The 54532-nt window shown below is 30.7% G+C and carries 46 protein-coding genes and 1 riboswitch; of the genes, 42 read left to right on the top strand and 4 right to left on the bottom strand.

Annotation, left to right across the window (positions count from 1 at the left end):
• Nucleotides 1-167 precede the first annotated feature (167 nt).
• The 5 genes from RR409_RS14230 to RR409_RS14210 all read left to right on the top strand — a co-directional run bounded on the left by RR409_RS14230 (nt 168) and on the right by RR409_RS14210 (nt 4398).
• Nucleotides 168-590, top strand: a complete 423-nt coding sequence (locus RR409_RS14230; protein WP_332558435.1) for a CBS domain-containing protein — start codon at nt 168-170, stop codon at nt 588-590.
• Between the two features lie 303 nt (nt 591-893).
• Nucleotides 894-1781: a YegS/Rv2252/BmrU family lipid kinase gene (locus RR409_RS14225; protein WP_332558434.1), complete on the top strand. Its 888-nt coding sequence runs from the start codon at nt 894-896 to the stop codon at nt 1779-1781.
• Between the two features lie 67 nt (nt 1782-1848).
• The gene (locus RR409_RS14220; RefSeq protein WP_332558433.1) at nt 1849-2493 is read left to right on the top strand and encodes a hypothetical protein; all 645 of its coding nucleotides are present in this window, start codon (nt 1849-1851) and stop codon (nt 2491-2493) included.
• Between the two features lie 439 nt (nt 2494-2932).
• Entirely contained in the window at nt 2933-4015 is a 1083-nt protein-coding gene (rsgA, locus tag RR409_RS14215) for a ribosome small subunit-dependent GTPase A (protein ID WP_332558432.1), read from the top strand.
• A 248-nt stretch (nt 4016-4263) separates the two neighbouring features.
• Entirely contained in the window at nt 4264-4398 is a 135-nt protein-coding gene (locus RR409_RS14210) for a hypothetical protein (RefSeq protein ID WP_332558431.1), read from the top strand.
• Between the two features lie 95 nt (nt 4399-4493).
• Here RR409_RS14210 and RR409_RS14205 read toward each other — a convergent pair whose 3' ends face one another.
• Entirely contained in the window at nt 4494-6503 is a 2010-nt protein-coding gene (locus RR409_RS14205) for a YgiQ family radical SAM protein (protein ID WP_332558430.1), read from the bottom strand.
• 538 nt (nt 6504-7041) lie between these two features.
• Here RR409_RS14205 and RR409_RS14200 point away from each other — a divergent pair.
• On the top strand, nt 7042-8304 hold the full coding sequence (locus tag RR409_RS14200; RefSeq protein ID WP_332558429.1) for a CBS domain-containing protein: 1263 nt from the start codon (nt 7042-7044) through the stop codon (nt 8302-8304).
• An 84-nt stretch (nt 8305-8388) separates the two neighbouring features.
• Here the strand turns inward: RR409_RS14200 and RR409_RS14195 are convergent, their stop codons facing one another.
• Nucleotides 8389-9426, bottom strand: a complete 1038-nt coding sequence (locus RR409_RS14195) for a M42 family metallopeptidase (RefSeq protein WP_332558428.1) — start codon at nt 9424-9426, stop codon at nt 8389-8391.
• 150 nt (nt 9427-9576) lie between these two features.
• On the opposite strand from RR409_RS14195, the gene RR409_RS14190 reads away from it, so the two are divergent.
• The 32 genes from RR409_RS14190 (at nt 9577) to RR409_RS14035 (ending at nt 48246) form a co-directional block, all read left to right on the top strand.
• Nucleotides 9577-10914, top strand: a complete 1338-nt coding sequence (locus RR409_RS14190; protein ID WP_332558427.1) for a VanW family protein — start codon at nt 9577-9579, stop codon at nt 10912-10914.
• A 281-nt stretch (nt 10915-11195) separates the two neighbouring features.
• Nucleotides 11196-12146 (top strand): MoxR family ATPase, encoded by a 951-nt coding sequence (locus RR409_RS14185; protein WP_332558426.1) that lies wholly within the window; start codon nt 11196-11198, stop codon nt 12144-12146.
• On the top strand, nt 12139-13305 hold the full coding sequence (locus RR409_RS14180; RefSeq protein ID WP_332558425.1) for a DUF58 domain-containing protein: 1167 nt from the start codon (nt 12139-12141) through the stop codon (nt 13303-13305). Before RR409_RS14185 ends, RR409_RS14180 begins: the two co-directional genes overlap by 8 nt.
• Before the next feature lie 24 nt (nt 13306-13329).
• Complete coding sequence (locus RR409_RS14175) at nt 13330-15693, top strand: transglutaminase domain-containing protein (RefSeq protein WP_332558424.1); 2364 nt, start codon at nt 13330-13332, stop codon at nt 15691-15693.
• Between the two features lie 131 nt (nt 15694-15824).
• Complete coding sequence (locus RR409_RS14170; RefSeq protein WP_332558423.1) at nt 15825-16661, top strand: Cof-type HAD-IIB family hydrolase; 837 nt, start codon at nt 15825-15827, stop codon at nt 16659-16661.
• Nucleotides 16662-16927: 266 nt separating this feature from the next.
• On the top strand, nt 16928-17395 hold the full coding sequence (gene trmL, locus RR409_RS14165; RefSeq protein WP_332558422.1) for a tRNA (uridine(34)/cytosine(34)/5-carboxymethylaminomethyluridine(34)-2'-O)-methyltransferase TrmL: 468 nt from the start codon (nt 16928-16930) through the stop codon (nt 17393-17395).
• An 11-nt stretch (nt 17396-17406) separates the two neighbouring features.
• Complete coding sequence (locus tag RR409_RS14160) at nt 17407-18255, top strand: DegV family protein (RefSeq protein ID WP_332558421.1); 849 nt, start codon at nt 17407-17409, stop codon at nt 18253-18255.
• Nucleotides 18256-18737: 482 nt separating this feature from the next.
• Nucleotides 18738-18851, top strand: a riboswitch (glycine riboswitch).
• Between the two features lie 120 nt (nt 18852-18971).
• Nucleotides 18972-19349, top strand: coding sequence for a GrdX family protein (locus RR409_RS14155; RefSeq protein WP_332558420.1), 378 nt, complete (start codon nt 18972-18974; stop codon nt 19347-19349).
• A gap of 14 nt (nt 19350-19363) precedes the next feature.
• The gene (gene trxB / locus RR409_RS14150) at nt 19364-20290 is read left to right on the top strand and encodes a thioredoxin-disulfide reductase (RefSeq protein ID WP_332558419.1); all 927 of its coding nucleotides are present in this window, start codon (nt 19364-19366) and stop codon (nt 20288-20290) included.
• A 91-nt stretch (nt 20291-20381) separates the two neighbouring features.
• Entirely contained in the window at nt 20382-20711 is a 330-nt protein-coding gene (locus RR409_RS14145) for a thioredoxin family protein (RefSeq protein WP_332558418.1), read from the top strand.
• Nucleotides 20712-20795: 84 nt separating this feature from the next.
• Nucleotides 20796-22082: a glycine/sarcosine/betaine reductase component B subunit gene (locus RR409_RS14140; RefSeq protein ID WP_332558417.1), complete on the top strand. Its 1287-nt coding sequence runs from the start codon at nt 20796-20798 to the stop codon at nt 22080-22082.
• A 52-nt stretch (nt 22083-22134) separates the two neighbouring features.
• A complete protein-coding gene (gene grdA, locus RR409_RS14135) occupies nt 22135-22602 on the top strand; it encodes a glycine/sarcosine/betaine reductase complex selenoprotein A (RefSeq protein ID WP_332558416.1) in 468 nt (155 codons plus the stop codon).
• Between the two features lie 88 nt (nt 22603-22690).
• Nucleotides 22691-23998: a glycine reductase complex selenoprotein B gene (gene grdB, locus RR409_RS14130; protein WP_332558415.1), complete on the top strand. Its 1308-nt coding sequence runs from the start codon at nt 22691-22693 to the stop codon at nt 23996-23998.
• Nucleotides 23999-24178: 180 nt separating this feature from the next.
• Entirely contained in the window at nt 24179-25717 is a 1539-nt protein-coding gene (gene grdC / locus RR409_RS14125; RefSeq protein WP_332558436.1) for a glycine/sarcosine/betaine reductase complex component C subunit beta, read from the top strand.
• A gap of 120 nt (nt 25718-25837) precedes the next feature.
• Nucleotides 25838-27001 (top strand): glycine/sarcosine/betaine reductase complex component C subunit alpha, encoded by a 1164-nt coding sequence (grdD, locus tag RR409_RS14120; protein ID WP_332558414.1) that lies wholly within the window; start codon nt 25838-25840, stop codon nt 26999-27001.
• 414 nt (nt 27002-27415) lie between these two features.
• Nucleotides 27416-28507: a BMP family ABC transporter substrate-binding protein gene (locus tag RR409_RS14115; RefSeq protein WP_332558413.1), complete on the top strand. Its 1092-nt coding sequence runs from the start codon at nt 27416-27418 to the stop codon at nt 28505-28507.
• Between the two features lie 212 nt (nt 28508-28719).
• Nucleotides 28720-30264: an ABC transporter ATP-binding protein gene (locus tag RR409_RS14110; RefSeq protein WP_332558412.1), complete on the top strand. Its 1545-nt coding sequence runs from the start codon at nt 28720-28722 to the stop codon at nt 30262-30264.
• Complete coding sequence (locus tag RR409_RS14105) at nt 30254-31330, top strand: ABC transporter permease (protein WP_332558411.1); 1077 nt, start codon at nt 30254-30256, stop codon at nt 31328-31330. The genes RR409_RS14110 and RR409_RS14105 overlap by 11 nt, the downstream gene beginning before the upstream one ends.
• Nucleotides 31323-32255, top strand: a complete 933-nt coding sequence (locus RR409_RS14100; protein WP_332558410.1) for an ABC transporter permease — start codon at nt 31323-31325, stop codon at nt 32253-32255. The genes RR409_RS14105 and RR409_RS14100 overlap by 8 nt, the downstream gene beginning before the upstream one ends.
• Before the next feature lie 249 nt (nt 32256-32504).
• Nucleotides 32505-33251: a DUF429 domain-containing protein gene (locus RR409_RS14095; protein ID WP_332558409.1), complete on the top strand. Its 747-nt coding sequence runs from the start codon at nt 32505-32507 to the stop codon at nt 33249-33251.
• A gap of 198 nt (nt 33252-33449) precedes the next feature.
• Complete coding sequence (gene rpoN, locus RR409_RS14090) at nt 33450-34838, top strand: RNA polymerase factor sigma-54 (protein ID WP_332558408.1); 1389 nt, start codon at nt 33450-33452, stop codon at nt 34836-34838.
• Nucleotides 34839-34937: 99 nt separating this feature from the next.
• Nucleotides 34938-35984, top strand: coding sequence for a sugar-binding domain-containing protein (locus RR409_RS14085; RefSeq protein ID WP_332558407.1), 1047 nt, complete (start codon nt 34938-34940; stop codon nt 35982-35984).
• Nucleotides 35985-36201: 217 nt separating this feature from the next.
• The gene (gene gap, locus RR409_RS14080; RefSeq protein ID WP_332558406.1) at nt 36202-37209 is read left to right on the top strand and encodes a type I glyceraldehyde-3-phosphate dehydrogenase; all 1008 of its coding nucleotides are present in this window, start codon (nt 36202-36204) and stop codon (nt 37207-37209) included.
• A 291-nt stretch (nt 37210-37500) separates the two neighbouring features.
• Nucleotides 37501-38697, top strand: coding sequence for a phosphoglycerate kinase (locus RR409_RS14075; RefSeq protein WP_332558405.1), 1197 nt, complete (start codon nt 37501-37503; stop codon nt 38695-38697).
• A 27-nt stretch (nt 38698-38724) separates the two neighbouring features.
• Complete coding sequence (gene tpiA / locus RR409_RS14070) at nt 38725-39471, top strand: triose-phosphate isomerase (RefSeq protein ID WP_332558404.1); 747 nt, start codon at nt 38725-38727, stop codon at nt 39469-39471.
• Nucleotides 39472-39494: 23 nt separating this feature from the next.
• The gene (gene gpmI, locus RR409_RS14065) at nt 39495-41021 is read left to right on the top strand and encodes a 2,3-bisphosphoglycerate-independent phosphoglycerate mutase (protein WP_332558403.1); all 1527 of its coding nucleotides are present in this window, start codon (nt 39495-39497) and stop codon (nt 41019-41021) included.
• 191 nt (nt 41022-41212) lie between these two features.
• On the top strand, nt 41213-42511 hold the full coding sequence (eno, locus tag RR409_RS14060; protein ID WP_332558402.1) for a phosphopyruvate hydratase: 1299 nt from the start codon (nt 41213-41215) through the stop codon (nt 42509-42511).
• A gap of 280 nt (nt 42512-42791) precedes the next feature.
• A complete protein-coding gene (gene secG / locus RR409_RS14055; protein WP_332558401.1) occupies nt 42792-43025 on the top strand; it encodes a preprotein translocase subunit SecG in 234 nt (77 codons plus the stop codon).
• 248 nt (nt 43026-43273) lie between these two features.
• Nucleotides 43274-43588: a YerC/YecD family TrpR-related protein gene (locus RR409_RS14050; protein WP_332558400.1), complete on the top strand. Its 315-nt coding sequence runs from the start codon at nt 43274-43276 to the stop codon at nt 43586-43588.
• A gap of 126 nt (nt 43589-43714) precedes the next feature.
• On the top strand, nt 43715-45955 hold the full coding sequence (gene pcrA / locus RR409_RS14045) for a DNA helicase PcrA (RefSeq protein WP_332558399.1): 2241 nt from the start codon (nt 43715-43717) through the stop codon (nt 45953-45955).
• Between the two features lie 20 nt (nt 45956-45975).
• Nucleotides 45976-47976, top strand: a complete 2001-nt coding sequence (gene ligA, locus RR409_RS14040; RefSeq protein WP_332558398.1) for an NAD-dependent DNA ligase LigA — start codon at nt 45976-45978, stop codon at nt 47974-47976.
• Nucleotides 47977-48246, top strand: a complete 270-nt coding sequence (locus tag RR409_RS14035) for a hypothetical protein (RefSeq protein ID WP_332558397.1) — start codon at nt 47977-47979, stop codon at nt 48244-48246.
• Nucleotides 48247-48349: 103 nt separating this feature from the next.
• Here RR409_RS14035 and RR409_RS14030 read toward each other — a convergent pair whose 3' ends face one another.
• Entirely contained in the window at nt 48350-48595 is a 246-nt protein-coding gene (locus tag RR409_RS14030) for a hypothetical protein (RefSeq protein WP_332558396.1), read from the bottom strand.
• Between the two features lie 206 nt (nt 48596-48801).
• On the opposite strand from RR409_RS14030, the gene RR409_RS14025 reads away from it, so the two are divergent.
• Nucleotides 48802-50367 (top strand): peptide ABC transporter substrate-binding protein, encoded by a 1566-nt coding sequence (locus RR409_RS14025; RefSeq protein WP_332558395.1) that lies wholly within the window; start codon nt 48802-48804, stop codon nt 50365-50367.
• A gap of 77 nt (nt 50368-50444) precedes the next feature.
• Here RR409_RS14025 and RR409_RS14020 read toward each other — a convergent pair whose 3' ends face one another.
• A complete protein-coding gene (locus RR409_RS14020) occupies nt 50445-51842 on the bottom strand; it encodes a hypothetical protein (RefSeq protein ID WP_332558394.1) in 1398 nt (465 codons plus the stop codon).
• 102 nt (nt 51843-51944) lie between these two features.
• Here RR409_RS14020 and RR409_RS14015 point away from each other — a divergent pair, with 102 nt between their 5' ends.
• Genes RR409_RS14015 through RR409_RS14005 form a run of 3 tightly spaced genes read left to right on the top strand, consistent with a single transcriptional unit; the run spans nt 51945 to nt 54025 of the window.
• The gene (locus RR409_RS14015) at nt 51945-52919 is read left to right on the top strand and encodes an AIR synthase family protein (protein WP_332558393.1); all 975 of its coding nucleotides are present in this window, start codon (nt 51945-51947) and stop codon (nt 52917-52919) included.
• A 21-nt stretch (nt 52920-52940) separates the two neighbouring features.
• On the top strand, nt 52941-53537 hold the full coding sequence (locus tag RR409_RS14010) for an XTP/dITP diphosphatase (RefSeq protein WP_332558392.1): 597 nt from the start codon (nt 52941-52943) through the stop codon (nt 53535-53537).
• A 14-nt stretch (nt 53538-53551) separates the two neighbouring features.
• Nucleotides 53552-54025, top strand: coding sequence for a metallophosphoesterase (locus RR409_RS14005; protein ID WP_332558391.1), 474 nt, complete (start codon nt 53552-53554; stop codon nt 54023-54025).
• Nucleotides 54026-54532: the final 507 nt, after the last annotated feature.

Here is a 54532-nt window from a genome sequence, read left to right as displayed (position 1 = left end):
ATAGTTGAAAAAATTGAGTTCATTCAGATATTAAATAGTTTAAGGTGTTAAAATTGGGGCTAAATAATTATGACTTATTTAAACAGTGGTTATAAAAAATATGCTTCATACCTATTTATTTGAATAATTAATAAGAGAATTTGAGAAAATAATGTTGAGGTGATATTATGAAAATAAATGATGCAATGACAAAGGACGTTATAAAAATTAATGCAGATGCCAATGTAAAAGAAGCAGCTAGAATTATGAAAGAGCACAACATTGGTTCTATTCCAGTTTGTGAGGGAAACAGCGTAGTTGGTATAGTTACAGATAGGGACATAGTTGTTAGAGGTATCGCCGATAATGCTAACGAAAATTTGTCAGTTAGAGATGTTATGACATCAAATCCAGTTATGTGTTCTTCAGAAAAAGATATTTCAGAGGCTGAAAGAATAATGAGTGAAAGACAAATTAGAAGATTAGTTGTTATGGACAACGAAAATTTGGTAGGGATGATTTCTCTTGGAGATCTTGCTGTAGAGAATGTTTCTAAAAATGATATTGGAGAAACTTTAAAAGAAATATCTACACCTTGCTGCCCTAATTAATATTTCTAATACCCCTTAAGTAATTTGAGGGGTATTAACTTATTTTTTTTAAAGCCTTATTGAAAATAAGTTTAATCACCTTAAAGATTTTTAAGTTCGAAATATTTTTAATTGAGTGGGAAAAAATAATTTTAATAACAACTTATACTTATTATGCTAAATAGAATCTTAGAAACAACGTTGTACAATGTAAATTTTTGTAACATTATAATTAAAAATTCTTTAATTTTACAAATTTATATTATTATGTTACTAATTTAATAGTACAATTGATATAGAATGAAAATAAAGGAGGGGCAGAAGTTGAAAAGAGTAAAGTTTATTTATAATCCCTATTCTGGTGAAAATTTAATTGTGAATAATATAGATAGAGTTATAAAGATGCATCAAGAATATAATTATGTTATTGAACCATTTAGAATTAGCAGTAATGTTGATATTAAGGAGGCTTTTAAACATATTGATGATACCTATAAATATATATTAATAGCAGGCGGCGATGGTACCATAGATTCAGTAATTAACAAAATGAAGGAATGTGAAGTAGACCTTCCTGTGGCATTTTTACCTGTAGGAACTGCTAATGACTTTGCAAAATACCTAGGGGTTCCCAGTGATATATCTAAAGCATGCAATCAAATATTAGATGGTAAGCCCAAGAGATTTGATCTAGGTAAAATTAATGATAAATATTTTGTTAACGTAGCAAGTACTGGAATTTTCACTGATATATCTCAAAAGACAGATCCTCATCTTAAGAATACTATGGGAAAGATTGCATATTATTTAAAGGGTATTGAGGAGGTAACGAACTTAAAAAAAGTTTATGTGAAGATTACATCACCAGTGGCAAATTTTCAAGGGAATATATATACATTGCTAGTTTTTAATGGTCAAACTGCAGGTAATATTAAGTTTACTGATTTGTCACAAGCTGATGATGGAGTTTTAGACGTGGTGGTAATAAAAGAAGATGTTGTAAAGAGTGCCTTAAACAATATATTAATAATGGCTAAAAAAGGTCTAGTATCCGATATGGATGGAGTACTATATTTCAAAACTGATAGGCTTACTGTGGAATGTGAAGAAGATATAGGTACTGACATAGATGGTGAAAAAGGCCCAGATTTCCCATTAACTATAACTTGCGAGAGAAGGGCTTTAAAAATATTAGGATACAAGGAAGAATAATTTAGTTCATAAAACATAATTTAACAAAATATATATAATTAAGATTAATTTAATGGAGAGTGAGTTTTTGTTTACTTATATATATTTAATTTCTATATTGTTAATGTTTATGTTAATTTATGAAGGAATAACAACCTCTTTTACTTATGCGCCTAAAAAGATAAAGGCTATTACAATAATTGCTATGATTTTGATTTTATTAAGATTTATAGCTTTGCTTTTGTTATTTGTATATGATAAGATGCAATATGTTTATCTTCTTAAACCACTGATATTTTTAGAACTGTTTTATATGCCAATCATAATATTTATTTGCATTTATATTTATTCGAGAAATGAAAAAATAAAGTTAAGCTTCTTTTATATACTTTGTGGGATTTTTATTATGGTTTATTTTATGCTTATTATAAAAGCTCCATTAGTAACCAATCTTTCAAATGTATATGGGTACTCCATAACCTTAGAAAATGGTCTTATTAGCTATTTAGTATTATTATCTATTAATAGTTTTGTCTTTATTCTAGGATTCAAAATTTATGGATTTAGACACAGTAATAAAATAGGTGTAATAATGATAGTAATATCAGCATTAGTTACAATAATAACTACAGTGGTTTCAGTATTACATCCTGATTTTGTTGGTGTTATTATAGGTGGGGAGCTGTTTTGGATGATAACCCTAGATTATGGTTTAAGGAAGTTTATAAGATAAGTCTCAATTATAAAATATAATTCTATAGGCAAAAAATAAGGAAACACTTTTATTCGCCTATGGTTGGTGCAAAATAATTATTTATAATGAATTGAATATAAAATGCAAGCTTATTTAAAATAAATAAATTTTATTATATTGATTAATTATTTAATTTAGTATATAATGGTAATTGTAAAAGAAATTTATAGTATAAATAAGGAAATTATTTATCTGAAAGGAGTTGTGTAATATGAAAAAATTAAGTGTTGTTTTTGTTATGCCTAATTTTAATAATTGCTACTCCGAGGGATATAAATTTCTATATAAAAACTAAAATATAAGTTTTTCGTTTTTATATTATTTATTGTAAATCTAGTAAATGTTTATTGTGAGCCTTGGAGTAGCTTGAAGCTGAGCCAGGGCTTTTTTGCGTCCAAAATAAAGGGAGGAATAAACATTGATTAATAAAGATAATAGACTATATTCATTAGGATTAAAAGAAAGTGTTTTTGAAGAGTTTCAGGAATTTTATGGTGAATATTATTTAGGTAGGATAATAGTTGAGCAAAAGGGGTTATATAAAGTAGCTACAGAGCTATGTGATATTAATGCTAAGGTGTCAGGAAAATTAATATTCGATGGACTACAGAGAAGTGATTATCCTGCGGTAGGAGATTGGGTAGTTTTAGATAGAGACAGTAATAAATCTGGAGAAGCTATTATTCATGGAATCATTAAAAGAAGCAGTAAATTGTGTAGGAAAGTAGCTGGGGTTAAAAGTGATGAACAAATAATAGGAGCTAACTTAGATAAGGTTTTTATCTGTATGGCTTTAAATAATGATTTTAATATAAGAAGATTAGAACGCTATATTACTATAGTATGGGATAGTGGAGCAGTGCCAGTAATAGTACTAACTAAGGCAGATTTATGTGATGAATTGGATGAAAGAATGAAAGAAGTTGAAGAGATTTCTATTGGAATTGATATATTCATTATAAGTTCTTATACTGGAGAAGGAGTACAGGAAATTATACATTATGTAAAAGAGCGTGAAACAATAGCTTTTATCGGTTCATCAGGAGTTGGGAAGTCTACACTTATAAATGCACTTTTGGGATATGAAAAGCAAGCGACTAAAGGAGTTAGACAAGGAGATGAAAGGGGACGACATACAACTACTCATAGAGAATTGATATGTATACCATCTGGAGGAGTGGTAATTGACACTCCTGGTATGAGAGAACTTCAACTTTTAAACAATACAGAAGGCGTGGATAACTCCTTTAAGGATATAAGTGATATAGCTACTCAATGTAAGTTTTCAGATTGCAGTCATAAAGCTGAACCGGGATGTGCAGTATTAAAAGCTATTGAAGAGGGTGTTATCACTGAAGACAGATTAGAAAGTTATTTTAAACTCAAAAAAGAAGCAGAGTATATGGAAAGAAAAGTTAATAAAACAGCTGCTATTGAGCATAAAAAACACTGGGTTAAGATTAATAAAGAAATGAAAAAAAGACCAAACAAAAAAGTATAATGTTAACAACACCTTGGAGTATGCATCTCATTCTCTTTAAATGGAAGTCTACTATAGAAAGCTAAAGCTTGGTATAACTAAAATGTTTTCATAAATTAATATAAGAAAATGAAGTTATGCATTATTTAATTGAAATTATACAAAAAACTAGTGAATATAGAATATTTCACTAGTTTTATTTTTGAAGTTGAAATATAGTAAATATTATAATAAGATATAAGAGATTTTAAACCTAGGAGGCTTTATCTATGGTGAAGATTACAAATTATGTGATGATATATTTCATGTGCACAATACCATTTTTATTTTTACTATATTATGTTATAAAGAGGGCAATTAAAGATGGGTTATTGGAGTATGATAAAGTAAAAAATAAAAAATAAGTACATAAACACAAAAGTAGCAAGAACTTCTTCTTGCTACTTTGATTTTTATTTAAAATAACTTGCTATTCATACGTAATTTTTATAAGCAATTTTTATTTTCGCCTAGTTGAGGGTTTCCTCGTAGTTTTGTTATTGCTATTAGGTTTCAATTTAATGACATTTTTACTGTTTAAGATTTTATCATTTTTTGTACCTTCATCTTTGCTACCTACAGTATTTTTATCTGACTTAGAGCTTTGGGTGGTTGAAAGGTTATTATTGCTTTTACTACTCTTATTTCTTCTAAAATTAACAGGCTTTTGAGGAACAGGTGGTATTAAGGAACGTTTATCATTACCGATTAAATCTTCTCTATGAGCCTTAATTAGGGCAGCTTTAACGAGAGCATGATTTTCAGGGTTTTTAAACTGCATTAATGCCCTTTGCATATTCTTCTCTTTTTGATCTGTAGGTACATAGATTTCTTCGCCAGTAATAGGATTTATTCCAGTAAAATAGATAGTGGTAGAAAGACTACCGGGTGTTGGATAAAAGTCTTGAACTTGTTCAGGCATATATCCCATTGTATTAATGTATTCAGCCAATTCTACAGCTGCATTCATATCGCTACCAGGATGGCTTGACATGAGATAAGGTACAACAAATTGATTTTTATTTAGACTCTTATTTATATTGGAGTATTTACTTTTAAACTTTTCATATATTTCTTTTGTAGGTTTCCCCATTTGATTAAGAACTTTATCACTTATGTGTTCTGGGGCAACTTTCAACTGACCACTAATGTGATGTTCACAAAGTTCTTCAAAAAACTTTGTGTTTTTGTCGTGGATTAAATAATCATACCTTATACCAGACCGTATAAAAACCTTTTTGATATTAGCAAGACTACGTACTTTTTTCAGAAGAGATAAATACTCAGTATGATCTATTATTAAATTCTTGCAAGGAGTGGGGAACATACACTGTCTATCCTTGCAAACTCCATGGGTTTCTTGTTTTTTACATGCTTTATGTCTAAAGTTCGCAGTTGGACCACCAATATCATGTATATAACCCTTAAAATCATTATCTTCCGTTAGGAGTTTTGCTTCTTCAATTATAGAGTTTTGGCTTCTATTTTGTATAACTCTTCCTTGATGATAAGTTAGAGCACAAAAAGAGCAACTTCCAAAACATCCCCTATGACTAGTAATAGAAAACTTAACTTCATTTAAGGCTGGGATACCACCCATAGGTTCATATATAGGGTGATAGGTTCTAGTATATGGAAGATTATAAACATTATCCATCTCCTGTTGAGTTAGTGGGAACTGAGGTGGGTTTTCAACTACATATCTATCACCATAAGGCTCAATCACAGTTTTACCTCTAATAGCATCTTGCTCTTGTGATGCAAGTTTATAGCTTTTAGCATAAGCTCTCTTATCGAAAGTTATTTCATCAAAACTTGGAAGGGTTACGTAATCTTTTAGGGAAGATATGTCTTTAGATATATAACAAGTGCCTCTAACTGAGGTTATCTTTGAAATATCCATACCATAGCTTAAAAGGTTAGCTACTTCAACAATAGGCTTTTCACCCATACCGTATATTAACAAATCAGCCTTAGAATCGAAAAGTATACTTTTTCTAACCTTATCATCCCAATAATCGTAATGAGCAAAACGTCGTAAACTAGCTTCAATACCACCTAAGATAATAGGGACATCCTTATAGGCCTCTCTTGCTCTATTTGCATAGACAATAACTGCTCTATTAGGTCTATAACCTGATTTTCCACCAGGAGAATATAAATCATCTCTTCTTTTTTTCTTTGATGCAGTATAATGGTTCACCATTGAATCTATATTTCCAGAATTAATTAAAAAGCCATATTTAGGCTTCCCTAGTTTTTTAAAATCTTCAGCATTATCCCACTTAGGTTGAGCAATTACTCCTACTGAAAAACCTTCACTTTCTAGTAATCGTCCAATTATGGCAGTTCCAAAGGAGGGATGGTCAATGTATGCATCCCCAGTTATTATTATAAAATCAAGCTCGTTTATACCACGAGCTTTCATTTCTTCCTTGTTTATAGGTAAAAATTTGTCCGTTACTTTCATGTAAACACCCCTTACAGGAGATAAAATTTTGTGATAAATCTAAATTTTAATATAGAAATTACATCGATTTATTGACAATATAACTATATTAACATAATTAATTTAAAATATGAACAAGAATATAATAGAAAAGGAAAGGTATGATAATTAAAATGAAATACCGAGTATTTACTAGATATTTAACAAAATAGTGCGAAAAATCCGTGTAAAATGATTTTTTGAATAAATATGAGGAAATTTTAAATAAATTAGTTACAAAATAAGTTTTTTCGACTATAATAATACATAGGTATGACGATATTTTTATGTTAATTTAAACTTTAAATATTAAAATTAGACATTTTTATTTAAAGTTGGTTTATATATTTAAATGCAATAGGTAAAAACTAGTTAGGTGGTGAACTTTAATGGAAAGTGGCCCTCGAATAGGAGAGTCGAAATTTATATTTAAATTAAAATTTAATATGGTAGAGGACTATTATACATTAAAGTTACACTAACACTATAATATTCTTCTACAAGAATAGGAGGAATAGCTATGGAGAAACTTACAGAATTTCATTTAAGTAATCTTTTAAACAATTTTGTTTATGATGAGTTTGAGGATTGCATCGGAAGACTACAAGATATCTATGTAACTACAGAAGATGGTTATCCGAGAGCCATTGGTTATCAAATAAGAAAGGGCAGAGATGTCTATAATTTTGAGTTCAGAAGTATTGATGTGTATAAGCATAATGGAAATTATTTAATTAAAGTTAGGCAAGTTAAGGATATAATTCCTAGGAAGTATTCTTATCTTTTATCAAAGAACTTATTAAGTAAGCAAATTGTTGATATTAATGGTAAGAAAATAGTTAAGGTAACAGATTTAAGGCTTGTAAAAAATAATGGTGAGATTAAAGTTGTTGAAGTTGAGTCAGGGGTTTTAGCCACAGCCAGGAAGCTAGGTTTTGAAAATGCTATAAAGGGATTGTACAGTTTGTTTGGAAAAGATCCAAAGGAAAATGTGGTAACTTGGGAGAGTGTTCAATCACTTGAAATGGTTGAAAATGGATTGCAACTTACAACAGCATACAATAAATTAAGCCAACTTCATCCAGCAGATATAGCAGAAATAATTGCAGGGCTTTCACCAGATGATAGAGTGAAAGTAATCGAAGGATTAGATAATGATTTAGCGGCAGACACTTTAGAGGAACTTGATAAAGAAATCCAGCAGGAAATTTTGACGAGCTTAAGTGAGGGTAAAGCAAGAGAATTATTAGATCTTATTCCAAATGACGAAATTGCAGATATATTGGATGAGTTAGATGAGGAAATAGCAAATAAGGTCCTTATAAATGTTAATGATGATGATGAAAGTGAAATCAGAGACTTAATGAAATATGAAGATGAAGTTGTTGGAAGTATAATGAACCCAGATTTTATTTCCTTCAATATAGATATTACCATAGCTGAAACTATGAATATTCTAAGGGAGCTAAAACCAGAGGATGAGGTTTCCCACTATATTTATATTATTGATAAGGATGAAAAACTGCAGGGGTTTGTTTCATTACGAGATTTAATTTTAGCTGATCCTAGCAGTAAACTTAAATCAATTATGAACACTAAAGTTTTTAAAGTTAGGGATACTGATGAAATTGAAAAAGCAATTGGAATAGCAGTAAAATATGATCTATACTCCTTGCCAGTTATAGATGAGCAAGAAAAGCTATGTGGGGTAGCAGTGATGAATGATATTATTGATGAATTATTATCACCAAGTTGGAGAAGAAAAATTAGAAGATCAAGCTAATAGCATGAAATATTACTTTAGATATTTTATAACATCCTGTACATTATAAAAAAAGCGTAGTGCGAGCACTACGCTTTTAAATTTCTATTCACTGATATAGTTAACTATTAAATCTATTGTGGCTAATACTGAGTCCATATGAGTTCTTTCATAACCATGTGATGCGAAGATACCAGCTCCAATTAAAGCAGTTTTAATATCATAACCTGCTCTAAGAGCAGCAGAAGCATCAGACCCATAGAATGGATAAACATCAATTCTGTATTCAATATTATGCTTTTTACATAGATTTGTTAATTTAATTCTTAAATCTAAATCGTAAGGTCCTGAGGAATCCTTCGCAGCAATACAACAAGCATATTCTGTTGAGTTTTGATCAAGTCCAGGACAACCCATATCTACAGCAATGAATTCTTTAGTGTTTTCAGGAATTGAAGCACAAGCTCCATGACCTACTTCTTCATAGTTGCTTATAAATAAATTAATTGTGTTTTGAAGTTTTATATTATTTTCTACGATGTATTTTAAAGTATAAAGTAGTATTCCAACACTAGCTTTGTCATCTAGATGTCTAGATTTAATGTATCCACTTTCAGTAAATCTTGTTCGTGTATCAAAACAAATGAAATCTCCTACATTTATTCCTAGTTTTAAAACATCATCTTTTGAAAATACTTTTTCATCGAGTACAACTTCGTAATTCTCTGGAACTCTTTTTAGTTCTCTTGCATCTGCACCACTTATGTGAACTGATGGTTTGATTGTCTGAATTGTACCTTCAAAGGTTTTTCCTTCAGCAGTTTCAATGGTAACATTTTCACCTTCTACAGAGGTCATCATAAATCCACCAAGTTGAGTTAAGGATAAACGACCATTTCCTTTAATTCCAGTAACCATAGCACCTAAGGTATCTACGTGAGCAGATAGTGTTTTTTGATAATCATCATTTTCACCTTTTAATGTAGCGATTACTGCTCCTTTATTTGTAGTAGTATAAGGAATATTTAATTTATCTAATTCTCCTCGGATATAATCCATTATTCTAACAGTATATCCAGTGGGACTTGGTATAGTTAGTATGTTTCCAAGATACTCTTTAATTTGTTTTACATTGTAATTCATAAAAACACCTCTTTTGATTATTAAAAAATAAAATATTTTCAAAATTGAATATCAATATTATATTAGCACAATTTTCCGTAAAGTAGTACAAAAAAATTATAATTAAACTCCAATTCAATTCATATAATTAATATAATGGAGGGGATTTGGGTGAAAAAAAGGGGCTTATTAATACTTATTTTTGCAATTAGTTTGATTATAATTTATTTTTTAACTTTGATGTATATAAGAGTAAAAAAATATGATAGTTCAATTTATCCAGAAGTATATATTAACAATATTTCAGTGTCAGGATTAGATGGTGAAAATGCAAAAAACAAGTTATATAAGGAACTGTGGGAAAAGGTAATTAATAAAGAAGTCCTTATTTTAGTAGGAGACTTTGAATATAAAATTAATTATAGGATTTTAGAAGTTGAGCCTAATATCCAAAGCGTGGTTGATGAGGCAATGAATTATGGAAAACAGATTAATTTTATAAAAAGCTATAAACTAATCAGAAATCCTAAAATTAAAAATTTTGAAATGAAAGTCAGCTTTAATGATAAAGCTTTAGATAATATATTAGCTACTATAGAAGAAAAGATAAATATTAAACCTATGGATGCAAAAATAGAACATTTTGGCGGAGGAATTTTCAAAATTACTCCTGAAGTAAGTGGGAGAAAATTAGATTCGGAAAAGTTAAAAGAAGACATTAAAAACCAGCTAAATAAGATTACATATAATGATGTAGTAATCTTAGGAAAGGTACATGAGGAGATTCCTAAAGTAAGAGAGATAGAGTTAAAGTCCATCAATTCAAAAGTTAGCGCCTTTAGCACTTCATTCTATAATTCTTCACAATCTAGAGGCAATAATATAAAGGTTGCAACTAAGGCAATTAATGGAACCTTATTAATGCCAGGAGATATTTTTAGTTTTAATGAAATAGTAGGTAAAACAACAGCAGAAAAGGGGTATAGTAGTGCAAAGGTTATTGTAGGAGATGAATTTGTGGATGATATAGGTGGAGGAGTTTGTCAAGTTTCTACAACTTTATATAATGCTGTTTTGAGAAGTGAATTAAAGATACTAGAAAGAAGAAATCATAGTCTTCCCATTTCTTATATACCATTAGGCCAAGATGCCATGATATTCTATGGATATTCTGACTTAAAATTTATGAATGATACAGACTTTCCCATCTTCATAGATGGACATGTGCAAAACTCAATACTATCTTTTAATATATACTCTGACAAAGATTTAGGTGGAAAAAGCTATAGTATAGAAAGTGAAATAAAACAAACTATAAAACCTAAAATAATTATTAAATACGATTCACAGTTAACTAAAGGTGAAATCATTGTTGAAAAAGAAGGAGAAGTAGGTTATGTAGTTGAGCTTTATAGAACTGTAATTATTGAAAACGAGGCCATGAAAAAAGAGTTAGTTTCTACAAGTAAATACAATGGTAAAAATAGGGTGATTAGAATGGGAAATTAGCTAGAATAAATCAAAAAAAGTGATTTAAGTTTTTAAGTCACTTTTAGTTTTTTACAAGGTAAATTTTTTAGAAAATATATAAAACAAAAGCTTAGGTGAGTTTAAAATAAAACCAATTCAAGTATACTCTTGTATTATTTTATATTGGAAATAAAGAAATTTACAAAATAATGAATTTATATCAATAATTTAATCACAATTTTCTGAATTCATGATATGATTATTTTATATAAAATATGGTATTATTTAATAATGGCACGTATTGAAAGGAAGGTATTGAGATGAATAGTAATTTAGCTTTAATAGAAAAAATAGTGGACAATGTAGAAAAGGTTATTATAGGTAAAAGAAATGAGATTTATAACATAATGAAAGGCATAGTTGCAGACGGACATATACTTATTGAAGATGTGCCTGGAGTTGGAAAAACTACACTAATCAAAGCGATAACTAAAAGCTTGAATCTTTCCTTTAGTAGAATACAATTCACCCCAGACTTATTACCTTCAGACATTATTGGAGTATCAATTTATAATATTAAAAATAGTGATTTTGAGTTCAAAAGAGGTCCAATTTTCGCAAATGTAATACTAGCTGATGAAATTAATAGAACATCACCAAAGACACAATCTGCACTTTTAGAAGTTATGGAAGAAAAACAGGTTTCAGAAGGGGTAAATACTTATATACTTGAAAGACCTTTTATGGTAATGGCTACACAAAATCCTATAGAATACGAAGGAACGTTTCCATTGCCAGAAGCTCAATTGGATAGATTTATGATAAAAGTAAGAATTGGATATCCAAGTGAAAATGATGAAGTTTCAATTTTAAACGTTTATAAAGAAGAAGATCCGCTTAAAGCGTTAGAGGCGGTGGCAAGTAAAGAGGATATAATTCAGCTACAGAATATTGTTAGAAAAGTTCGTATTAACAATGAACTAAATAAATACATTGTTAATATTATCAACGCAACAAGACATAATAAAAGTTTGGCTTTAGGAGCGAGTACTAGAGCTTCTATAGCACTTCAGAGAGTTTCACAGGCTACTGCACTAATAAAGGGAAGAGATTATGTAATTCCAGAAGATATAAAAGAAAACGCAAAGCTAGTGCTTAGTCATAGAATTATACCAACATCTAGTGCAAGAGCAAATAAAATTGACAGTGAAACGATTATATCAGAAGTGCTTCGCACTTTACCAGTTCCAAAGGTGATAAAGAATGGTTAGAATAAAAAAATCCTTTGTTGGGTTAACTATATTATCCTTAGGGTTCGCTAGAGTTTCAGGAGGAAATCTTCCATATGCTATATTTTATACATTATTTTTAGTATTATTTTTAGGAGTAATTTATGTGTATTTTATAAGTAGAAATGTGGATTCAGAAATAAGGTGTAGTAGGCAACAATTTAATGTAGGGGATAGTGAAGAGTTAATTCTGAAAGTTACTAATAATTCTGTTATTCCCATAGCATATATGGAGGTAGCCAATGATACTTTAGTTGGCATAATAACAAAATATCAAGGAGATGCTTTCTTTCTAAATTTAAATAGCCGCAAATTCTTAAAAAAACAAGTGGTGTTTAAAAAAAGAGGAGTATATGATTTTGGTATCACCACATTAAAGATAAATGATGTATTTGGAATTTTTAAATATACAAAGAAGTATGAAAATAAAGCAGGTATCAAAGTTTACCCTAAAATCTACTCCCTAAAACATTTAAATTTAGGTGGTAGTGAGAAAATAGAAAACAAATTAAGTAATGAAAGTAAAGTAGAGGATTTAACTTTAATTAAAGATATTAGAGAATATAGGATGGGTGATAGTCTAAAGAGAGTTCATTGGAAACTTAGTGCTAAGCATGGTGACTTATATGTTAAAAATTATGATTATGTTTCAGGCTATCAATGTAATTTATTTTTAGACATGAGAAGAGAAGGATTTTATTTTGATAAGGATGGTACAAAGGAAGAGTTATTAGTGGACTTTTCTGCCTCATTACTCAATAAAATGGTTACAAGCGGTATAAAGTCTAAAATCTTTATATGTAATAAAGAATATAAAAAGTTTGATGTAGATACTAAAGAGCAGTTTAATGGATTGATGGAGTATTTTTTAACAAATTGTAGCCTAGGGGAAGGTAGCTTCATTGATTTTATTCACGGTAATTTAAATAGTATAAATAGAGGAAGCTATATTGCTATTGTAACATGTGATATAAATAGCGAAAATAAAAACGAATTTATGGATTTAAGAAGCAAGGGGTATAACATTAATGTATTCTATTATGGTAATTCGATAGGAGCTATTGAGGACATAGATATCTTAAATGATATGGGAATTAAATGTTACAGTATTTTGGAACTAATAAATAGGGACTCTCAATAATTTTAAAAGAAATTAGGTGGGATAATGGATAGATTAAAAGAAAAACTCGTAAAAATTTTTATAGTTGTGATAAATTTTATATTCTTCCTTAAATTATTAAAAGAAAGTTTTAAAATTGAGGATTTTGATTATGCACTAATAGGATTATTATTAATTTTTGGTATATTAATTTCATTATTTTATACCTTCATTTTAGATAAGAGAAGGTATAAAATTATTTTCACATTGTCATTATTAGTAATTAGCGCAATCTTATTTTATAAATATAAAGATAATGTATTTAATTATATCTATAAAGATTTTATAAATAATATTTTGGTATTAAATAATAAACTATTCAACAAAAAAACTACTTACTTCTATGAATATAAAACAATATTTTTTGTGCTTATTCCCTTGTTAGTAAGCTGCTTAATTACACTTGCTAACCTATGGAAGAATGTAGTAATCTTTTTTAATTTGGCTATAATGACATGTTTTTGGTATCTAGTTTTTCATGAAACCGTATTAGATAACATTTACTATTTTCTTGTAATTTCCTTAGTAACTCTATCAATTACAGCCTTCATGAAAAAGATAGAGGAATTTAAAAATAAAGAAATAAAAGTTAATATAGATATAAAACAAATAGCTTTATATTCCACTGTAATTGCGTTAATTATAATTCGATTGGTTTCTATTCTTCCACAAAACCATAGTGGGGAGAATATTACACAAATTGTAGACTTTTTTGAAAATAGATATGCACCAGGAAAAGGTGTAGGGAATTTTAAAAATGCTTTCTTAGGAGAATTTAATCTTAGGCAATCTGGATATAGTGATACAGAGTCTATATTAGGAGGTCCATTAACAATAAATAAAAAAGAAGTGTTTAGAGTAAGCAGTGATAAACCTTATTATTTAAAAGGGGTAGTTAAGGAGTTTTATTCAGGAAGCTACTGGTCTAATATTGAGGAAGCTGCAATGGGAAAAACTAGGGACTATGATTTTAAAAAATCAGATTTAAAGTCCCCAGGAGAAGGAGAATCTGATGATGCAATAAAAGCTACAATAAAAGAATTGGAAATTTTCCCATCAAAAAACTTAAACTCAACATCTTTTTTTACTCCGAATAATGCTTTTGATGTAACTAGTGATCTTAAAGGAATATTTTACACAAAAATACCAACATTTATGGCAGACATAGAAGTTAGAAATCCCTATAAGGTTAAGTTTTTTAGCTATAGTAATTATGAAAACTATGTGGAAGGCATACAAAATAGGCCTAATTCAGTTTCGGTAAAAGAGGAAGGGTATACCTTTCCCATTAGGTATTATGGTGAACCCTATTTAAATTATGAGAAACGAATTGGGGAAATGGAAGCATCAAGTGATGAAAGAAGTCAAAGAAATAAAATTCTAATCGGGTATGAGGGTTATTTTCAGTTAGACTCTAATATACCAGCGGAAGTGTTTGATATATTAAATCAAATTCTAGATAGTACTAACAAGGATAAGAATAAATTATCTAATTATGAAAAGGCTCTAACTATTAGAAATTATTTAACTAAAAACTATCCATACAGCTTAAATGTTTCGGAAGTTCCCAAAGATAAAGATTTTGTATATCATTTTTTATTTGAAGAAAAAAAGGGGTATTGTACCTATTTTGCATCGGCAACTACCATACTATGTAGAATAGCAGGAATTCCTGCTCGATATGTAGAAGGTTTTAAAACGCCAGATAATACTGATGGTAATGGAAGGTATGTAGTTACAAATGCCGAAGCTCATGCATGGACCGAAATTTTAATTAATCCAGACAAAGATTTATGGATAGTTGTTGACCCTGCAACAACACCCACAGAATTTGAAGAGTTAAATAATACTAACACTGATGAAGAAGACAATGATGAATCAGCTAGCTCCGATGAGGATAATCCAAATGTACAAAAACCTAACAAAGAGAATCCTATGGAAGAAGAACTGGATGATGGAACTGATGATGATATAGGTAAATTAAATAATAAATTATTCTCGTATATATCAATTATCGTCACAATTATACTTTATTGCATTTTTAGGGCGTTAAGACTAAAAAGAAGAATGAGTATTATATGCAATTCTTCTAGTGTTATTCCACTTTACGAATATTACTTAGATAGGTTAGAAAGTGTTTATATGTGCAAACCAGAAAGTTTAGGAGATTTGGAATTCGTTGAAGGCATAAAAGAATGGAATATAAAAGAAAAGCTAAGTAAACTGGCAAACTTTTCTTATGAAGAATTTTATGGTGAAACATTAAGAAATGATATAGATAAAAAAGAATATTTAGATTTTATTGAGGCCTATGTGAAAGTCAATAGTGGAAAAATCAGTTATATTTTGAAGAAATATTTTGGATCATAGAGTAACCTACGAAAAAGCTTGGTTTATAAAGAAAAGTTCAGATTCTATTTAATGATTAATGAGCGGTGTAATGATATAGTTTATTTATGATTAAATAAACTATATCATTAATTATAACTAAGGAGGAATTTATGAAATATAAATTAGTATGTTTAGATATGGATGGTACCTTATTGAATTCTGAAAAAAAAATAAGCGAAAAAAATCTTTTAGCAATAAAAAGAGCCCATGAATTAGGAGTAAAAGTTGCAATTTGCACAGGTAGAATTTTCACTTCAGCATATTATTATGGAAACTTAATAGGTGTTGAGGCTCCTATCATTGCATCAAATGGAGCCTATATCCGCGAAAAGGATAGGAATGAAGTTATCTACAAAGCTATATTGGGGTATGAGAATTGTAAGGACATACTTTCGATTTTTGAAAAATATGATATTATACCCCACTTTTTTACTAGTGATACTATATTTGCTGAAAAGTTAGCTTATTTTTCACAGTACTACAGTGAAGCTAATAAAAAAATGCCGAAGGAAAACCAAGTTGAAATCAAAATTACTACTGAATGGGAGAAGATATTTAAGGAAAATGAACTAGAGATAATTAAGGCTGTGGCAGCTGATGAAGATTTAAATAAGATCCTAAGGGCTAAGGAAGAAATTAAAAAACTTGGAACGCTTGAAGTTGTTAGTTCATCACAAAATAACTTTGAAGTAATGAGTAAAGAAGCTTCAAAGGGAAGAGGTGTTGAAATTCTTTCTGATTTTTATGGGTTACATCCTGATGAGATAATATGTATCGGAGATAATGAAAATGATATTTCTATGATTCAATTTGCAGGATTAGGGGTAGCTATGGGAAATAGTGACAAAAGTGTAAAGGAAATTGCAAATTACATCACTTCAAGCAATGATGAAGATGGGGTAGCGAGGGTTATTGAAGAATTTATCCTTCAAAATAATAATAACTAAGGAATACTAATAATTATATATAGTGGTAAATATAAAAAAATAAAATTAAGGTTAAATATTTGAGAAAAAGAAAATTTATTGCTATTACTGTGTAATCATATGTATGTTTAGAAAAATATCTCTAGAAAAACTAAAATAAATCACACAAATAATTGTTACTTATACATTATTTAATCATAAGTGAATATAGTTCTTAATAAGAACTTTACTAAAAACTATATTTAGAGTATTATAATCCTAAATAATGTTCTTTAGGAGGCAGCGCTGTGAATTTAAATATAGTATTATTTCAACCAGAAATACCACAAAACACAGGGAATATTGGAAGAACCTGTGTGCTAACAAATTGTAAACTACATTTAATTAAACCTTTGGGATTTAGTTTAGACGAGAAGGAAATTAAACGTGCTGGATTAGATTATTGGCCACAACTCCAGCTTGAAATACATGAATCCTATGAAGATTTAAGAGAAAAATATAAAAATGGGACTTTTTACTTTTGTACTACAAAGGGAGAAAAGTATTACCATGAGGCTCAGTTCAAAGAAGGGGATTTTTTAGTGTTTGGAAGAGAATCTAAAGGTTTGCCTGATTATATTAGAAACGATAATAAAGACAATTTGATCAAGGTCCCTATGATTAATACAAGTAGTAGATCACTAAATCTTTCAAATACTGTGGCAATCATTACTTACGAAGCACTTAGACAAATAGAATTTCCTAATATGAAATAGGGGGGGATTTAATGAATAAAATTAAAATTATTACCGATAGTACTTCGGATTTACCTAGAGCATTAACGGAAAAATATGAGGTTGATGTAATTCCACTAGAAGTTACTATAGATAATATTAGTTACCTTGATGGGGTAGATATAACTTTAGAAGAATTTTTAGAAAAAATGGACAAAGCTAGTGAGATGCCGAAGACCAGCCAAATAAATCCAGGAAGATTCTTAGATGTGTACAAAAAATATTTAGACGAAGGATATGAGATAATTTCCATACATCTATCTTCAAAGATGAGTGGCACGTTTCAATCAGCAAAGATGGCTAAAGAAATGCTTAATACTGAAAATATTCATATTATTGACTCAAAAAATGTAACTTGTGGGTTAGGAATATTGGTGCTTAAAGCTTGCAAATTAAAGGAAGAAAATTATGATGTTGAAAAAATTTGTGAGGAAATTAACAATGCCATTCCAAGAGTTAAAAGTGCATTGAACTTTGAATCCTTAGATAACCTAGTAAAAGGTGGGAGATTATCAAAAGCTCAAGGTTTAATAGGTGGACTGTTAGGCATTAAGCTTAACCTAACTATAGATCAAGGTGAAATTGTCGTTAGAGATAAAGTGAGAGGGAGTAAAAAGGCTTTAAGATATATACTAGATTACCTAGATCAATGTGGAATATCTGAAGAAGTGTCTCCGATGGTTTTAAATGCCGCTGCAGATAAGGAGAATTTAGAAGTTTTAGAAGGAATAAAAAATTACCTAAAAGAAAAACAAATAGAATATATTGAATCGGAAGTTGGGTGTGTTGTTGGAACTCATTCAGGCAGAAACGCTTGTGCCATATTTTTTATTGAAAAATAACATGTGAAGTGTAGGACTTATTTTATAAAATTATTAAATGATTATTAGTTTTTAGCCAAATTTAAGTGTAAGATAGACTCTATTTTAAAAAACTTCATTTACATAGTAGCAACCTTCTATGAAAGGGAGTTAAATAAAAAACCTGAAATAAATAGTTTAAATTATTATAGAGGCTCCTTAATCTTTTGTTTTTCAATTAAAGATTAAGGAGCTAATTTATTTTGATGAATAAAATGTACTCATCTTAATAAAACTATTAAGGAACTAAAATTGAATAAAGTAGTTTCCTTGCATCTGTAAAAAATATGTTAAATTTGTTTATAAAAAGTTTATAATTTAGTAATATTCTTAAAATAAACTTAAATCATTGATATTTTTATAACAACTATAGAGAAATCAAATACAGAATTTTAAAATAAATGTAGAAGTTTCACTTAGAATATTGTATACTGAGCGTGTAAGTTAAGTGAATATTCTAATGGATGATGTTTTCGGGAGATGATCTGAAGCGAAAAACGCAAAGATAGCCGAAGAAGCAAGTAGTTATTTAGCCAAATAATTATGAAACTCTCAGGCAAAAGGATCGAAAATGGACATAACTCTGGAAAGCTTAAGCACCGACGGAGTAACACTCTCAGGTTCAAATACAGGGCGTATGGCAAGGGAAACTTTGTTCATGTGTCTTTTTTTGTGCGTTAAAAAAGGAGCTGTTTTAAGTGATTGAACCATTATTTATAGTAACAAACAATCCTATGTCAAAAGAAAAATTTCAAGGAAAGTATAAAGTGCAATATATTGATGGGCCCGCTATGGAGGTCTTGAAGACTGTTAGAAACTTTATACACACAGGTCACAGACTTTTAACTCATCCACTAATGGGGAGTGTAAAACCAAACGAGACACCATATAGAACCGTGTGTGTTTCAACAGAAAAACTACAAGGAATAGATATGCAGTCTTTAGAGTTTATAGAAAATTCTATCATAACTACAGAGAAATTTTTAAAAGATTTTAAAACTCCAACATGGAGTGAAAAAATATTATTAGACTTTCAACTAATAGATTCAGATCTAATAGACCATGCTATAAATTAAAGGAGGTAATACATATGTCACAAATATTCGATACTATAATAATTGGTGGAGGTCCTGCAGGATTATCAGCTGGATTATATGCTGCAAGATCAAGAATGAAAACTTTAATAATTGAAAGAGCAAAATACGGTGGTCAAGCGACTACTACGGATGAGTTGGAAAATTATCCAGGCTCAATAGAAGATTGTACTGGAACTTCATTAAGCCAAAGAATGAGAAAACAAGCTGAAGAATTTGGAACAGAATTTGTAAAAGATGAAGTTGTAGAGGTACAGTTAGAGGGAGCTATAAAAACAATTAAATGTAGAAAAGGTGAATACCAAGCTAAGACTATTATCATAGCTACTGGTGCAACTCCAAGACTTGGTGGATTTAAAAATGAAATTGAGTTAAGAGGAAAAGGAGTATCTTACTGCGCAACTTGTGATGCTGACTTCTTTACTGACTTAGACATAGCAGTTATTGGTGGTGGAGACTCTGCTATAACTGAAGCTATTTACCTTGCTAAGTTTGGTGAAACAGTTACTGTTATTCACAGAAGAGATTCTTTAAGAGCAGCTAAATCGCTTCAAGAAAAGGCATTTAATAATCCAAAAATTAAATTTATCTGGGATTCAGTTCCTTTAGAAGCTAAGGGTGAAGAAATACTAGAATCTTTAGTGATTAAAAATGTTAAAACTGAGGAAGTTACTGAACTTGCTGTAAACGGATGTTTCGTATTTGTTGGTTATTTACCAATATCAGAGTTATTCAAAGGTAAAATAACAATGACAGAAAGAGGAGACATCATCACTGATGAAGAGATGAGAACTAACATTCCAGGAGTTTTTGCAGCTGGAGACGTTAGAGAAAAATCTTTAAGACAAGTTATAACTGCTGCTGCGGATGGTGCTATTGCTGCAACAAATGCTGAGCATTATATAGAAGGAAACTTACACTAAAATCTTAAATTACTGTTTAAATAGTAATAATAATGGAAAATATAAGCATTAGGGAAACTATGCTATATTATTTGAAAGGTAGGTAAATACAATGTTAGAATTAAACAAAGATAATTTTGAGTCAGAAGTTATTCAAAGCGAAAAGCCAGTTTTTGTGGATTTTTGGGGAGATAAATGTGAAATTTGTATCGAACTAATGCCAGGAGTTCACGGATTAGAGCCAAAATACGGCGATAAAATAAAATTTGCTAGCTTAAATATTGGTGGATCAAGAAGAGTAGCAATAGCTCAAAAAGTTCTTGGATTACCAACAATGAAAATATACAATGGTGGAGCATGCGTAGAAACAATTACTCCTGACAAAATTGCTACACTAGATGATATTGAAAACTTCATAAAAGCATACTACGAAACTTTATAATTAATGCTTATAAGACGAGGAGGATATACCTCCCGTCTTCTAATAAAACATAAATAAACCTATTTATTCTAGGAGGTGAATGTTTTGCGTCTAGAGATTGGAAACATTATAATAAAAGATCTTCAATTCGGACCAGAAACAAAAGTTGACAATGGAGTTCTTTATGTAAACAAAGAGGAATTACTAAAAGAAGTATCTGGAGATGAAAGAATCGCTAGCATAGATTTTGACATAGCAAGACCAGGTGAGGAAGTAAGAATAATTCCTGTTAAGGACGTAATTGAACCAAGAGTTAAAGTTGAAGGAGATGGGGGAATATTCCCAGGCTTCATCAGCAAAGTTGATACAGTAGGATCAGGTAGAACTCACGTTTTAAAGGGTGCTGCAGTAGTAACAACTGGTAAAATAGTTGGATTCCAAGAAGGAATCGTTGACATGTGTGGAGAAGGTGCTAAATATACACCATTCTCAAAAACAAATAACTTAGTAATTATTTGTGAACCAAAAGATGGAATACTTCAACATGACCATGAAGAAGCAGTTAGAATGGTTGGCTTTAAAGCAGCAGTTTACCTAGGAAAAGCTGGTAAAAATGTTGAGCCAGATGAAGTAAAAACTTTTGAAACATTACCAATTTTAGAGCAAGTTAAACAATATCCAGAGCTACCAAAAGTAGTTTATGTTTACATGCTTCAAACACAAGGATTACTACATGATACATATGTTTATGGCGTAGATGCTAAGAAAATCATACCAACATTCATTTACCCAACTGAGGTATTTGACGGTGCGGTAGTTAGCGGAAACTGTGTATCTGCTTGTGATAAGAATCCATCATACGTTCATATGAATCACCCAATAATCACTGATTTATATGAAAGACATGGAAAAGATTATAACTTCTTAGGAGTAATAATCACAAATGAGAATGTATACCTAGCTGATAAAGAAAGATCTTCAAACATGGTTGCTAAGTTAGTTGAATTCTTAGGAGCAGACGCTGTAATAATTTCTGAGGAAGGCTTTGGAAATCCAGACGCTGACTTAGTAATGAACTGCAACAAAGTTACTGCAAAAGGAATTAAAACTGTTCTTGTAACTGATGAGTATGCAGGACAAGACGGAATGTCTCAATCTTTAGCAGACTCAACTCCAAAAGGAGATGCAGTAGTAACTGGTGGAAACGCTAATGAAGTTGTTATACTACCAGCTATGAAGAAAATTATTGGGCATATTTCTGCAGCTGACATCATCGCTGGTGGACACATGGGAAGCTTAAGAGAAGATGGAAGTATAGAAGCTGAAATTCAAGTTATCACTGGAGCAACAAGTGAAGTGGGATTTAACTACTTAACTGCAAAAGGATACTAATACGAAGAATTATTACAAATCATAAATTTCATAAGGAAAAGGAGATAGAATTATGTTACAAGGAAAAAAAGCTATTTGTATAGGCGATAGAGATGGAATACCAGGACCAGCTATTGAAGCTTGTTTAAAATCAGCAGGAGCAGATGTAGTTTTCGCATCAACAGAATGCTTTGTGTGAACAGCTGCAGGTGCAATGGATCTGGAGATCCAACAAAGAGTTAAAGATTTAACAGATAAATATGGTGCTGAAAACATGGTAATTGTTATAGGTGGAGCAGAAGCTGAAGCTTCAGGATTATCTGCTGAAACAGTTGCAGCAGGAGACCCAACTTTTGCAGGTCCATTAGCTGGAGTTGCTTTAGGTTTATCAGTTTTCCACGTAGTTGAACCAGAAATCAAAGATGAATGTGATGAAGCAATCTATGACGAACAATGTGGAATGATGGAAATGGTTCTTGATGTTGATTCAATTATAGAAGAAGTTAAATCAGTAAGAGACCAATATTGCAAATACCTTTAATTTTAATAGATTCAACCGAAATTAAAAAATTGATCTGAAGGAGTTTAACCTTTATAAAGGTCAATTCCCATGAAAGGGGGAAAAACGCATGTTAAAAATTGTTCACTATATAAACCAATTCTACGCTGGAATAGGCGGAGAAGAACAAGCACATATTAAACCAGAAGTTCGTGAAGGTTTTGTTGGACCAGGTATGGGACTAAATGGTTTATTACAAAAAGAGGGTGCAGAAATAGTTGCTACTGTTATATGCGGAGACTCTTATTATGCAGAAAATACAGAAGAAGCGCAAAAAGAAGTATTAGAAATGGTTAAGAAGTACAGCCCAGACTTATTCATAGCTGGACCTGCTTTTAACGCTGGAAGATACGGAGTTGCATGTGGAGATATATGTAAAACAGTTAATCAAGAGTTAAATATACCAGTTTTATCTGCAATGTATATTGAAAATCCAGGTGCTGATATGTACAAGAAAGATGTATATATAGTATCAACTAGAAATAGTGCTGTTGGTATGAGAGATGCTCTACCAAAAATAGCTAAACTTGCAACGAAATTAATGAAAAATGAGTTAATAGGTTCTCCAGCAGAGGAAGGTTATATCGAGAGAGGTATAAGAAAGAATTACTTTGCTACAGAAAGAGGATCTAAGAGAGCTGTTGATATGCTTGTTAAGAAGTTAAAAGGAGAAGAATTCGTAACAGAATTCAAAATGCCTGACTTCGATAGAGTTGAGCCAGTTGCTCCAATTTTAGACATAACTAAAGCTAAAATAGCTATAGTTACTTCTGGTGGTATTGTTCCAAAAGGAAATCCAGATCACATAGAATCTTCTTCAGCTTCTAAAATTGGGAAATATGATATAGAAGGAATAGATGATTTAACATCTGAAAACTTCGAAACAGCTCACGGTGGTCATGACCCAGTGTATGCTAACAATGACCCAGATAGAGTTATTCCTGTTGATGTGTTGAGAAACATGGAAAAAGAAGGAAAAATCGGTAAGTTACACAGATACTTCTACTCAACTGTAGGTAACGGAACAGCTGTTGCTTCTTCTAAGAAGTTCGGTGCTTTCGCTGCTCAAGAGTTATTAGCTGATGGTGTAGATGCAGTTATATTAACTTCTACATGAGGAACTTGTACACGTTGCGGAGCAACGCTAGTTAAAGAAATAGAAAGAGCTGGATTACCAGTTGTACATATGTGTACAATAACTCCAGTATCAGTAACAGTTGGAGCTAACAGAATACTTCCAACTATAGCTATTCCTCACCCACTTGGAAACCCTGCATTAACTAAGGAAGATGAATATGCTTTAAGAAGAAAGCTTGTTGAAGGCGCTTTAAAAGCATTAGAAACTCCAGTAGACGGACAAAAGGTTTTCGAAGTTTAAAAAGATCTAATTTTATATATAAATAATTGGGGGACATTAAGTTCCCTAATTATTTATAATTGTATGCACATTTCATAATGTATAATTTGATATTGGTTATAATATCTAAGTAATTATATATCATGAATTGTGCATGAATAAAAATAAATATTGCACATTAATAAGGGAGGTTGGAACATGATGAATTTTCCAGTAATTAAGAAAGCATCTTACATTTTAGTAAATACTCCAGATATGGTGATACATAATGGAACTACACAAACTTTAGAAAGAGAAACAAATCCTAACTCAGAGTATTTACAAAATTTAAAAAACCATTTAAGACCGTTTGAAGAGGTTGTTGCTTATGCACCAAATCAAACTTATATAGGAAACTTAACACCAGAGCAATTAGAAGAAATGCCAAGACCATGGTTTGGTAAAAATGTTGATCATTCTAATAGGTTTGGTAAATTTGGTGAAGTAATGCCTCAAGATGAATTCTACGGATTAATGAAAATATCTGACGTATTTGATCTTGTAATATTAGAAGCATCTTTTGCTGATAAAATTAAAGAAAAATTAAGTGCACATCCATTAATAGCTGCGAAGGCAGAAAAAATTGTTGGTGATACTATAGAAAAAGTTCAAGATTTAGTTAATAATTCAGGTGCTGAAGGTCTTTATCAAGATGGAGCTTTAATTGGTTGTGTAAGAAGAGCACATGAATTCGACCCAAATCTTTCAGCTCACTATATGTTAGAAAATTTAGCTGTTAAAGCATCAGGTGTTTTAGCTGGAATGCACTTAATAAACAACTTAGATATACCAGTAAATGAAATTGAATATATCATAGAGTGTTCAGAAGAAGCTATTGGTGATATGAACCAAAGAGGTGGTGGAAACATCGCTAAAGCAATCGGAGAAGTTGTTGGATTAACTGGAGCAACAGGAACTGATATGAGAGGATTCTGTGCAGGACCAACTCATGCTCTAGTAAATGCAGCATCACTTGTTAAAAGCGGAATATTTAAAAATGTAGTTGTTTTAGCTGGAGGAGCTACAGCTAAGCTAGGAATGAATGGAAAAGATCATATTAAGAAGAATATGCCTGTACTTGAAGATTGTTTAGGCGGATTTGCAGTACTTGTTTCTCAAAATGATGGAGTAAGCCCAATACTAAGAACAGATGTAATAGGAAAACATACTATAGGTCACGGAGCATCACCACAAGCAGTTTTAGAAGCATTAGTGCTTGATCCTTTAACTTCAGCTGGATTAAAAGTTACAGATGTTGATAAATATGCTCCTGAAATGCAAACTCCAGATATAACAGAACCTGCAGGAGCAGGAGATGTACCTACACAAAACTATAAAATGATTGGTGCATTAGCAGTTAAAAAAGGACAATTAGACAGAAAAGAGCTTCCTGAATTTATTAAGAAGCATGGTTATCCAGGATACGCACCAACTCAAGGACACATACCTTCTGGTGCTCCAATTATAGGACACGGTATCGATCACATCAAAAATGGTGTATTAAATAACTTTATGATAGTTGGAAAAGGAAGCTTATTCTTAGGAAGAATGACAAACTTATTCGATGGAATTTCTATATTAGTAGAAAAGAATACTGGAAAAGTAGAAGAAAATAATGGAGTAAGCAAAGAAGAAGTTAAATCAATGGTTGCTGATGCAATGAAAGATTTTGCAACTTTCTTAACTAACGCTAATCAATAAGCATTTGCCTTTTTAGGATTAGTGATAAAATTTGCTAATTGAAATAATTTAACTACAAGAATTATTTTATATTCCCTCTAAAATTTTAGAGGGAATATATTAAAGAAAAGGGGTGTAAACATGAGCCAAAATTCTACGAAAGCAATGATTGCTGAAGTATTTAATGATATAGCTAATGGAATAAAGAGTGGACAATTTAAGAAAAAAGTTAGAATAGGTCTAACTATACTGGGCTCTGAGCATGGAATTGAAGAAATGGTAAAAGCTGCTGAACTTGCAAAATCAAAATATGGTGATTTTGATATAGTTTTAATAGGAACAAAGGTAAGTGATGACTTTGAAACTATAGAAGTGCAAACAGCAGAAGAAGGTCATAAAAAGATGACAGCAATGTTAGAAAATGGCGAGTTAGACGGTTGTGTGACTCAGCATTTTGATTTCCCAATAGGAGTATCAACTGTTGGAAAAGTTACTACTCCAGGTAAGGGTAAGGATATGATTGTTGCAACTACTACTGGTACAACTTCAACAAATAGAGTTGAGGGAATGGTAATGAACGCAATATCAGGTATAGCTGTTGCAAAGGCTAATGGAATTAAGAATCCAAGAGTTGGAATACTTAATCTAGATGGAGCTAGACAAGTTGAGAGAATATTAAAGGAAGTTCAAGATAATGGCTATGACTTTAAGTTCACTGAATCTTTAAGAGCTGATGGTGGAGCAGTAATGAGAGGTAATGACCTTTTAGCAGGAACACCAGATGTCATGGTTTGTGATTCCTTAACAGGAAATTTATTAATAAAAATATTTTCATCCTTCACAACAGGAGGAAACTATGAAACAGTTGGAGCAGGTTATGGTCCTGGTGTAGGTGAAAATTACGATAAGCTTGTTAATATAGTTTCAAGAGCTTCAGGAGCACCACTTATTGCTGAAGCACTAAGATACTGTGCAACTTGCGCTGAAAATAAAGTTCTTGATATAGCTAGAAGTGAGTTTAAAGCGGCAAATAAGGCTGGGTTAAAAGAAGTTATTGAAAAAACAACTAAAAAGGCTGGAAAAACAGAAGTAACTGAAGAGGTTAAAATGCCAGCAAAGAAGGTTGTTACTTATTCAATAGCTGGAATAGATATACTTGAGCTTGAAAACGCGTGTAAGACACTATGGAAAGAAGATATCTATTCTGAAAGCGGAATGGGATGTACTGGACCGATAGTTCTTGTACCTGAAGAAGACAGCGAAAGAGCAATAGAAATATTAAAAAAAGCTGAATACATGGCATAAAAGAAATAACTGGACAATATTGTCCAGTTATTTCTTTTAAAGAATCTGTATAAATAACTGTTAACAATTTTATGCTGGTTCTGTGAATAACAGTATTTCCTAGGTTTATTTCACTAGGATAAACATTCTTTAGTAATTAATAAATAATAGAGCTTAGCATGACAACACATTTAAAATTTAAAGTCTATTTTTCAAAATGAGTTGTAATTATTCATAAAAACAGTACATACAACATATTAATTAATACAAATGAATATAAAAATCAACATGAAAGATATAAAAGGTATAAAATCTATAAGTTTTACTAAAAATATTTTTAAGAGAATAAAAAGATAAAAGAAGGAATTTTACACTTCGTGTAGAATAATACATTGTTGGGACTAAAAGGTTTCTAAATTATAGGAGGTAAGAATTATGAAAATGAAAAAAATAGTTGCAATGTTAACAACAGTTGCAATGACAGCTTCTTTATTAGTAGGCTGCGCATCAGGGAAAACTGGAGATGCTGACAAAGCACCTGCTGGAGAAACAAAACAAGTTATAATTGGACTATCAACTGATGAAGGTGGATTAAATGACAAATCCTTTAATCAATCTGCTAATGATGGAGTTAAAAAAGCAGAAGCAGATTTCAAGGTAAAATATACACCTATTGAATCACAGAAAAAAGAAGACTATCAACCAAACCTACAATCTCTAATCGACAATGGTTCGAATTTAGTTCTTGCAATTGGATTCCAAATGTTTGATGCAACTACAGCTGTTGCAAAAGCTAATCCAGATGCAAAAATAGCAATCATTGACTCTATTGTTGATGCTCCAAACGTATCATCAATTACTTTTAAAGAACACGAAGGTTCTTTCTTAATGGGAGTTATTGCAGGTAAAATGACTAAAACTAACAAAGTTGGTTTTATAGGTGGAAAAGACTTCGATACAATTAATAAATTCGAAGCTGGATTTGCTGCTGGAGTTAAAGCAGTTAACCCTGCTGCAGCTGCAGGATTATTAAGCTCAGATGGAAAAACTGCAGGAACAACTGTAAAATATGCTGATTCTTTTGCTGATACTAACAAAGGTTATGAATTAGCTAAATCATTATATGAAGGCGGATGTGACGTTATATACCATGCTGCAGGTGGAGTTGGTATAGGAATGTTTAAAGCTGCTAAAGAATTAAAAGATGCTGGCAAACAAGTTTGGGCAATCGGAGTAGATATGGACCAATCAATCACAGTGCCAGAATATGCTGATGTTATTCTTTCTTCAATGATCAAAAGAGTTGACGTTGCTACTTATAACGCTGCTAAATCAGTAGTTGAGAACACATTTAAAGGTGGTCATCAAGATTTAGGAATTAAAGAAGGCGGAGTAGGAATGGCTGAAACAACAAACAAAAACACTCCAGAAGATGTTTTAAAAGTTGCTAAAGATTATGAAAAACAAATTTTAGATGGTAAAGTAGTAGTTCCAGCTAACAGACAAGGAGCTATGGATTTTAAATAAATCTTTACGATATAAATCTAAAATAGTATAATAAAGGCTAGATGTTTATGCATCTGGCTTTTTTTGAATAATAGAAAATTGTTGAAATGAAAAAAACAGCAATATAAGGCTTTTCTATTGCTCAAAAAAATGTATAATATACTGTACAGCCGTATTTTTGGTTTCTACAATTACAGGCAAAGGATAGGTAATTTGTTTAAGGAGGAAGGGAAATGGAAAAAGTAATTGAAATGAAAGGTATAACCAAAGTTTTCCCTGGTACTATCGCTAATGATAATGTCGATTTCGAACTATTAAAAAGTGAAACTCATGTTTTGCTTGGCGAAAATGGTGCAGGAAAAACTACCTTAATGAATATACTTTACGGTCTCTATCAACAGGAAAAAGGAGACATTTATGTAAATGGTGAAATGGTAAGGATTACAAATCCAAATCACGCAATAAAATTAGGAATAGGTATGGTTCACCAACACTTTATGCTAGTTCATAACTTTACAATTGCAGAAAATATAATTTTGGGAAGTGAGCCTAAAAAAGGTATAGCTTTAGACATGAAAACTGCAATTGAAAACGTTAAGAAACTATCTGAAAAATATGGGTTTGCAATTGATCCTAATGCAGTAATAGAAGATATTTCTGTAGGCCAACAACAAAAGGTAGAAATATTAAAGGCTCTTTATAGAGGAGCAGAAATATTAATTCTTGATGAACCTACAGCAGTTTTAACTCCGCAAGAAATTGAAGAACTAGGCAAAATTATTCATAATCTAAAAAAAGAAGGTAAATCGGTAATACTGATTACACATAAATTAAAAGAAGTTATGAGTATGAGTGATAGAGTTACAATTATTAGAAGAGGTAAAGTTACTGGTACAGTAAAGACTAATGAAACCAATATAGATCAACTGGCTGAGCTAATGGTAGGAAGAAAAGTAAATCTTGTTGTAAATAAGAAAAAAGCTGAATTAAAAGGTGATATACTGAAAATAGAGGATTTATGTGCAAATGACCATAGGGGCATTGAAGCAGTGAAAAACCTTAATTTAACAGTTAGAGGCGGAGAAATATTAGGAATCGCTGGTGTAGATGGAAATGGTCAAAGTGAATTTCTAGAAGTTATAACTGGGCTAAGAAAACCATTAAAGGGAAAAATAGTATTAAATGGTAAAGACATATATGGAAAGTCAACGAGAGAGATTATTGACTCAGGAGTTGGACATATTCCAGAGGATAGGCATAAAAGAGGACTTATTCTAAAATATTCCCTTTTTGAAAATTCTATATTAGGCATTCATAGGAATAAACCTTTTAGCAACGGAATTGTAATGGATTATAAAGCAATTAAAGAACATAGTGATAAACTTATAAAAGAGTTTGATGTAAGAACTCCAAATAATGAAGTATTCGCTTCTGCGTTATCTGGTGGTAATCAGCAAAAACTCATCGCTGCTAGAGAAATTTCTAAAGATCCTGAATTATTGATAGCTGCCCAACCCACAAGGGGATTAGATGTCGGAGCTATAGAATATATTCATGGAAGACTTGTCCAAGAGAGAGATAAGGGAAAAGCAGTACTATTAGTTTCTTTAGAACTTGATGAAGTACTATCACTTTCAGATAGAATTGCAGTAATGTATGATGGTAATATAGTTGCTATCCTAGATAGAAAAGACGCTGACGAACAGAAGTTAGGAATACTAATGGCTGGTGGAAGTTTAGAAGATGTTAAGGAAGGAGTTGTGAAAAGTGAACAATAAAGGAAAACAAATTTTTAATGCTTTACTCTTTCCATTTTTAGCAATATTCATATCTTTCTTCGTGTCTGTATTTTTTGTTATGTGGGCAAAAGGATATCCTATCACACAATACTTTTCAGCATTAAGTGATTTAATGGGTACTATATGGAAGGGTAGTGTTGGGACGCCTAGAAATACCATGGCAACTTTAGCAGAAATTACTCCGCTTATATTTACTGGAGTAGCCAACGCTGTTGCGTTTAGATGTGGTCTATTTAACATTGGTGTTGGTGGACAATTTGTTCTTGGAATGATGGCAGCAGCAATAGTTGGTACAATTCCAGGGTTAAATCCTGTTATTCATATATTACTTATGATTATTAGTGGTTTAATAGCAGGCGGATTATGGGGTGCAATTCCAGGATATCTTAAAGCTAGATTTGGAACAAGTGAAGTAATAAATACAATTATGATGAACTATATAGCTCTTGCATTTGCAAACTATATAATACTAAGAACACCATTTGGTGTTGCTGGAAAAGCTAGTACAGCTACTATTCAAGAAAGTGCTACTCTTGCGAGATTTATGAGTGGCTCTCAAGCTAATATAAGTATATTCATTGGTATTATAGTGGCAATTTTTGTTGCATGGATACTTTGGAAAACAACTATAGGATACGAAATAAGAGCTGTTGGTATTAATCCACATGGTGCAGAGTACGGCGGAGTTAACATTTCTAAAAGCGCAGTGTTAGCCATGGTGTTCTCAGGTGCTATAGCTGGACTTGGTGGAGCTACTCATGTAGCTGGAGTAACTCACTTAGCACAGGATTTCATGGTATTACCTTCATATGGTTTTGATGGTATAGCAGTTTCACTGCTAGCTAAAAACAATCCTGTAGCTTGTATTGCTTCAGCAGTTCTATTTGGTGCATTAAATAGTAGTTCAAGAGCATTACAAATAAGTGGAATTCCAAAACAGATTGTGTTTTTAATACAATCCATAATAATAATTTTTGTAGCTACAGATTACATTGTTAAATACTTCAGCGACAAGAAAAAGAAAGGGGCGATAATGAATGAGTGATTTTAATTTAATTTCATTATTAACCGCAACCTTAAGAATAGCTACGCCTCTAATTTTTGCTGGTCTTGGAGGTGTGTTTTCTGAAAGGTCTGGTGTAGTTAATATTGGACTTGAAGGAATGATGACTATTGGAGCATTCTTTGCAGTTTTTGGTACGTTTTTCACAGGGAATCCTGTTATAGGAATAGTGTTTGCTATGGTAGCAGGGGGAATTCTCGCTCTTGTTCATGCAGTTTTAAGTATAAATTTAAAATCAGATCAGGTTATCTCCGGTACGGCAATAAATTTATTTGCTACAGCTTTAGCTAGTTTTTTAATATTTATATTATTCAATGGTAAGGGTGGTCAAACAGATATAGTTAAGGAATTACCTTATAATTTACCTGAAGGAATCTTAAATATACCATTTATAGGGGAATTTTTAGGTGGATTAAACTGGTTTGTAGTTCTTGCCATTGTACTTGTGTTTGTATCACATTACGTATTATATAAGACTTCTTTAGGACTAAGAATAAGAGCAGTAGGAGAACATCCGAAAGCAGCTGACACTTTAGGTATCAACGTTTATAAAATTAGATATTTATGCGTTATTTTATCAGGAGTTCTGGCTGGATTAGGTGGAGCTGCTTTATCACTTGGTATAACACCATTGTATAGAGAAGGTATGGTTGCTGGACGTGGGTTTATAGCTTTAGCTGCTATGATCTTTGGTAATTGGAAGCCTTTTGGAACTCTTGGAGCTTGTTTACTATTTGCACTAGGAGAGTCATTCCAAATCGTTGCCCAAGGTTTTGCATTATCAGTACCGTCAGAGTTCTATACTATAATTCCATATGTATTAACAATGCTTGCGCTTACAGGGTTTGTTGGGAAAACAAATTCTCCGTTGGCAAGTGGTCAGTCTTACGAAAAAGGCTCAAGATAAAAAAAGATGGCGGAAGCCATCTTTTTTTGTATATAAATTTAAAGTTTTATTACAATAAAGTGGAAATTTATGTATAATTATATTAACCACATAACATTTAAGATGAAAAAATCAAATGGTTTATAAAAAAATCGGGTGTGTTTAAAAAAATGAAAAATAAAGGATACAAATGAGTAACTTTACTGTATAATATAATATATAGTATATTATTATAAGGTATATGATAACACATTTTATTGGGGGGATAAAATGAAGATAGTTGGAATAGATCCTTGTCTAGGCGGATGGCTTGGAATTATGATTTCAGAAGATGGTTGGATTGTAAATGTTTTCAAAACTATTAAAGATATTATAACTACTTGGAACGATAGTGATATATTTTTAGTTGACTTACCTATAGGTTTTATTCAAGGTTCTAACGAAGAAAGAAGTTGTGATGTTGAAGCTAGAAAGTTAGTACTTATGCATAACGATTTTGATTTATTGCCAGTACCCTGCAGAGAAGCAATCTATTGCAGTAGTTTTGGAGTTGCGAATATAATAAATAAAAGACTTACCGGCAGAAAGGTACCAACTAGAATATGGGATGTTGTTGATAAAATTAAAGAATTAGATTCCTTTCTTACTGAAAGTAAAGATTACAGAGAGAAGTTTAAAGAGTGTAATTGTGAAATCGGATATTTAATACTTAATGGTAGACCTATGGTAAATAGCAGAACTACACTTGCTGGATATAATGAGAGACGAAATGTTTTAAAGAAAATTTATCCTGAAATTGATGGAATTTTAGATTATACTATCGATACTTTTAGAAGAAGAGATTTAAAAGTAGAAAATGTTCTAGATGCTGTGTGTTTAGCTTTACATGGTATTATTGGTTTTAAACAAGGTTTTTTAAAGTTACCTAATTTTGCTGAATACGACGATCATGGCATAAGAATGCAAATAGAAGTAGCTCAGTTTTCTCAACTCAATTATTCGGAATGTGTAATATAGATACGACTATCTAGAAAATTCAAAATATTTCCATTATTCTAACGAGCACTTTAAACCTTCTGGTTCTATAGTGCTTTTGTTTTGAAAAAATAAATTTGATTTGGTATTGAAGAAATAATTTTCTAGAGTGCTTATTAAAACAGAAAGCAAATATTCTTAAATTTATGATATAATATAATTGCTTATGGGGGTGGTTAGATGAATCTAGACTTGGGTTTAAGATTGACTCAGGAACAAAAACTAGTTATGACTACAGAAATGCAATTATCTATAAAGCTTCTGCAAATGTCTTCTTATGAATTATTACAGCATATAGATAAGGAACTACAAGAAAATATCGTCTTAGAAGTTTCTTCCGAAAATCCAGTTGAAAATATCGTAGAAATGGAACTCGAAGAAAATAGAGATTTGAAAAATTATAAAGAAATGATAAAATCCTTAGATTATGATAACTATAGTAGTAGAAATTACATTGTAAATGACTCAGAAGAAGTATCTCCTTTAAATTTTGTAAGCATTAAAAGCACTTTAACTGATTATTTAAAAGAACAATTATCAGAAGTTTGCCTAGATTCAAAGAAGTTAACTATTTGCAAATACCTGGTAGATAGTATTAATGCTATGGGATATCTGGAGTGTGATCTCGCATTAATTTCAAAGGGGTTAAAAGTTTCAATGAAAGTTTGCGAGGAATGTTTGAGTATAGTTCAAAGCCTTGAGCCCAGTGGTATTGGCGCTAGAAATTTATCAGAGTGCTTATTAATTCAAATTAAAAGAAAAGGCATAACTGATAAGCATTTAGAAGATATAGTTGCAAACTACCTGACTTTATTATCACAAAATAAATATGGTACTATTGCAAAAATAATTGGAGTTACTCCTTTAGATGTTCAAAAATACTGTGATATAATAAAAACTCTCGAACCAAAACCCTCTAGAGGATTTTTTACGGGAGAAGAAACAAGTTACATAATACCAGATGCATATATTAGAAAAATAGATGATGAATACCATATTATCATGAATGATAGTATAATACCTAATTTAAATATTAATAACATTTACAAAGATGTAATCAATAATAGTAATGATAAAGTTGCATTAGAGTATGTAAAAGGGAAGATTAATAGTGCAATGTCTTTAATTAAAAGTATAGATGGTAGAAGAAATACATTATTTAGGGTGATAAAGGAAATTATAAACTTACAGAGAGAATATTTTGATTTTGGTGAAACTTTTATTAAACCAATGACTATTAAAAATATTTCATGTAGTTTAGAACTACATGAATCTACAGTAAGTAGGGCTATTAGAGATAAATATGTTGCTTTGAATAACGGAAAAATTATAAAAATCAAAGATTTGTTTAGTAATTCACTTAACTTCAGCAATGAAGAACTATCTACTTTAAATATTAAAAAGATGATAAAAGAAATAATTCATAAAGAAAATGAAAAGAAACCATTATCAGATTCGGTTATCTGTAACATCCTTAATACAAAAGGGCTAGATATTTCTAGACGTACTATAGCTAAATATAGAGAAGAGATGGGAATTAAATCTTCAACTCAAAGGAAAAGAATCTAATAATTGAATATTTAATTAATTTTATGGAAAACTCTTCACAAATTAACAAATTTATCTTATAATTTGTATAGGGACATAAATTCACCGCGTGGATATAAAATGTCCAAAGGAGTAGACATGGAAGACTTATTAAAACTACAGCAAAAACTTATACCTGAATTGTTAGAAGTTTTAAAAATCAGATATGATGTTTTGAGAAATATAAGATATCATCAACCTATTGGAAGAAGACTTTTAGCTTCTAGCGTAAATTTAAGTGAGAGAGTTGTAAGAAGTGAAACAGATTTTCTAAAAGAACAGAATCTCATAGATGTTAATACATTAGGAATGTCAGTAACCCAGGAAGGCGAAGAAGTTTTACAAGGGTTAAAGTTATTTATTGGTGAAGCAAAGGGTGTACATGAACTAGAACTAGAAATAAAGGAACTTTTAAATATTAAAAAAGCAATAATAATTCCTGGTAACATAAATAAGGATACTTCATTACTGGGTGAAATAGGCAAAGCCACTGCTAACTACATTAAAAGTATGTTAAAAGATGATATTATAATTTCATTAACAGGGGGACACACAGTAAAGGAAGTAATAGATAATTTTCAAAAAGTAAATAAGTTCAAAAATGTAAAGATTATCCCAGCAAGAGGCGGTATGGGAAAAGATATAGAAATTCAATCTAATACTTTAGTTCAGTCACTAGCAAATAAACTTGAAGCTACTTATGAACTATTACATATACCAGATAATTTAAGTCAAAGTGCTTTTGAAACTTTACTTAATGAAGAGGAAATTAAAAGAACTTTTCAGATGATTGAGCATTCCTTTATGTTAATTCATGGAATTGGCTTGTCTAAAATTATGTGTGAGAAAAGAAATTTACCATGTGATATTATTTCTAACATAGAAAAGTCTGGTGGTGTTGGAGAAGCCTTTGGTCATTATTTTAATATGAATGGTGAAATTGTATATTCAATGCCATTTATAGGTATCCCTAATGATAGAATAAATGAAGTAGCACATATGATTGCAGTTGCAGCAGATATAAATAAAGCTAAGGCAATAATATCTGTTGAAAAAAATAAAACCAATAGTGTATTAGTTACAGATGAAGCTACCGCTAGAGAAATTATAGAACTTTTAAGGATATAAACTTATTTATTAACTTTAGTTAATGATTTATTTAAGTATCCTTAACATATCAAATGAATATTTCATTAGTTTAAAATGTAAAGATAGTCACAATTATAAGATAAGTTAATTTTTACTATTCATATCTTATAGTTTGATATATAATATCTGTGATATGTCAAGTTATTTTTAATTATAAAACTAACTATTAGAAACATTATTTTAGGAGGTTACTTAAATGATAAGAGTTGGAATCAATGGTTTTGGAAGAATTGGAAGAAATGTGTTTAAAGCTTTAGTTGGAAAATATAGTGATAGTCTTGAGGTTGTTGCTATTAATGATTTAACTGATCCAAAAACATTAGCACATTTATTGAAATTTGATACACTTTATGGAAAGTTTAATGGAACAGTGGAAGCTACTGAAAACTCAATTATTGTTAATGGTAGAGAAATTAGAATTTTTGCTGAAAGAGATCCAAAAAATATTCCATGGGGACTTCAAGGAACGGATATAGTAATTGAATCTACAGGATTCTTTACCGATGCAAATAAGGCAAAAGCGCATATTGAAGCAGGTGCTAAAAAGGTGTTAATTTCTGCCCCTGCTAAAAATGAAGATATCACAATTGTACTTGGTGTAAATGAAGAAAAATATGACTCAGTAAATCATAACATTATATCCAATGCTTCATGTACAACAAATTGTTTAGCTCCTTTTGCTAAAGTGTTAGATAGAGAATTTGGTATTATTAAAGGATTAATGACAACAGTTCACTCCTATACAAATGACCAAAAAATATTAGACGCTCCACATGATGATTTAAGAAGAGCAAGAGCAGCTTCAGAGGCTATGATACCTACAACAACTGGTGCAGCTAAAGCTGTAGCTTTAGTATTACCACAATTAAAAGGAAAATTAAATGGTATGGCTGTAAGAGTTCCAACACCAACAGTTTCAATGACAGACTTAGTTTGTGAATTAGAGAAACCAGCTACTGCACAGGAAATTAATGCTGCATTTAAGAAAGCTGCTGAGGGTGAGTTAAAAGGAATACTTGGGTATACTGATGATCCACTAGTATCAACAGATTATAGAGGAGATGAAAGATCTTCTATAGTTGATGGACCTTCAACTATGGTTATAGAAGGCAACTTAGTAAAAGTTGTTTCTTGGTATGATAATGAGTGGGGTTATTCAAATAGATTAGCAGATTTAACAAAATATGTAGCAGATAGACTGTAGATTATTGTCTAAAATCCATTTTAGTTGTACAATAGTAATTGATAGGTTTACTATATGTAAACTTTATGTATATAAAGTTTTTAATGAGTGATACTTTATCATAAATAATACTTTAAATTATCTAGTTCCGTAGACAAACTATAGAACTAGATTTTTGCTTTAATAATCAATAAGTCAATTCTATCGTGATTTTAGCGTAAAGAGGTTCTCGGTAAGAAAAGCTTTGCGTCTTAAATAGATTAAAAACTATAAAATTAGTCTTTATTTTAAGCTAAAGAAAGAGGGATAAAAATGGTATTTAATAAGAAAACTATAGAAGATATAGAAGTGAAAAATAAAAAAGTATTAGTACGTTGTGACTTTAATGTACCTATAGTGGATGGAGCTATAACTGATGAAAATAGATTAGTCGGAGCTTTACCAACAATAAACTACCTAATAGGAAAAGGTGCAAAAGTAATATTATGTTCTCACTTAGGGAAACCAAAAGGAGAAGCAAAAAAAGAATTATCATTAGAACCAATAGCTTCAAGATTAACACAACTTTTAAATACACAAGTTATTTTTGTAGATGATGATAATGTAGTTGGAGAAAAGGCAATTATTGCTGTAAATGAGTTAAAAGAAGGAGAAGTTATGCTTCTTCAAAACACCAGATTTAGAAAAGAAGAAACTAAGAATGAGGAAAATTTTTCAAAGGAATTAGCATCTCTTTGTGATATTTTTGTAAATGATGCATTTGGTACTGCACATAGAGCTCATTGCTCTACTGTAGGAGTTACAAATTATGTTGAAACTTCTGTATGCGGGTACTTAATACAAAAAGAATTAAGATTTTTAGGAGATGCTGTTGAAAATCCAGTTAGACCTTTCACAGCAATTTTAGGTGGGGCTAAGGTATCAGATAAAATTAATGTTATCAATAATCTTTTAGAAAAAGTTGATAACCTAATTATTGGTGGTGCAATGGCTTATACATTCTTGAAGGCTAATGGATATAATGTAGGTATATCAAGAGTTGAAGAGGATAAAATTGACTATGCTTTTGATATGATGAAAAAAGCTAAAGAAAAAAATGTTAATTTGTTACTTCCAATAGACCATATAGTAGCTAATGAATTTTCAAAAGATGCAGAACCAATAACAACTGATAATGAAAATATTGAACAAGGATATATGGGACTGGATATAGGACCAAACACAATAAAGAGATACAATGATGCAATTATGAAGTCCAACACAATAATTTGGAATGGACCAATGGGTGTATTTGAATTTGAAAACTTTAGTAAAGGAACAAAAGCTGTTGGAGAAGCAATGGCTAAGTGTAATGGAACAACGATTATAGGTGGAGGAGATAGTGCTGCTGCAGTTAATATCTTTGGAATGGGTGATAAAATGACACATATTTCCACTGGCGGTGGAGCATCACTAGAATTCTTAGAAGGTATTGAGTTACCTGGGATTGTTGCTTTAAATAATAAATAAAAATAATGATATACTGGGGGAATAATTATGAGAAAACCTATAATAGCTGGAAACTGGAAGATGCATAAGACAATATTAGAAGCTGTAACTTTAGTTGAAGAATTAAAGTCATTAGTTAAGGAAGCACAATGTGATATAGTTGTTTGTCCTACATTTTTAAGCTTGCCAGCAGTTGTGGAAGCTTGCAAAGGGACTAATATTAAGGTAGGAGCTCAAAACATGCATTTTGAGGATAATGGAGCTTTTACTGGAGAAGTGTCGCCAATTATGCTTAATGATCTAGGAGTAGAATTTGTTATAATTGGACATAGTGAGAGAAGGCAATATTTTAATGAAACTGATGAAACAGTAAACTTAAAATTAAAGTCTGCTTTTAATCATGGATTAACTCCGATTTTATGTGTAGGGGAGTTATTAGAGGAAAGAGAAGCTAATATTACGGAAGAAGTTTTATCAACTCAGATTAAACTAGACCTTAAGGGAATTCCAGCCAGTGATGTTAGTAACATAGTTGTTGCCTATGAACCAATTTGGGCCATAGGAACTGGTAAAACTGCCACAGCAGCTGATGCTAATGAAACAATTGGATTTATTAGAGGAGTAATAGAAAAATTATATGGAAAAGATGTGTCAAATAGTGTTAGAATACAATATGGCGGCTCTGTTAAACCATCTACTATAAAAGAACAAATGGAAATGGAACATATAGATGGTGGACTTATAGGTGGAGCAAGCTTAAAGGCACAAGATTTCAGTGCAATTATTAATTACTAATTTAAAGGGTGGGATAATTTAGGATGCCAAAAAAACCAGTAATGCTTATGATACTTGACGGATTTGGTTTAAGTGATAACGTTGAAGGAAATGCAGTTAGAGCTTCTAAAAAGCCAAATTATGATAATTTACTAAAGAACTATCCATATACTGCTATTTCAGCTAGTGGTTTAGATGTAGGACTTCCTGAAGGCCAAATGGGAAACTCAGAAGTTGGTCACTTAAATATTGGAGCTGGAAGAATAATTTATCAAGAATTAACAAGAATAACTAAGGAGATTAAGGAAGGTAATTTTTATAAAAATCCTGCCCTTAACCTTGCTATTGAAAAAGCAATAGAAAATCAATCTTCTTTACACTTAATGGGACTTTTGTCTGATGGGGGAGTGCATTCACACATCGACCATGTAAAAGCGCTAATTACTATGTGTAGAGAAAAGGGTTTAAAAAAGGTATACGTTCATGGATTTCTTGATGGAAGGGATGTTCCTCCAACTTCAGCATTACAATACATTAATGAATTAGAGCAGCATATGTTAGAAGAAGAGACGGGTAGTTTTGCTACTATTTCAGGAAGATATTATGCTATGGATAGAGATAATCGTTGGGAAAGGGTACAGTTAGCTTATAATGCAATGGTAAATGGTGAGGGAAATGTGGCTAATACACCACAAGAAGCAGTGGAACTTGCTTATCATGATAATAAAAATGATGAATTTGTACTTCCAACGGTAATATTAAAGCAACAAAAACCAATGGCTAAAATTCAAAATAAGGATTCTATTATTTTCTTTAATTTTAGACCTGATAGAGCTAGAGAAATTACTCGTGCATTAAATGATAAAGAATTTAATGGTTTTTCAAGAGAACAGTTGGACTTAACTTATGTTTGCATGACTCAATATGATAAAACTATAGAAAATGTTGAGGTTGCGTATAGAACTGAAAGTTATGTTAATACTTTAGGTGAGTATATAAGTAACAAAGGATTAAAACAATTAAGAATAGCAGAAACAGAAAAATACGCACATGTGACCTTTTTCTTCAATGGTGGAGTAGAAACACCTAATAAAGATGAAGATAGAGTTTTAATACCATCTCCAAAGGTTGCCACCTATGATTTAAAACCTGAAATGAGTGCAGAGGAAGTCACTGATAAAATGATAAACTTATTAGATGAAGATAAGTATGATATGATTATACTAAACTTTGCAAATCCAGACATGGTTGGTCACACTGGTGTTGTAGAAGCGGCTATAAAAGCTATAGAAACCGTAGATTCTTGTTTAGGTAGGATAGCAAATAAAATTCTTGAAAAAGATGGAACCCTATTTATTACTGCTGACCATGGGAATGCGGAAAGTATGATAGATTATTCTACAGGAAAACCAATGACTGCACATACTACTAACCTGGTTCCTTTTGTATATGTAGCAAAAGATGCAAAACCATTACGACAAGGTGGAATACTAGCAGATATTGCACCAACTATGTTACAAGTTATGAATCTAGAAAAACCAGTGGAAATGACTGGAGAATCTCTAATTTAGAATATATTAAGTATAGAATTAATATATTCTAAACATAAATTTAAAGACAAGTAATGTGGTTTAAACATAGTATTAATGTGATAATATGAAAAATGTACACAATAAGTGTAAACTTATTGTGTATTATAAAATAATACAAGTTCAGAATATTTTAAAAATAATAAAATTCAATGTTGTTAGGAGGAATTATTATGAAACAATATGTAGAAATTATCGATGTTTATGCAAGACAAATATTAGACTCTAGAGCCTTTCCAACTGTGGAGGTAGAAGTTGTTTTAGAAGATGGAACTGTAGGAAGAGCAGCAGTACCATCAGGAGCGTCTACAGGTCAATTTGAAGCAGTAGAATTAAGAGATGGGGATAAATCCATCTATAATGGAAAAGGAGTGCTGGATGCAGTAGACAATGTAAATAATATAATTGCAGAAGAGCTAATAGGTATGAACGTACTTGATCAAGTATCTATAGATAAAACAATGATTGATATTGATGGTACTGAAAATAAAGGAAAACTGGGAGCTAATGCTATGTTAGGTGTTTCACTTGCTTGTGCAAGAGCAGGCGCTGCATACTTAGGATTAGGATTATATCAATACATAGGTGGAGTTAATGCAAAGGTGTTACCGGTTCCTATGATGAATATATTAAATGGTGGAAAGCATGCTGATAATAATGTGGACTTACAAGAGTTTATGATAATGCCTTGTGGTGCATCTTCTTTTAGTGAAGCTTTAAGAATGGGTGCAGAAGTTTACCATTCACTTAAATCTATTTTAAAATCAAAAGGATTGGCAACAGCAGTTGGCGATGAAGGTGGCTTTGCTCCAGATTTAGCATCAAATGAAGAGGCTATAAAAGTTATAATGGAAGCTATAGAAAAAGCTGGATTTAAGGCTGGGGAAGATATATTTATAGCATTAGACCCTGCATCCTCTGAATTCTTTGAGAATGGTAAGTATAATTTGGCTGGAGAGGGTAGAATGCTAACTCCAGAGGAAATGGCGGATTATTATGTAGATTTATGCAATAAATATCCAATTATCTCTATTGAGGATGGAATGGCAGAAGAGGATTGGGAAGGTTGGAAACACATTACAGAAAAATTAGGACATAAGGTTCAGTTAGTTGGAGACGATTTATTCGTTACTAATACTAAGAGACTAGAAATGGGCATTGAGAGAGGTATTGCAAACTCAATATTAATAAAACTTAATCAAATAGGAACATTAACTGAAACAATTAATGCTATTGAAATGGCTTCAAGAGCTGGATATACTGCAGTTGTTTCTCATAGATCAGGAGAAACAGAAGATACTACAGTTGCAGATTTAGTTGTTGCAATGAATGCAGGCCAGATCAAAACTGGTGCACCAGCTAGAAGTGAAAGAGTAGCTAAGTATAATCAACTGCTAAGAATAGAAGAAGAACTTTGTGATATGGCAGAATATAGAGGATTGAAATCCTTCTATAATCTTAGAAAAAAATAATATATTACAAGCAGAGAGAAACATCTCTCTGCTTGTGTTGTTTTAGTAATAAAATTATACAATTACAAATATAGCATTAAATAGACTTCATAATAAAGAGCTTATTAAAAATGGCTTTTAAGTAAATAGCCAAACTGGATAGCTATTATAATTTCATATACATGTAAAAATAAATTAAGTAATGCATGGAATTTAATATGAATAATTGTAAAAATATTATTACTATGTTAGAATAAAGTGTGTTGGAATAAATGACCTATATTCGCAAGGGGGTGTACATATGTTAAAAGTTCTTATGGCAGTATTAATTATATCTGCATTAACTGTTATAATATCAATAATTTTACAGCCTAGCAAAACAAGTGGATTAAATAACTTAATTTCTGGAACTTCCGAGACTTTCTATTCTAGGAATAAAACTAAAACGAAAGAAGCTTTTTTAGCTAAAGTTACAGTTTTTTCAGCTATCATACTAGTATTATCGGTAATTTTAATAAATGTAAACTTAGGCTAGAGTAGTAATTCTACTTTAGTCTTTTTCTTTTTTATTTTATAGTATAATTTTAGATATGAGCTTCGTAATCAAAAATATAATAAATTAATTGGAGTTTTTCTTGATAATCCTAATAACTGTTTCTTGCTTAAATCAAAAGAAATATAAAAATATTTGAATTAGACAAATATTCTGTATTTACACTTTAATACATTAAACTTATAATAATAATATAAAGTGCACAAAAGCTAGAATTTGGGGGGATAACAATGAAAGAATTTAACTCTAAACTCGAAAGTAAGGAAATGGATTTTCTTTTTGAATGTATCGCTAACTTAAAAACAAGAGAAGAATTTTATAAGTTTTTTGAAGACATATGTACAATAAATGAGATAAAAGCTATAGAACAAAGACTTCAAGTGGCAAGGATGTTAATGGAGAAAAGAACTTATCTAGATATTGCTAGTACGACGGGAGCAAGCACTGCAACTATAAGTAGAGTGAATCGTTCTTTGAACTATGGAAATGATGGATATAAAATTATTTTTGAGCGCATCAAGTGGAAGGATGAAGAAGGTTTATAAATTTTCCTTATTATAGGTTTTAAAAAGCGACATTGTCGCTTTTTTTGTTTAGTATAGAGAAAGTATGGTATAATTAAAAATAGTGCAAATTTAAACTACAACATAGTTTAAGTTAGGAGTGATTAAATGGATTTACAAAAGCTATTAAACAAAGAACAATATGAAGCAGCAATAACTGTAAAAGGACCACTTTTAATACTGGCTGGAGCAGGTTCTGGTAAAACAAGAGTATTAACTTATAGAATTGCTCATATGATTAAAGATTTAGAGATATTTCCATCTCAAATATTAGCAATAACCTTTACAAATAAAGCTGCAGGCGAAATGAAAGAGAGAGTAAAAGTACTTGTAGGCGAAGTAGCAGATGCTATGTGGATATCTACTTTTCATTCAAGTTGCGTAAGAATTCTAAGAAGAGAAATAGACAAGCTAGGATATAATAAAAACTTTACAATATATGATACTTATGATGCTAAAGCTCTTGTAAAGCAATGTATGAAGGAGTTAAATATCAATGAAAAGGATATAACTGATTCTGAGATTATTGGTAAGATTTCTTCTTCAAAAAATAGTTTAATTCCAGCAACTCAATTTAAGAAAGATAATGAAAATGACTTTAGACAAAATAAAATTGCAGATGCTTATCTTCTCTACCAGAAAAAATTAAAAGCAAATAATTCTCTTGATTTTGATGATTTAATTTATTTAACAGTAAAATTATTAAGAGAACATAATGATGTTAGAGAATTTTATCAGAGAAAATTTAAATACATAATGGTGGACGAATATCAAGACACAAATAAGTCTCAATATGAATTGGTGAAACTCTTAGTAAATGAAAATGAAAATATTTGTGTTGTGGGTGATGATGATCAATGTATCTATGCATGGCGAGGTGCAGACATAAGTAATATTTTAGACTTTGAAAAAGACTTTCCTAGTGCAAAAGTGGTGAAGTTAGAACAAAATTATAGATCCAAGTCAAATATTTTAGAAGCTGCTAATATGGTAATTAGAAATAATGCACAAAGGAAAGAAAAACAACTGAGAACAGAAAGTGAACCAGGAGAAAAATTAAAGGTTTATAGAGGTTTCAGTGATATTGATGAAGGAAATTTTGTAGTTAGTGAGATTAAAAGATTAATAAAAGAAGATGGAAGATCACTTAAAGATTTTGCGATTCTTTACAGAATGAATTCGCAATCTCGTATGTTTGAGGAAGCTTTTAGAAGAAACGAAATTCCATATAAAATAGTTGGAGGGCTTAAATTCTACGATAGAAAAGAAATAAAGGATATTATGGCATATTTAAAGTTTATAAATAATCCTGTAGATGATGTAAGTCTAAGAAGAATTGTAAATGAACCTAAAAGAAATATTGGAGATACTACCATAGCTAAGGTTCAAGAATTTGCAAATTCAGGTGAAGATTGTTTATATAATGCCTTATTAGATGCTGAAGTTATTTCTGACTTATCTTCTAGAGCGGTAACATCTATTAATAAGTTTATTAGTCTCATTAATAGTTTTATCGCGAGAGTAGACGATATGCCTGTATCTGAACTTATAATGGCAATCTTAGAAGAAACAGGTTACATGAATATGCTAAAAGCTTCTAAAAATGCTGAAGATGAAAGTAGAATCGAGAACCTAAAAGAGTTGGTTTCTGATGCAGTTGCTTTTGAAAAAACCTCAGAAGATAAATCACTTTCAGCTTTTCTTGAAAAAGTGACCCTAGTTTCAGATATTGATAATTTAGAAGATGAATTAAACTCGGTAGTTATGATGACTGTGCATAGTGCTAAAGGACTTGAATTTCCAGTGGTATTTATAGTGGGTATGGAGAATGGAATATTTCCTGGGATGGCATCATTAAATAGTTTTACTGAAATGGAAGAATCGAGAAGACTTTGCTATGTGGCGATAACTAGAGCAAAAGAAAGTTTATATATAACTTCTGCGGAGCAAAGAATGATATTTGGAAGAACTGTTTCTTACTCAGTATCAGATTTTGTTAGTGAAATTCCATTAAGTTTAAAAGAGTTAGTAAGTGGAAATTCTAGAGCAGTAAATGTTTTAAAAAGCGAAACTAAAAGTAGCTATAATAATAATCCACACAATTTAAGAGGTATGCAATCCAGTAGAATTAATCAAGCTGCAACCGCTATAATAAATAACACTGAAGTTAGAAAGAATATAGATGTAAATGAACTATCCGTTGGGCGTAAGGTTAAGCATAGTAAATTTGGAATAGGAACTGTTGTGTCAATTTCTCAAAATGGTGGTGAAAGCATTGTAACCATAGCTTTTAATAATATGGGAATTAAAAAGCTAATGTTAAATGCTGCGCCATTAGAACTATTATAGTTATTAAGGAAGGTAAGAAAATGGATAAAAGGACTAGAATGTTACAACTAGTAGAAGAACTTAATAAGCACTCCTATGAGTACTATGTTTTAGATAATCCTTCTGTCTCTGATGTGGAGTATGACAAGAAGTATGATGAACTTAAAGCCTTAGAAATAGAGTTAGAAGAGGTTTTACCACACTCTCCTAGTCAAAGGATAGGCGATGTTGTACTGCCTGAATTTAAGAAACATTATCATAAAGCACCGCTTTGGAGTTTAGATAAAGCACAAAATATTGGAGATTTAAAAGATTGGCATAATAAAAATATCAAGGTTGTAGAAGATTATAACAAAACTCATGAAGATAAACTGCCTTCTTTAGTTTATATCCTAACCAAAAAATTTGATGGGTTATCTATTAATTTAACATACAATAAAGAAGGGGTTTTAGCTACAGCTGCATCAAGAGGTACTGGTGAAATAGGTGAGGATATAACAGCACAAGTAAAAACTATAAAGTCTATTCCACTTAAGATTGATAATGATACAATTATTGAGGTGCATGGCGAAGCAGTGATGACTAAAGGTGCTTTCGAAAAATACAATAATGAAGTAATAGTACCTCTTAAAAATCTACGTAACGGTGCTGCTGGAGCGTTAAGAAATTTAAATGTCAAGGAAACAGCAAAAAGGAACTTATCAGCATTTTTTTACGATGTAGGCTATAAAGAAGGAAATGGGTTTAATTCTTATGAAGAGATGATGGATTTTATAAAACTCATGGGGCTTCCTGTAGATACATATTTTAAGACATGTACTACATTTCAAATGGTTGAGGAAGAAATTAATTACATAGAATCCATACGAAATGACCTGGATTATGATATTGATGGAGTTGTTATTGCTATTGATGACATGAAGACAAGAGAACATTTAGGATATACCATTAAGTTTCCTAAGTGGGCAATAGCATATAAATTTGAAGCACAAGAAGTTACCACCACACTGCTTGGAGTGGAGTGGAATGTAGGTAGAAGTGGAAGAGTATCCCCTACAGCATTGCTACAACCAGTGGAATTAGGTGGGGTTACTGTAAAAAGGGCAACTTTAAATAATATGGATGACATACATAGAAAAGGAGTAAAGATAGGTTCACAGGTTTTTGTGCGTCGTTCTAATGATGTGATTCCTGAGATAATGGGTACCGTTGAGAGTGATGTAGAGGATGTTAAAGACATTGAAGCGCCGAAATACTGCCCAAGTTGTGGTTCTGAAATAATACAGCAAGGGGTTCACCTATTCTGTGAAAATACTTTATCCTGTAAACCACAAATGGTTAAAAGCATAGTTCATTTCGCAAGTAGAGAAGGAATGAACATCGAAGGCTTTAGTGAAAAAACTGCTGAAGCGCTATTTGAGAAATTAGATATAAAATCCATTGCAGATTTATTTAGAATAGAAAAGGAACAGCTTTTAACCTTAGAAAAATTTGGAGAGAAAAAGGCAAGTAATCTTTTAAATGCCTTAGAAAAAAGCAAAGAATGCGAGTTACCATCATTTATTTATGCTCTTGGAATTCCTAACGTGGGAAAAAAAACTGCCAAAGATTTAGTAAAAGAGTTTAAGACTTTGGAAAAAATTCGCGGTGCAAATTTTGAAGAACTTATTAAGGTTGAAGATATAGGAGACATAGTAGCACATAGCATAGTAGAGTTTTTTAAATCAGAAAAGGTTACTAATAGTATCAATGAATTGCTGGCATTAGGAGTTAATCCTAGATATGAAGAGGTTTTAGTACAGGAAGAAAGCCCCTTTAAAGATAGAACTATAGTAGTAACTGGTGCATTGGAAAACTATTCAAGAAGTGAAATTAAGGAAAAGTTAGAAAGTTTAGGCGCTAAAATTTCAAGTAGTGTTAGCAAAAAAACAAATTATGTACTAGTTGGAACTGATCCTGGATCTAAATATGATAAAGCGGTGGAGTTTGGTATTCCGATATTGAAGGAAGCAGATTTCGATGAAATGGTTAGGGGGAAATAGGTGAAAAGAAGTATTAAGTTGATTCTTTGGGCCGCCATGACAATTACTGTAATAGTAATTGTACTAACTATTTTATCTATGTATAATATTTCTTATAGTAAGTATTTCAACAATTACCATCTGTTTCAGATATCACTTTTCATAACCCTTATATTATGGAGCCTAGAAATAATTGTGAATAAAAAAGGCGAAAAGTATATGTTGTATGCAACTATTTTTTTGATTTTAGCTAACTTTATTCTCATATTTATGTTCTGGGGAGTCAAGTAAGGTACAGTACGAATTTAATAAAAACTCCCAAAGGATTTGTTCCTTTGGGAGTTTTTATATATGTATAGATATTTTTAGTTATAGTTAAATTACAGAGGATGATTTACTTTAAGGAAGGGCTATCTTTAATATCTTTATTATTGGCTTCTGAAATGAAATCTTCCTTTTCATAGAGCTTTTTCAAATTATTAGATAGGGTATGGATATTATGAGAAACTTTCTCAAGAAGGTAGTTTCCATATCTAATTTGATTATAAAAAGAGTTGAATAGAACAAAACTCCAAATACCAATAAAAGTAAAGATTATAATTGAAATAATAACTAATAGTTTTAAAATAATATCTAGCATGGGTTACCTCCTAAGAAATATATGTATAAATTTCTAATTTTAAACTCTTCGATTAAAAGTATTATAGCATAAAAATATTAATATGTGTTAACACTTTTTATATAGAAAAGTTACTATATTTTGGATTATTTTTAAAGGACTTGTAGATAATTTTAAAGATAGCTTAAATTTATATGATATATCTAATTCTTAATGGAGGTGCTGCTATGAAAAAGCTATTCTATATAATTTTTATATTAGGAATAATAATATGCTCCATTTCAGTAGAAAAGGAAAATAAAGATCAGGTTTCAAGTGATTTTATCACATATAACTTAGGTGTGAAACCAAATAATTTGATAATGACTAGCAGTTATAATATTAGGGAAAAAGACTTGTTAGTTGCTCTATTCCAAGGGCTGGTAACTGAAGATATGGAAGGTGAAATTACTCCATCTTTAGCAAAAGAATATAAAATTTCAGAAGATGGATTAGAGTATACATTTATTCTTAAGGAGAATCTAAAATATAGTGATGGAGAAAAAATAACATCAGAAGAATTTCTGGATTTTTTTAAGAGTTTTTTGGAGGATAAGAGTAATATTTATGCTTCCCAATTATATTGTATTTTCGGAGCAAAGGACTTCGCTCAAGGAAAAGTTGGTTTTGATAATGTTGCAATAAATGCAAAAGATAAAAATACATTGGTTATAAGACTTAATTATAAAAGTCCATATTTTATTAAAATATTATGTGAGCCTGTTTACGTGTTAAGAGATTATAAAGAATTAGGAAAAGGTACTTTAAATTATAAAAATGTAAAATATACAGGTCCATTTGCTATTGAAAAAATATATGATAATGGAGACTTTGGGTTAATTAAAAATGATATGTATTATAATAGCAATGAAGTTACTGATGAAAAAATAAAAGTTACCTTTGTAGAAGATGAAGAGAAAGCTTTAGCAAGTTTCGAGCTTAATGATAAAAATAATAGCGTAGATATCATGACAGAATCTCCAATTAATGAATACTTAAGGCTATCACAAGAGGGGAAAATAAGAGGATTCTCAAGTAGCACTGTGTATTACCTTAATTTTAATATTCACAGTGACAATCTTATTGGTGATATAAATTTTAGAAATGCATTGAATACTGCTTTTTCAAAGGAATATTATGCCCAGCAAATCTCAAAAGACTTTGCAAAGCCAGCATCTTTATATGTTCCTAAAGATAATTCAATGGAAAAAAGTTTTGATACTTATGGAAACAAAGAAAAAGGCATTGAATATCTAAAGAAAACTACTTTTACTGGGCAAGAAAAAATAATTTTAGTTTATGAAGAGAATAGTTCCAATAAAAGAGTTGCAGAAGATTTATCGAAAAATATCTCTCAAGATTTGCAAATTGATATAATATGTAAAGGATATAAAGATGAAATATTAGATCAAGTAATTCAAAAGGGAGAATATGATATTTATCTCAGTAAATTTACCCCTATATTCAATGATTTATCATTATACTATGAACTATGGGATAGTAAAGCAAGAGAAAATAAAATTAAATATAATAATTCTTATTATGATGAATTAGTTAGAAGTGTAAAGTACGAAATTGACGAAGAAAAGAGAGCTTCAGTTTATAAGAAATGTGAAGAATTATTAAAAAACGACTTGCCAGCAGTACCTATATATTATGCAAATACTCAAATATGTATAAAACCTAATATATATGGTGTATATGCCTCTTCCTCTGGTAATATTAGATTAGAATATATAAGTGTGGACAAATAATATAAATAAATTAAACTAGTAAGAAATATAATTCCTACTAGTTTAATTTTTACAATTAAATTAAAAATCAATTAATACTAATCCTTATAATCTCTGTCAAGAAATAAAATTAAAAAGAATAAAAACATATTTCTAGATGCATCAAAGCTATGTTTGTATTGTTTATAGCTTTCTTTCCTTCTATTGAGAGTAACATATTTGATGAATATAGGAGCTAATTCATTGTTTTCGGGATTCGGCATTGAAGACATTCTAAAGTAATCATCTTTAAGCAAATCATCTGATTTAGATGTAAAATCACTATATCGCTCAACGTCATCAAGAGAAGGAGCATCTGGCCAACTTAAAATTATCCCAGAGTTAATTATTTGATTTTTATATATGTTATTAATTTTTGAAAAATCTATTTCTTGGTTTTTATCACTTTCAAAATGATTCTTAATAATCATCATATACAAGTAGAGTATTATTTCTTCACAAGTGAACTTATTTTCTTTTTCATCTAAATCTTTTATAAAGATACCTTTCTCAGGCAAATATAATTTTTCAAGATTTATATAAATTTTGTTAGCAGCATCCTTGAATTTCGAAATATTAGTTTCTTTATATAACATCATACAGTTAATATATGCAAGGCAAGATACATCAATTTTTTCTTTAATTACTGAAGAAGGAAGGTGTTTTAAATTTTCTATCATTAATTCTGAAAAATCTAAAAGAAGTATTTTCGCATCTTCTAGATTTGAGTGCTTATAGAAAACATTAAAGGCAAAACAAACATTAACTAGTTCATCATGAGGAATATTATAGACCTCATTTTTATAATGCTTAAACATATCTAAGATATCTAGTGAAAAGTTCTTAAATTGATTTTCATCAGAACTTTTACAATAGGTTGAATACTTATAGTAAGCAGCCATTAAAAGTGCCTGGGTTGAAAAGTTAAATTTTAGATCTTTATCTGTTAGGTTATATTCTTTAGACATTGGATCAGTAGAATCATATTTGTCTATAAACACTCCTTCACAGTTTCTGCAATGGAGAGCAAAAAATTCAAGTTGTTCTCCAACTAGATCGAGATAGTATTTTTTTAAAGAGTATTTTTTATTATCAATATCAACAAATTTATTGTAATAATCTACAAGTTCAAGGAGTGAAAGAGTCATATAGGCATTAGAAGTAATGTTAATTTCCTTCTTAAACTTCTTATGGTTCCAGTTTAGTTTGCCATTCTCATTTATAAGTTTTCCATCGGCTTTCCTATAAATACATAATAGTGGAGAAATAGTACTATTTATGATATCATCATTTTTAGGTAAAGATTTAGATTTTAAATCATCATTTTTTGATACTATTCCGCAACCAGAATGTAAAACTATGTGTCTTATAGATTCTTTTGATAAGTAGAATAATTGACTTTGTATGTTTTTATTGTCTAAAACATTAATTCTTAAAAAAGGTCCTATATATTTCAACGTAACACCACCAAAATATTAATTATATTTAATAATATGATTGAAAAGTGAAAAATGTGCTTAAATCATAAATACTTTTAAAAAAATATAAGGAGGATGATTATGAGAGTAGGTAAACTTAATTGGGACGATTTAAAATATATTATTGATAATCATAAGGGAATAACAAGAGATGAAGTTAGAATAAGTAATGGTGTTGGGGAGGATTGTGCTGTAATAAATTACGGTGACTATGAGTGTGTAATTTCAACAGACCCTGTTACAGGCGCCGACAAAAATATAGGGAAGATTGCTGTACATATAAATTGTAATGATATTGCATCCTGTGGCATTGAACCGTTAGGGGTTTTGGTAACAATTTTGGCACCACCTACTACAACTTTAGATGAATTACATGAAATCATGAGAGAAATACACCAAGAAACTTCAAAACTAAATGTACAAGTTATTGGAGGTCATACTGAAATTACAGAAGCAGTTAACAAAGTGATAATATCTTGCACAGCTATTGGAAAGGGATTAGTGGGCTCAGCTATATCTACTGCAGGAGCTAAAATTGGAGACGATATTGTAGTGACAAAATATCTTTGCCTTGAGGGCACATCTATATTGGTAAATGATTTCCATGAAAAATCTAGGGAAATCCTAGAAGATGAAGAAATTCAGGAAGCTAAAAGGTACATAGATTATTTAAGTGTAGTAGAAGAGGGAAAGATAGCAGGAAGGTTAAAAGTTAATTCTATGCATGATATAACTGAAGGAGGGGTTTTGGGAGCTCTTTGGGAGTTATCTAAAGCTAGTGATGTAGGATTTAAAGTTTATGAAAATAAAATGCCTATAACTAATATCACTAAGAAACTTTGTGAAAAATTTAATATTGATCCTTTAAAGTTTATATCATCAGGGAGCATGATTATCACTTGTAAAAATGGCTATGAACTTGTTGATAAACTGAAAGAGCAAGGGATTAACGGAAGTGTTATTGGGAAAATTACCTCGTGTAAAGGTATATTAGTAGTTAATAATAAAGACCATGAGGTTGAGCCACCTGAAGCAGATGAACTTTTTAATTTATAATAGATATAAAGGAGATATAAAATGAAGAAATTAATTGTTGCTAGTAATAATAATCATAAAATAAATGAAATTAAAGAGATTCTAAAAGATTTTCACTTGCAGGTATTAGGTTTGAAAGAAGCAGGAATAAATATAGATGTAAATGAAACAGGAAAAACTTTTATGGAAAACTCTGAGCTTAAAGCGCGAGAAATTTCCTTAGCTGCTCCAAATTATATGATATTAGCTGATGATTCGGGGTTATCTGTAGAAGCACTAGGAGGAGCACCGGGAATATATTCAGCACGATATAGTGGAGACCATGGTAATGATATTGAAAATAACAAAAAATTAATAAAAGAACTCAAAGGAATTCCCCTAGAGAATAGAAAAGCAAAATTTATATGTGCTATGGTGCTAATTGTTAATCAAGATACTATTATAAAGGTGCAAGGGGAAGTAGGTGGGTTAATACTTGAAGAGTATAAGACAACTGAAGCTTTTGGATATGATCCACTATTCTATGTACCTGAATTGAACGCAACTTTTGCTGAGGTACCTTCACAAGTTAAAAACTCAATTAGCCATAGAGGTCGTGCCCTAGAAATGTTGAAAGAAAAGCTAAAGAATTATTTATAAAAGTTGGTGAAAACATGAAAATAGGGGTTTTAAGTGATTCCCATGGAGATTTGTTAGCCATAGAAAAAGCTATTTTAAAGCTGAAGGATTGTAATATCATTTATCATTTAGGCGATTACGTTAAAGATTGTAAAGTTTTAAAAAACAAAATAGATGTACCTATTGTACCTATTAGAGGTAATTGTGATTCATCTGCAGAAGGTATATTAGAAAAAGTGGAACAAATAGAAGGTATAAATATATTTTTAACACATGGACATAATTATGGTGTTAAACTTGATACTTTTAAATTAAGATATAAAGCTTTGGAGACAAATAGTAACATCGTGTTGTATGGTCATACACATATAAGAAAAATAGAAAAAGAAGAGGGGATATACTATATTAACCCTGGAAGTATAAGTGAACCTCGAAATGGTTATAAACCCTCAGTAGCTATTATAGAAATACATAATGCACTAATATCACCTAGATTAGTTGAAATTTAAAGTAATGGTGAAGAAGAAATGCTATAGATGTATGTTTAGGGGAGTAATAAGAACTTTACATAGATAAAGATTTGAACTACTTCCCTTAATTGCATTTTTTATAAGGTGAATTTGGTCTAATTTCAGATGTAATATTCTAAAAATATTTTTGTCTTTAATTTGATAAATATTAAAATTTTATAGAACTAAAATATTTATAAAATTTATAATTTAAGATACATTAAATTTGTCATGAAAACTCTTGTTGTTAAATATTAATATGAAAAAAAATCATAAAAGTATAGTTGATGGAAACATTGGAAAATCAAGGCTTTGTCCATGTCAATAAAAAAAGTAATTACTTTTTTTAAAAAAGTGATGAAAAAGTGTTGACTAATTAAATGCAATGTTGTAGAATAACTATTGTCGCTGGGGTTAATAAATAAGAACATAACGGCAGGGGTAAATGATATTTCGGGGTGTAGCGCAGATGGGAGCGCGCGTGGTTTGGGACCATGAGGTCGCAGG

Origin of the sequence: Clostridium sp. (assembly GCF_036642255.1) — a bacterium.
GTDB lineage: Bacteria > Bacillota > Clostridia > Clostridiales > Clostridiaceae > Clostridium_J.
This window is presented reverse-complemented; position numbering and strand designations above follow the sequence as displayed.

What these genes read in the sequence shown, in the direction of transcription:
- grdC (WP_332558436.1), top strand. Translation starts at nt 24,179, where the DNA reads ATGAATTTTCCAGTAATTAAGAAAGCATCTTACATTTTAGTAAATACT.
- RR409_RS14185 (WP_332558426.1), top strand. Translation starts at nt 11,196, where the DNA reads ATGAATAGTAATTTAGCTTTAATAGAAAAAATAGTGGACAATGTAGAA.
- RR409_RS14100 (WP_332558410.1), top strand. Translation starts at nt 31,323, where the DNA reads ATGAGTGATTTTAATTTAATTTCATTATTAACCGCAACCTTAAGAATA.
- RR409_RS14025 (WP_332558395.1), top strand. Translation starts at nt 48,802, where the DNA reads ATGAAAAAGCTATTCTATATAATTTTTATATTAGGAATAATAATATGC.
- RR409_RS14095 (WP_332558409.1), top strand. Translation starts at nt 32,505, where the DNA reads ATGAAGATAGTTGGAATAGATCCTTGTCTAGGCGGATGGCTTGGAATT.
- eno (WP_332558402.1), top strand. Translation starts at nt 41,213, where the DNA reads ATGAAACAATATGTAGAAATTATCGATGTTTATGCAAGACAAATATTA.
- RR409_RS14030 (WP_332558396.1), bottom strand. Translation starts at nt 48,595, where the DNA reads ATGCTAGATATTATTTTAAAACTATTAGTTATTATTTCAATTATAATC.
- pcrA (WP_332558399.1), top strand. Translation starts at nt 43,715, where the DNA reads ATGGATTTACAAAAGCTATTAAACAAAGAACAATATGAAGCAGCAATA.
- RR409_RS14200 (WP_332558429.1), top strand. Translation starts at nt 7,042, where the DNA reads ATGGAGAAACTTACAGAATTTCATTTAAGTAATCTTTTAAACAATTTT.
- tpiA (WP_332558404.1), top strand. Translation starts at nt 38,725, where the DNA reads ATGAGAAAACCTATAATAGCTGGAAACTGGAAGATGCATAAGACAATA.
- RR409_RS14015 (WP_332558393.1), top strand. Translation starts at nt 51,945, where the DNA reads ATGAGAGTAGGTAAACTTAATTGGGACGATTTAAAATATATTATTGAT.
- RR409_RS14005 (WP_332558391.1), top strand. Translation starts at nt 53,552, where the DNA reads ATGAAAATAGGGGTTTTAAGTGATTCCCATGGAGATTTGTTAGCCATA.
- RR409_RS14230 (WP_332558435.1), top strand. Translation starts at nt 168, where the DNA reads ATGAAAATAAATGATGCAATGACAAAGGACGTTATAAAAATTAATGCA.
- RR409_RS14115 (WP_332558413.1), top strand. Translation starts at nt 27,416, where the DNA reads ATGAAAATGAAAAAAATAGTTGCAATGTTAACAACAGTTGCAATGACA.
- RR409_RS14085 (WP_332558407.1), top strand. Translation starts at nt 34,938, where the DNA reads ATGTCCAAAGGAGTAGACATGGAAGACTTATTAAAACTACAGCAAAAA.
- grdD (WP_332558414.1), top strand. Translation starts at nt 25,838, where the DNA reads ATGAGCCAAAATTCTACGAAAGCAATGATTGCTGAAGTATTTAATGAT.
- RR409_RS14075 (WP_332558405.1), top strand. Translation starts at nt 37,501, where the DNA reads ATGGTATTTAATAAGAAAACTATAGAAGATATAGAAGTGAAAAATAAA.
- RR409_RS14010 (WP_332558392.1), top strand. Translation starts at nt 52,941, where the DNA reads ATGAAGAAATTAATTGTTGCTAGTAATAATAATCATAAAATAAATGAA.
- gap (WP_332558406.1), top strand. Translation starts at nt 36,202, where the DNA reads ATGATAAGAGTTGGAATCAATGGTTTTGGAAGAATTGGAAGAAATGTG.
- RR409_RS14160 (WP_332558421.1), top strand. Translation starts at nt 17,407, where the DNA reads ATGAATAAAATTAAAATTATTACCGATAGTACTTCGGATTTACCTAGA.
- rpoN (WP_332558408.1), top strand. Translation starts at nt 33,450, where the DNA reads ATGAATCTAGACTTGGGTTTAAGATTGACTCAGGAACAAAAACTAGTT.
- ligA (WP_332558398.1), top strand. Translation starts at nt 45,976, where the DNA reads ATGGATAAAAGGACTAGAATGTTACAACTAGTAGAAGAACTTAATAAG.
- RR409_RS14180 (WP_332558425.1), top strand. Translation starts at nt 12,139, where the DNA reads ATGGTTAGAATAAAAAAATCCTTTGTTGGGTTAACTATATTATCCTTA.
- RR409_RS14050 (WP_332558400.1), top strand. Translation starts at nt 43,274, where the DNA reads ATGAAAGAATTTAACTCTAAACTCGAAAGTAAGGAAATGGATTTTCTT.
- trxB (WP_332558419.1), top strand. Translation starts at nt 19,364, where the DNA reads ATGTCACAAATATTCGATACTATAATAATTGGTGGAGGTCCTGCAGGA.
- RR409_RS14195 (WP_332558428.1), bottom strand. Translation starts at nt 9,426, where the DNA reads ATGAATTACAATGTAAAACAAATTAAAGAGTATCTTGGAAACATACTA.
- gpmI (WP_332558403.1), top strand. Translation starts at nt 39,495, where the DNA reads ATGCCAAAAAAACCAGTAATGCTTATGATACTTGACGGATTTGGTTTA.
- RR409_RS14205 (WP_332558430.1), bottom strand. Translation starts at nt 6,503, where the DNA reads ATGAAAGTAACGGACAAATTTTTACCTATAAACAAGGAAGAAATGAAA.
- RR409_RS14175 (WP_332558424.1), top strand. Translation starts at nt 13,330, where the DNA reads ATGGATAGATTAAAAGAAAAACTCGTAAAAATTTTTATAGTTGTGATA.
- RR409_RS14145 (WP_332558418.1), top strand. Translation starts at nt 20,382, where the DNA reads ATGTTAGAATTAAACAAAGATAATTTTGAGTCAGAAGTTATTCAAAGC.
- RR409_RS14110 (WP_332558412.1), top strand. Translation starts at nt 28,720, where the DNA reads ATGGAAAAAGTAATTGAAATGAAAGGTATAACCAAAGTTTTCCCTGGT.
- RR409_RS14170 (WP_332558423.1), top strand. Translation starts at nt 15,825, where the DNA reads ATGAAATATAAATTAGTATGTTTAGATATGGATGGTACCTTATTGAAT.
- RR409_RS14210 (WP_332558431.1), top strand. Translation starts at nt 4,264, where the DNA reads ATGGTGAAGATTACAAATTATGTGATGATATATTTCATGTGCACAATA.
- secG (WP_332558401.1), top strand. Translation starts at nt 42,792, where the DNA reads ATGTTAAAAGTTCTTATGGCAGTATTAATTATATCTGCATTAACTGTT.